The organism is Sphingomonas sp. PP-CE-1A-559, from assembly GCF_004340965.1.
In the GTDB taxonomy this organism is placed as follows: Bacteria; Pseudomonadota; Alphaproteobacteria; order Sphingomonadales; family Sphingomonadaceae; genus Sphingomonas.
Genome location: NZ_SLYA01000001.1, coordinates 287,125 through 344,795 on the forward strand (window position 1 = coordinate 287,125; position 57,671 = coordinate 344,795).

The 57,671-nt window shown below is 65.4% G+C and carries 44 protein-coding genes and 1 tRNA gene (2 of these 45 only partly in view); 20 read left to right on the top strand and 25 right to left on the bottom strand.

Annotation, left to right across the window (positions count from 1 at the left end):
• Positions 1-2,854, bottom strand: partial view of a TonB-dependent receptor gene (locus C8J42_RS01165; protein ID WP_207897066.1) — the 5' portion only. 140 nt of this gene lie to the left of the window's left edge; the window shows 2,854 of its 2,994 coding nt (coding positions 1-2,854); its start codon is at positions 2,852-2,854; its stop codon lies beyond the left edge, outside the window.
• A gap of 323 nt (positions 2,855-3,177) precedes the next feature.
• Here C8J42_RS01165 and C8J42_RS01170 point away from each other — a divergent pair, with 323 nt between their 5' ends.
• The 3 genes from C8J42_RS01170 to C8J42_RS01180 all read left to right on the top strand — a co-directional run bounded on the left by C8J42_RS01170 (position 3,178) and on the right by C8J42_RS01180 (position 5,238).
• A complete protein-coding gene (locus tag C8J42_RS01170; RefSeq protein ID WP_133018625.1) occupies positions 3,178-3,861 on the top strand; it encodes a SapC family protein in 684 nt (227 codons plus the stop codon).
• Entirely contained in the window at positions 3,861-4,874 is a 1,014-nt protein-coding gene (locus C8J42_RS01175; protein WP_133018626.1) for a cupin-like domain-containing protein, read from the top strand. The genes C8J42_RS01170 and C8J42_RS01175 overlap by 1 nt, the downstream gene beginning before the upstream one ends.
• Before the next feature lie 148 nt (positions 4,875-5,022).
• Entirely contained in the window at positions 5,023-5,238 is a 216-nt protein-coding gene (locus tag C8J42_RS01180) for a hypothetical protein (RefSeq protein ID WP_133018627.1), read from the top strand.
• A gap of 179 nt (positions 5,239-5,417) precedes the next feature.
• Here C8J42_RS01180 and C8J42_RS01185 read toward each other — a convergent pair whose 3' ends face one another.
• From C8J42_RS01185 to C8J42_RS01195, 3 genes are all read right to left on the bottom strand, one after another.
• Positions 5,418-7,085, bottom strand: a complete 1,668-nt coding sequence (locus C8J42_RS01185) for an AAA family ATPase (RefSeq protein WP_165895398.1) — start codon at positions 7,083-7,085, stop codon at positions 5,418-5,420.
• Positions 7,085-8,140 carry a ribonucleotide-diphosphate reductase subunit beta gene (locus C8J42_RS01190; RefSeq protein WP_133018629.1) on the bottom strand — a complete coding sequence of 352 codons (1,056 nt, stop codon included), beginning with the start codon at positions 8,138-8,140 and terminating at the stop codon, positions 7,085-7,087. The genes C8J42_RS01185 and C8J42_RS01190 overlap by 1 nt, the downstream gene beginning before the upstream one ends.
• Before the next feature lie 62 nt (positions 8,141-8,202).
• Complete coding sequence (locus C8J42_RS01195) at positions 8,203-8,406, bottom strand: hypothetical protein (protein ID WP_133018630.1); 204 nt, start codon at positions 8,404-8,406, stop codon at positions 8,203-8,205.
• A 56-nt stretch (positions 8,407-8,462) separates the two neighbouring features.
• On the opposite strand from C8J42_RS01195, the gene C8J42_RS01200 reads away from it, so the two are divergent.
• Positions 8,463-8,723, top strand: a complete 261-nt coding sequence (locus C8J42_RS01200; RefSeq protein ID WP_056055125.1) for a DUF2171 domain-containing protein — start codon at positions 8,463-8,465, stop codon at positions 8,721-8,723.
• A 139-nt stretch (positions 8,724-8,862) separates the two neighbouring features.
• On the opposite strand, the gene C8J42_RS01205 is transcribed toward C8J42_RS01200, so the two are convergent.
• The 7 genes from C8J42_RS01205 to C8J42_RS01235 all read right to left on the bottom strand — a co-directional run bounded on the left by C8J42_RS01205 (position 8,863) and on the right by C8J42_RS01235 (position 23,604).
• A complete protein-coding gene (locus C8J42_RS01205; protein WP_133018631.1) occupies positions 8,863-10,782 on the bottom strand; it encodes a ribonucleoside-diphosphate reductase subunit alpha in 1,920 nt (639 codons plus the stop codon).
• 694 nt (positions 10,783-11,476) lie between these two features.
• Positions 11,477-13,585 (bottom strand): PAS domain-containing protein, encoded by a 2,109-nt coding sequence (locus C8J42_RS01210; RefSeq protein ID WP_243643989.1) that lies wholly within the window; start codon positions 13,583-13,585, stop codon positions 11,477-11,479.
• Between the two features lie 93 nt (positions 13,586-13,678).
• The gene (locus C8J42_RS01215) at positions 13,679-14,404 is read right to left on the bottom strand and encodes a haloacid dehalogenase type II (RefSeq protein WP_133018633.1); all 726 of its coding nucleotides are present in this window, start codon (positions 14,402-14,404) and stop codon (positions 13,679-13,681) included.
• A 281-nt stretch (positions 14,405-14,685) separates the two neighbouring features.
• Positions 14,686-17,340, bottom strand: coding sequence for an EAL domain-containing protein (locus C8J42_RS01220; RefSeq protein WP_243643990.1), 2,655 nt, complete (start codon positions 17,338-17,340; stop codon positions 14,686-14,688).
• 133 nt (positions 17,341-17,473) lie between these two features.
• The gene (locus C8J42_RS01225) at positions 17,474-19,081 is read right to left on the bottom strand and encodes an efflux transporter outer membrane subunit (RefSeq protein WP_133018634.1); all 1,608 of its coding nucleotides are present in this window, start codon (positions 19,079-19,081) and stop codon (positions 17,474-17,476) included.
• On the bottom strand, positions 19,078-22,371 hold the full coding sequence (locus tag C8J42_RS01230) for a multidrug efflux RND transporter permease subunit (protein WP_133018635.1): 3,294 nt from the start codon (positions 22,369-22,371) through the stop codon (positions 19,078-19,080). Before C8J42_RS01230 ends, C8J42_RS01225 begins: the two co-directional genes overlap by 4 nt.
• Positions 22,372-22,377: 6 nt before the next feature.
• Positions 22,378-23,604: an efflux RND transporter periplasmic adaptor subunit gene (locus C8J42_RS01235; RefSeq protein WP_243643991.1), complete on the bottom strand. Its 1,227-nt coding sequence runs from the start codon at positions 23,602-23,604 to the stop codon at positions 22,378-22,380.
• 492 nt (positions 23,605-24,096) lie between these two features.
• Between C8J42_RS01235 and rpiA the strand changes: the two genes are divergently transcribed.
• The 12 genes from rpiA (at position 24,097) to C8J42_RS01295 (ending at position 37,036) form a co-directional block, all read left to right on the top strand.
• Complete coding sequence (gene rpiA / locus C8J42_RS01240; RefSeq protein ID WP_133018637.1) at positions 24,097-24,777, top strand: ribose-5-phosphate isomerase RpiA; 681 nt, start codon at positions 24,097-24,099, stop codon at positions 24,775-24,777.
• Positions 24,778-24,846: 69 nt separating this feature from the next.
• Positions 24,847-26,937: a transketolase gene (tkt, locus tag C8J42_RS01245; protein WP_133018638.1), complete on the top strand. Its 2,091-nt coding sequence runs from the start codon at positions 24,847-24,849 to the stop codon at positions 26,935-26,937.
• Positions 26,937-28,061 carry a transaldolase gene (gene tal / locus C8J42_RS01250; protein WP_133018639.1) on the top strand — a complete coding sequence of 375 codons (1,125 nt, stop codon included), beginning with the start codon at positions 26,937-26,939 and terminating at the stop codon, positions 28,059-28,061. Before tkt ends, tal begins: the two co-directional genes overlap by 1 nt.
• A 127-nt stretch (positions 28,062-28,188) precedes the next feature.
• Complete coding sequence (gene gnd / locus C8J42_RS01255) at positions 28,189-29,172, top strand: phosphogluconate dehydrogenase (NAD(+)-dependent, decarboxylating) (RefSeq protein WP_133018640.1); 984 nt, start codon at positions 28,189-28,191, stop codon at positions 29,170-29,172.
• Positions 29,169-29,984 (top strand): Cof-type HAD-IIB family hydrolase, encoded by an 816-nt coding sequence (locus C8J42_RS01260; protein WP_133018641.1) that lies wholly within the window; start codon positions 29,169-29,171, stop codon positions 29,982-29,984. Before gnd ends, C8J42_RS01260 begins: the two co-directional genes overlap by 4 nt.
• The gene (locus C8J42_RS01265) at positions 29,981-30,724 is read left to right on the top strand and encodes an HAD-IIB family hydrolase (protein ID WP_060527242.1); all 744 of its coding nucleotides are present in this window, start codon (positions 29,981-29,983) and stop codon (positions 30,722-30,724) included. Before C8J42_RS01260 ends, C8J42_RS01265 begins: the two co-directional genes overlap by 4 nt.
• A 4-nt stretch (positions 30,725-30,728) precedes the next feature.
• Positions 30,729-31,196, top strand: coding sequence for a GreA/GreB family elongation factor (locus C8J42_RS01270; protein WP_107952016.1), 468 nt, complete (start codon positions 30,729-30,731; stop codon positions 31,194-31,196).
• A complete protein-coding gene (locus C8J42_RS01275) occupies positions 31,196-31,378 on the top strand; it encodes a hypothetical protein (protein ID WP_055881387.1) in 183 nt (60 codons plus the stop codon). Before C8J42_RS01270 ends, C8J42_RS01275 begins: the two co-directional genes overlap by 1 nt.
• A 493-nt stretch (positions 31,379-31,871) precedes the next feature.
• On the top strand, positions 31,872-33,044 hold the full coding sequence (locus tag C8J42_RS01280; protein ID WP_279388691.1) for an NAD(P)/FAD-dependent oxidoreductase: 1,173 nt from the start codon (positions 31,872-31,874) through the stop codon (positions 33,042-33,044).
• Between the two features lie 56 nt (positions 33,045-33,100).
• The gene (locus tag C8J42_RS01285; RefSeq protein ID WP_133018642.1) at positions 33,101-34,870 is read left to right on the top strand and encodes a DEAD/DEAH box helicase; all 1,770 of its coding nucleotides are present in this window, start codon (positions 33,101-33,103) and stop codon (positions 34,868-34,870) included.
• A gap of 166 nt (positions 34,871-35,036) precedes the next feature.
• Positions 35,037-35,507 (top strand): YaiI/YqxD family protein, encoded by a 471-nt coding sequence (locus C8J42_RS01290; protein ID WP_133018643.1) that lies wholly within the window; start codon positions 35,037-35,039, stop codon positions 35,505-35,507.
• Positions 35,508-35,902: 395 nt separating this feature from the next.
• Positions 35,903-37,036 carry an acyltransferase gene (locus tag C8J42_RS01295; RefSeq protein WP_279388692.1) on the top strand — a complete coding sequence of 378 codons (1,134 nt, stop codon included), beginning with the start codon at positions 35,903-35,905 and terminating at the stop codon, positions 37,034-37,036.
• Between the two features lie 181 nt (positions 37,037-37,217).
• Here the strand turns inward: C8J42_RS01295 and C8J42_RS01300 are convergent.
• The 8 genes from C8J42_RS01300 to C8J42_RS01335 all read right to left on the bottom strand — a co-directional run bounded on the left by C8J42_RS01300 (position 37,218) and on the right by C8J42_RS01335 (position 43,651).
• Positions 37,218-37,294: transfer RNA gene (locus tag C8J42_RS01300), tRNA-Arg, on the bottom strand.
• Positions 37,295-37,345: 51 nt separating this feature from the next.
• On the bottom strand, positions 37,346-38,047 hold the full coding sequence (gene nth / locus C8J42_RS01305) for an endonuclease III (RefSeq protein WP_133018645.1): 702 nt from the start codon (positions 38,045-38,047) through the stop codon (positions 37,346-37,348).
• A complete protein-coding gene (dapB, locus tag C8J42_RS01310; RefSeq protein ID WP_133018646.1) occupies positions 38,044-38,814 on the bottom strand; it encodes a 4-hydroxy-tetrahydrodipicolinate reductase in 771 nt (256 codons plus the stop codon). The genes nth and dapB overlap by 4 nt, the downstream gene beginning before the upstream one ends.
• A gap of 93 nt (positions 38,815-38,907) precedes the next feature.
• Entirely contained in the window at positions 38,908-39,672 is a 765-nt protein-coding gene (locus C8J42_RS01315; RefSeq protein ID WP_133018647.1) for a nucleotidyltransferase family protein, read from the bottom strand.
• Positions 39,669-40,577, bottom strand: coding sequence for a hypothetical protein (locus C8J42_RS01320; RefSeq protein ID WP_133018648.1), 909 nt, complete (start codon positions 40,575-40,577; stop codon positions 39,669-39,671). The genes C8J42_RS01315 and C8J42_RS01320 overlap by 4 nt, the downstream gene beginning before the upstream one ends.
• Positions 40,574-41,665, bottom strand: a complete 1,092-nt coding sequence (locus tag C8J42_RS01325; protein ID WP_165895400.1) for a diacylglycerol kinase family protein — start codon at positions 41,663-41,665, stop codon at positions 40,574-40,576. Before C8J42_RS01325 ends, C8J42_RS01320 begins: the two co-directional genes overlap by 4 nt.
• An 85-nt stretch (positions 41,666-41,750) precedes the next feature.
• The gene (locus tag C8J42_RS01330) at positions 41,751-42,212 is read right to left on the bottom strand and encodes a DUF2141 domain-containing protein (RefSeq protein ID WP_133018650.1); all 462 of its coding nucleotides are present in this window, start codon (positions 42,210-42,212) and stop codon (positions 41,751-41,753) included.
• An 86-nt stretch (positions 42,213-42,298) separates the two neighbouring features.
• On the bottom strand, positions 42,299-43,651 hold the full coding sequence (locus C8J42_RS01335) for a lipopolysaccharide biosynthesis protein (protein ID WP_133018651.1): 1,353 nt from the start codon (positions 43,649-43,651) through the stop codon (positions 42,299-42,301).
• Between the two features lie 69 nt (positions 43,652-43,720).
• Here C8J42_RS01335 and asnB point away from each other — a divergent pair, with 69 nt between their 5' ends.
• On the top strand, positions 43,721-45,694 hold the full coding sequence (gene asnB / locus C8J42_RS01340; RefSeq protein WP_243643993.1) for an asparagine synthase (glutamine-hydrolyzing): 1,974 nt from the start codon (positions 43,721-43,723) through the stop codon (positions 45,692-45,694).
• Between the two features lie 233 nt (positions 45,695-45,927).
• Here the strand turns inward: asnB and C8J42_RS01345 are convergent, their stop codons facing one another.
• From C8J42_RS01345 to C8J42_RS01355, 3 genes are all read right to left on the bottom strand, one after another.
• On the bottom strand, positions 45,928-47,052 hold the full coding sequence (locus tag C8J42_RS01345) for a CDP-alcohol phosphatidyltransferase family protein (RefSeq protein WP_133018652.1): 1,125 nt from the start codon (positions 47,050-47,052) through the stop codon (positions 45,928-45,930).
• Positions 47,053-47,237: 185 nt separating this feature from the next.
• Complete coding sequence (locus C8J42_RS01350; RefSeq protein ID WP_133018653.1) at positions 47,238-48,353, bottom strand: hypothetical protein; 1,116 nt, start codon at positions 48,351-48,353, stop codon at positions 47,238-47,240.
• Positions 48,350-49,090, bottom strand: a complete 741-nt coding sequence (locus C8J42_RS01355) for a phosphocholine cytidylyltransferase family protein (protein WP_133018654.1) — start codon at positions 49,088-49,090, stop codon at positions 48,350-48,352. Before C8J42_RS01355 ends, C8J42_RS01350 begins: the two co-directional genes overlap by 4 nt.
• Before the next feature lie 112 nt (positions 49,091-49,202).
• Here C8J42_RS01355 and C8J42_RS01360 point away from each other — a divergent pair, with 112 nt between their 5' ends.
• Complete coding sequence (locus C8J42_RS01360) at positions 49,203-50,276, top strand: mechanosensitive ion channel domain-containing protein (RefSeq protein WP_165895434.1); 1,074 nt, start codon at positions 49,203-49,205, stop codon at positions 50,274-50,276.
• Between the two features lie 122 nt (positions 50,277-50,398).
• Here the strand turns inward: C8J42_RS01360 and C8J42_RS01365 are convergent, their stop codons facing one another.
• Genes C8J42_RS01365 through otsB form a run of 3 tightly spaced genes read right to left on the bottom strand, consistent with a single transcriptional unit; the run spans position 50,399 to position 54,290 of the window.
• Complete coding sequence (locus tag C8J42_RS01365; protein WP_056060743.1) at positions 50,399-51,787, bottom strand: trehalose-6-phosphate synthase; 1,389 nt, start codon at positions 51,785-51,787, stop codon at positions 50,399-50,401.
• Positions 51,784-53,580: a glycoside hydrolase family 15 protein gene (locus tag C8J42_RS01370; protein ID WP_133018656.1), complete on the bottom strand. Its 1,797-nt coding sequence runs from the start codon at positions 53,578-53,580 to the stop codon at positions 51,784-51,786. The genes C8J42_RS01365 and C8J42_RS01370 overlap by 4 nt, the downstream gene beginning before the upstream one ends.
• Positions 53,577-54,290, bottom strand: a complete 714-nt coding sequence (otsB, locus tag C8J42_RS01375; protein ID WP_243643996.1) for a trehalose-phosphatase — start codon at positions 54,288-54,290, stop codon at positions 53,577-53,579. Before otsB ends, C8J42_RS01370 begins: the two co-directional genes overlap by 4 nt.
• A gap of 672 nt (positions 54,291-54,962) precedes the next feature.
• Between otsB and C8J42_RS01380 the strand changes: the two genes are divergently transcribed.
• Both C8J42_RS01380 and C8J42_RS01385 read left to right on the top strand, forming a co-directional pair.
• Positions 54,963-56,435 (top strand): efflux transporter outer membrane subunit, encoded by a 1,473-nt coding sequence (locus tag C8J42_RS01380; RefSeq protein WP_133018657.1) that lies wholly within the window; start codon positions 54,963-54,965, stop codon positions 56,433-56,435.
• Positions 56,435-57,671: the 5' portion of an efflux RND transporter periplasmic adaptor subunit gene (locus C8J42_RS01385; RefSeq protein ID WP_133018658.1), read on the top strand. It continues 146 nt past the right edge of the window; the window shows 1,237 of its 1,383 coding nt (coding positions 1-1,237); the start codon lies at positions 56,435-56,437; its stop codon lies off the right edge, out of view. Before C8J42_RS01380 ends, C8J42_RS01385 begins: the two co-directional genes overlap by 1 nt.

The following is a 57,671-nucleotide window of genomic DNA, read 5'->3' on the forward strand; positions in this document are numbered from 1 at the left end:
TGACGTCGTAGCTCGTCGACAGATCGACCTGGAAGCTCTGGTCGACGAAGGTCGGCTCCGACCCGAACGCGCCGGTATTCTGGTTCTGGCCGAACTGAAGCAGATACTTGTCGCGCCAGTTGAGCGCGGTGCGGAACTGGAACCCACCCTTGTCATAGAAGCCGACGAAGTTCGCCGAATTTGCCAACCCGGTGACCGCGAAGCCGGTCTGCGAGATGTTCTTGTCGTCATAGGGCCGGTTGGTGTTGACGAAGGTTGCGTTGGCCTGGAACCCGAAGCCCGAGTTACCGAACACCTGCTGCCACGCCAGTTCGACGCCACGGACGGTCGCGTTGGGTCCATTGACCTGCTGCGATACGGCGAAGCTCGCCAGAATGCCCGTCGTCGGATCGATCAGCCCGTTGATCGACTGCCGCGTCACGCCGCCGATGATGAAGTTGCTGACGTTCTTCAGGAAGAAGTCGACCGACAAATACGAGTTGCGCTGATAATACCATTCGGCGGCGACGTCGAAATTGTCCGCGAGATACGGCTTCAAATTCGGGTTGCCGCCGCTGGCCGTCAGGGCGCCGACGCGCTGGCCGTTGCCGACGTTCAGCACCGGGTTGAGTACGCTGAGGCTCGGGCGGGTCAGCGTACGTGACGCGTCGAAGCGCACCAGCAGCGTGTTGGTGATTTCCAGCTTCGCATCAAGGCTGGGCAACAGGTAGGAATACGAGCTGTTGGTCGTGTTCGGCACGATTGCGGTGTAGGTCGGGATGCCGAGCAACGACGGATCGGCGGTGCTCGTCGTGATCGAGGTCGGCAGGCGACCTTGCCCAGTCGCGCGCAGGTTCGTCGTTTCGTTGCGAACGCCCGCGTTCATCGTGAACGGCATGCCGCCGACGTCCGCCTTGAAGTTCGCGCTGAAGTAGAGCGACCAGGTCCGCTCGCGAACGTTCAGGACGCTGCCCGGATCGACCGCTTCGTCGAAATTACCGCGGAAGCCAAGCAGTCCATCGCCGCTCGTCGGGCTCGGGTAATTGAAGCCCGGGATGTTCTTGGCGTACGGATTGCCGAGGCTGGTCAGGTAGTTCTGATACGCGGTCGGGCTGAACACGAACACCGACGGTGGCAGGCTGCCGTTGAAACCGGGAATGAAGTTGTCGAGGCTGACCGAGCCTTGGTAGATATTCGCGGGGACCGGCGAAACGCCCGTCGTCCGTCCCGATGGTCCGCCATAACCGGCATAGGCCTGCCAGAAATTGTTGGTGAACGTGCTCTGGTTGCGGAAGTTGAACGTGTCCTGATAATATTGGCCACCGGCCTTGAGCGTCAAATTGTCCTGCTTCCAGGTGGCGTTGCCGCGGAACTGGGCGAGTTCATCGGTATTGTGCTGCGTCTGGTTGACCGTGACGTGCGTACCGATCACCGACTGATCGGCCCAGCGTGCGCCATCGCCGGCGGGACCGAAGTTGCTGATCGTCGGGAAGGCGTCGCTGCTCTTGCCGTCGACCTTGAAGCGTAGGACGTTGCCGAGCGCGTTGCCGTACCCGATGTCACCGTTCTTGCTGCCGATCACGTTGCCGGGGTTCAGCCAGCTTTTCGCATACGAGCCGTCTGCTTCCAGCGTCAGATTTTCCGTCACGTCATACTTGACGTTCAGGCCGGTCTGATTGGTCTGCAGGATCTGCTTGTTTTCCGCAGCCGTGAAATCGGTCGGGCTGCCGGCCTGCGTGAAGTCGACCGCCGTGCCGTTCTTGTCGAGCGTGACGTTGCGCAGGTCGCCTTGGCTGAACCACACGCCGAACGCGTAATTGTCCTGGTTGATGGTCTGGCGCGAGAAATTGTTGTCCAGCGTGACCATCAGGTCGTCGGTCGGATGATATTGGAACGCGACGCGCGCATCGACGCGCTCGTCCTTCACGCGCTGCTGTTCCGCGCCATATTGCTGCGGGAACCAGCCGGGCAGGTTCTGGCGGTTGTTGGGATTGGCGTAGTTTGCCGACTTCGGATCGCTCGTCGGCGCACAGTTTGCCGCCCCGGCGTTACCGGTCAGCTGGCACGGCGCGAAATTGCCGCCCGGCCAACCCGATACGTAGACGCGATTGGTCTCGGTATCGCGGCGCGTGTAGATCGCGTCGGCCAGCACGCCGAACGTCTCGTCATTGTTCGTGCTGCTGATGAGCAGGCCGGCGGTCGGCACGATCTTGCCTGCACGATCCTGGATCGAACCCGATCCGGTCGCGGCAAGGCGGAAACCGGGATGGTCGAACGGCTTGGGGAACGCGATATCGACCGTCGCGCCAATCGAGCTCGATGCGACCGTGACGTCGGGCGTCTTGAAGACGCTCAACTGGCCGATGAAATCGACGCCGACGGCGCTGAAATCGATCTGGCGATTGCCGGTTGCGGTCGAGATGCGGCGACCATCGTACAACGTGGTGTTGAAATCGCCGGCGAAACCGCGAACCGTGATGCCATTGGGCTCACCGCGCGAGCCGGAGCGCTGGATCGTCACGCCCGGTAGGCGCTGCAGCGACGCCGCGATGTTGGAATCCGGGAACTTGCCGATGTCTTCCGCCGAGATGACGTCGACGACGCCCGACGAGGTGCGCTTCAGGTCGAGGTTGCGCTGGAGCGATCCGCGCAGGCCGGTGACGATGATGTCGTCGCTCTGCGCTGTACCGCCCTGCACAGTGTTACCCTGCGACACGTCTGGCGCGGTCGCTGCGTCCTGCGGCTGTCCGGCCTCCGACGCGGTCGTGGTGTTCGCGGTCGTCGGCACGGCTGGCTGCGGCGCGGACGGCTGCGTGGTCGTGCTGTTCTGAAGATTGCCCTGATCCTGCGCCATTGCCGGGATCGACCACATCATCGCCAGTACGCTGGTCGCGCAGGCGAGTGCGCTCGATGGGTGGGCCAGTCCTCGAAAGCCGAAAGCGCGCGTAGTGGTGGTCACGGTCAAACATCCCCTCATGCGGCGCCGCACCGCCCTTCTTGTGAGAGGCGTTCACGACAAAACTGCTTCGACGATCGAATCATGCGCGTTTCCGCACCGTCTCGATCATCTACGGTAGCGCTCACAATACTCAGGCTAACAATCAATGCAAGCATTTGTATGAGTGGTCGCGGCGAGGCTTTGCAACCGGGGCGCCATGTGCGATCTCTTAGCCAAGAAGACTGTACGGAGAGAGATGGATGCCGATCTGGGAGATGCTGAGCCATGCGCAGCACGCGGCGTTGCGCGTGTCGCGCGCGCACGATGGCGAGCGGCAATTCGCGCAGATCGTCGCGGACGAATTTCTCCAAGCCGCCCCGTATTATGCGATTTTGTTCACGAAACACCCGGAAACCGGTGCCTTCTACGCAGGCGTCGTGATGGGCCTGGAGCCGGGCCGCAACCTGATGGCGGTGAAGGGGGCGTTGCTCGACTATCGACCCGCCGACCTCGAACGCCAGGGCTTCTACATCACCGACGGGCAACTGGTCGTCGACCGCGAACACGGTGTCTTTGCGGCGCCGGACGGCCAGCTTTTGTTCGACATGAACGGTGAGGCAGCGCTACCACTCAAGCGCATCCAGCAGGCGCTGCACGTCCTCCAGTCGGGCATTCCCGAGACCGACGCGCTGATCGGGCGTTTCCTCGCGCATCGCTTGCTCGAGCCGATCGACGTGACGATGAGCTTCGACGACGGCGAACATTTGACGCTCGAAGGGCTCTACACGATCAGCCTCGACGCGCTGCACGCATTGCCCGACGCCGCAGTGCTCGACCTGTTTCGCCGCGGCGACCTGCAACTCGCCTATGCGCAGGCCGGATCGATCCGCCATCTGCGGACGCTCGGCCGGATCCGGAACAACCGGCTGGCGGACATCGGCTGATGCTGCATGAGCCGCCCGCAGACGCATTGCGCGATCCGGAAATTTTCCAGGTCGAGGTGATGGCGCGGTGCGAGCCCGCGGTGCTGCGCGGCGCGGCGCGGGATTGGCCGATGCTGTCGGGCGCGACGACGCCGGGTGCGGCGCTCGACGGCGTGGTGGCGCAGCTTCGCCGCTTCGATAGCGGCAAGCTCGCGGAAGTGTTCGTCGGCAAGCCCGAGATCGGCGCACGCTATAATTACGACGCGACGCTCGCCGGGTTCAATTTCGACCGCAGTTCGGTGCCGTTCGGCGAGGCGCTGACGCGAATCCTCGACAGCGCGGCGGACCCCGGCCGGACCAGCATGTACATGGGGTCGATGACCGTGGAGACGTATTTCCCCGGTATCGAGGAGACCACCCGCCTGCCGTTCGTACCGCCCGCGGTGCGCCCCCGGTTCTGGGTCGGGCACGCCTCGACCGTCGCCTGCCATTACGACACGATGGACAATGTCGCGTGCGTCGCGGCGGGGCGGCGGCGCTTCACGCTGTTCCCGCCCGACGCGATCCGCGACCTGTATGTCGGACCGATCGACCACACGCTCGCCGGCCAGCCGATCAGCCTCGCGGTCGGCAGCGAGCCCGGCGACCCGCGCTTCCCCCGCTTCGAGAACGCCCGCGACCGCGCGCTGGTGGTCGAGCTGGAGCCCGGCGACGCGCTCTACGTGCCGAAACTCTGGTGGCATCAGGTCGAGGCGGTCGGCGACGTCAACGTCCTGGTCAATTTCTGGTGGGACGGGTTCAGCGCAGGACCGGACCAGCCCTACACCGCGATGCTGCTGTCGCTGCTGACGATCGCCGAACGCCCGCCGGCCGAGCGCGCAGCGTGGCGCGCGTGGTTCGATCACTACGTGTTCCGTCCCGACGGCCACCCGCTCGCGTTCCTCCCGCCCGAACGCCACGGCGTGCTCGGCGCGTCGAAGGAGACTTACGGGCGTATTCGAACACTGGTGATGCGCCTGCTACGCGGCGGTTGAGAGTGCGGGATAATGTACGGTCGTGTGGAGTTCGTACGTGCGATCGGCGACGAACTTCAGTCGCGGCAAGTGTTGCCCGTGCGGCGTCCACAGTTGCGATCACCTCCGCACTGTCGAGCGGCAAGGCGGTCTCCGCACGCATCACGATATGCGGCCACACCAAGCGCATCGACTGCATGGTCGACGGCCACCCGGTCTGGCGGGCACCAAGATCAGCATCGCCGACATCGACACCCCGAAGACCCACCCGCCGCGCTCCGCGCGCGAAGCACGGCTGGGGCAGGCGGAAACGCTGAAGATGCAGCCGCTGCTCAACGCCGGCCCCTTCACGCTGACCCCGATCAAGCGCGACGTCGACCGCTAAGGCCGCAAACTCCGCATCGTCGAGCGCGACGGGGTGTCACTGGGCGCGGTACCGGTCCGTCACGGACTCGCGCGGCACTATGGCGGCGGCAAGCGTTCGCCCCGGTGTGGAATGAATTAGCCTTCGGAGATGCACTAACCCGGCAAATAAAATTGCGGCGGCATAGGCCTATTAATTGGTCAACTTTGGGAATGTAGCAACAATGAAAACTGCTTTTTAAGCGATCCGCTCATTTGTTCATCCAGCGTGTCTTGATCTATTAGCTGTTTTACCCAAGATCGACCATGTCCACCTATTTCAGGAGCGTAATTCTCAATCTCGCCCTCCTGAAGTATGAGGACGCCATTCTTTGCTAAATGATCGATAAGCGAGCGAGCTTGTGATTGGTCATGGCCTTTTGGCAAAAGTCTCAGTCCGGTGGCTTTTAATGACCATGATTTACTTAAGCCCTCGGATATTTTCTTCACCGTTCTTATTATATTCGACCGTGATTGATCGTCGTCATCTTCTTGAACTAAATTAACCGCGTCACTAATCTTTGTGAGAGTTTCGGTGACTGGCGGAATTTTTATGGTTGTCGGAAGGCGATCCAAAAATGACTTATATCCTGAAATATCTATTTTAAGAAGGGAGCAGACCTCATCTATAATATTTCTACTCAGTAGAACGTCTATATCGAATACGCATTTTGCGCTGACGCCTAACGCAATCATGCTTCTTAATATTCCTGGCACCGCGCTCTTTCCGTAGCTTGGTATCCAGAATATCTCGTCCAAAGATAATGTTGGGCTTTTGCTGAGTGCCCATTTGAAAAACATTATATCCGCATCGGCTTCGCAAATTACAGTTGTGCTATAAAAAAGAGCATCTAGTGCATCTGTGTGAACTAAAAAGGGTTCTCGACCGAATGCCGCTACGGCTGAGCTATCAACGACATGATATTTTTTCGGTCTGGAATGGTCAAGATAAACGAACTGAACGTTGGCCGCCTCGGCGGACAGTGCTCCCTTAATAAGATCCGAACTGTGCGTGGCAATAATGGCCTGTCTGTTTTGGGAGGTGGCAAGTTCTGCTATTTCTTTGCCCAACCGGAAAGCTTGCGGAGGGTGAAGAAATGCTTCTGGCTCGTCAATCACGGTAACTGGGCGGGGATCGGCTGAAAAATTCAACAAGATTCCAACGTAAGAACGTATTCCATCACCAAAGGTCGATATTGGCAGCATATTTTGAATTATGTGCTGTTCATACTCTGCTGAAAGCCTTGGATGACTGGATATATTTCCTAAGTATGCAGTTGTATGACTACCGGTTCGATTAATCCGAACGTTTTTACCAAACGCGGCATTAACCTTGTCCGAGAAGTTATACTCCATATCCGGATCAAAAAAGAAAACATGATACGGATGAAGTACGGAGCCTTTGATAACGTCAGGTGAAATCGTTTGATTTGATAGTTGAATTCTATTTTCAGCGTTCAGAATTTTAATTAGGTAATCGGGGTGACCGAGTCTGTAGCTTTCGTAGAAATCAGTAGTGTATTGTTTTAGTACGGTGGCGCCAGTAACTACATCTTTTGCAAAAGAACTATTTTCGTCTATAAATCTATCTGACAAAAACCCTGTAAAATCCTGCTTCGATCCAAGATTACATTCTACCTTGTCAATCCATTTGCTCTTGTTGACTTCTGAAACATGATAATCAACAATTATCTCCCGAAGGAAAGTTGACTTTCCGCCGTTATTCGGCCCGACTACGAAAGTAGTAGAGCCGCTATTCAGCGAAATACTACTCCCGTCGCGAAGGTGAATTAAACTTATACTAGGAGAATATGAGGCATTTTTGCTCACTATTCAGCCGCCACGTCAGCCGTGGAGAACATATCTCGAACTTCGCTCAGGTCCACATTCGCGATCGGCCCCTTCTTCGCGGTCTGGCGCTTGTCGAACGAGTCCCAGACGTCGTTCCACTGGCCCTTGGTCGCGGCTTTCGAATACTCGGTGGCGCGCTGTTCGAAGAAGTTGGCGTGCTCGACGCCGTTGAGCATCGGGGCGAGCCAGGGCAGCGGGTGCTCGTCGATCATGTAGATCGGCTTCAGGCCGAGCTGCGTCATGCGCCAGTCGGCGATGAAGCGGATGTACTTCTTGATCTCCTTGGGGGTCATGCCGTTGACCGGGCCCATCTCGAAGGCGAGGTCGATGAAATTGTCCTCGAGGCGGATCGTCGTCTGGCAGACGTCGGCGATGTCGTCCTTGACCGCCTTGGTCAGGCACTGGCGCTCCTGACAGAAGGTGTGGAACATCTTGATGATGCCCTCGCAGTGGAGGCTCTCGTCGCGGATCGACCAGGTGACGATCTGGCCCATGCCCTTCATCTTGTTGAAGCGCGGGAAGTTCATCAGCATCGCGAACGACGCGAACAGCTGGACGCCCTCGGTGAAGCCGCCGAACATGGCCAGCGTGCGCGCGATGTCCTCGTCGTTGTCGACGGTGAACTGCTGCATGTAGTCATGCTTTTCCTTCATCTCGGCATATTCGAGGAAGGCGCCGTACTCGCTCTCGGGCATGCCGATAGTGTCGAGCAGATGGCTGTAGGCGGCGATGTGGACCGTCTCCATGTTGCTGAACGAGGTCAGCATCATCTTGATCTCGGTCGGCTTGAATACGCGGCCATACTTTTCGTGGTAGCAATCCTGCACCTCGACGTCGGCCTGCGTGAAGAAGCGGAAGATCTGCGTGAGCAGGTTGCGCTCGTGATCGCTGAGCTTCTGCGCCCAATCGCGGCAATCCTCGCCCAAGGGCACTTCCTCGGGGAGCCAGTGGAGCTGCTGCTGGCGCTTCCAGAACTCGAACGCCCAGGGGTATTCGAACGGCTTGTACTGCTTGGAGGCGTGAAGGAGGGACATGGGGTAAGCCTTTCGGGGAATTGGTTTTAAATCGGGAAACTGGGGAAATCAGGAGGGCGGCGTCATGTTTCCAGGCTCCACTGCCACATCGCGGCGGCGGACATCGCGAGAACGATCGCGGCCGAGGTCAGCATGATGCCGATCATGCGGAACGCGTAGGTCTGCTGCTCGGTGATGCTCGGGCTGCGCAAACGGAGCAGCATCGCGGTGCCGACGATTCCGAGCACGCCTGCGACCACGAACATGATAGCTGAACCATACGTCATGCGACCAACTCGCCCGGCGCGCGTTCAGCACCCGAACCCAACACAGGAGAACGACCATGGTCGATGCAACCAAGATCCAGGAACATGCCGAAGTCATCGGCGCTGACGGCGTCCATGTCGGTACCGTCGACAAGGTCGAAGGCAACCGCATCAAGCTGACCAAGAAGGACTCGGGCGCGCAGGTCGTCGAGGGCACGGGCAGCCATGAAGGGCATCATCACTTCATCTCGCTCGGGCTGGTCGCGGATATCGAGGACGGCAAGGTCCGGCTTTCCGCCAACGCCGACGTGGCGGTGACGTTCGAAGAAGAGGCCTGACGCGAACGCGGTGCGTATCGAACGCGCCGCATAGCCAGTCCGAACCCCGGTCTGCTTCGCGCGGGCCGGGGTTTTTTGCGTCAGGCGCCCCCCGGTCCGCGATTGACGGGCCGGGGTCACGCTTGAACGCCGAGAGGCCTTACTGGCAGGCAAGGCACTCATCGTAATCCTTCGACTCGACGTCGATCTGGCGCAGGTCGATGGTGTTGTCCGCCTCGACGCCGCCGGCGAAGCCCGCGCGCTGGACCGACTTCGAGCGGAGGTAATAGAGCGACTTGATGCCGAGCTCCCATGCGCGGAAGTGGAGCATCAGCAGGTCCCACTTCTCGACGTCGGCGGGGATGAACAGGTTCAGCGACTGCGCCTGGTCGATGTACGGCGTGCGATCGGCGGCGAGTTCGAGCAGCCAGCGCTGGTCGATCTCGAACGACGTCTTGTAGCAGTCCTTTTCCTCAACCGAGAGGAAGTCGAGATGCTGGACCGAACCGCCCTGTTCGAGGATCGAGTTCCAGACCGCGTCCGAGTTCTTCGACTTCTCGCTCAGCATCTTTTCGAGATACGGGTTCTTGATCGAGAAGCTGCCCGAGAGCGTCTTGTGCGTGTAGATGTTCGCCGGGATCGGCTCGATGCACGCCGACGTGCCGCCGCAGATGATCGAGATCGACGCGGTCGGTGCGATCGCCATCTTGCAGCTGAACCGCTCCATCGCGCCGACATCGGCGGCATCGGGGCAGGGGCCGCGCTCGATCGCGAGCTGCATCGAGGCTTCGTTGGCCTGGCTGCTGATGTGCTTGAACATCCGCAGGTTCCACGACTTCGCCATCGCACCCTCGAACGGGATACCGCGGGCCTGGAGGAAGCTGTGGAAGCCCATGACGCCGAGCCCGACCGAGCGCTCGCGGCCCGCGGAGTAGGCGGCGCGTTCCATGCCGGGTTCGTGGCGGTCGATGTAATCCTGCAGCACGTTGTCGAGGAAGCGCATGACGTCCTCGATCAGGCCCTTCTCGTCCTTCCACTGATCCCACGTCTCGAGGTTCAGCGACGACAGGCAGCACACGGCGGTACGCTCGTTGCCGAGATGATCCTTGCCGGTCGGCAGCGTGATCTCGGAGCACAGGTTCGAGGTCGAGACCTTAAGGCCCAACTCGCGGTGATGCTTGGGCATCGCCTTGTTCACGTGATCGGCGAAGACGATGTACGGCTCGCCGGTCTGGAGGCGGGTCTCGACGAGCTTCTGGAACAGCGAGCGCGCGTCGACGGTGGCGCGGATCGCCTGGTCCTTCGGCGAGCGGAGGTGCCATTCCTCGCCGTTGCGGACGGCTTCCATGAAGTCGTCGGTGATCAGCACGCCGTGGTGGAGGTTGAGCGCCTTGCGGTTGAAATCGCCCGAGGGTTTGCGGATTTCGAGGAATTCCTCGATCTCGGGATGCGAGACGTCGAGATAGACCGCGGCCGAACCGCGACGCAGCGAGCCCTGGCTGATCGCGAGCGTCAGTGAATCCATGACGCGGACGAACGGAATGATGCCGCTGGTCTTGCCGTTGAGGCCGACCGGCTCGCCGATGCCGCGGACGTTGCCCCAATAGGTGCCGATGCCGCCGCCGCGCGAGGCGAGCCAGACATTCTCGTTCCAGGTGTCGACGATCCCGCCGAGGCTGTCGGGGACCGAGTTGAGGTAGCACGAGATCGGCAGGCCGCGGCCGGTGCCGCCGTTCGAGAGAACGGGGGTGGCGGGCATGAACCAGAGCTTCGAGATCGCGTCGTACAGCCGCTGCGCGTGGCCGGCGTCGTCGGCGTAGGCCGACGCAACGCGGACGAACAGGTCCTGGTAGCTCTCGCCCGGGAGCAGGTAGCGATCCTTGAGCGTGTCCTTGCCGAATTCGGTCAGCAGCGCGTCGCGGCTATGATCGACCTCGACCGGGTAGATCTGCGCGCGCACGGAGTGGCTGTCCTGCGCCTGGCGGGGTGCCTTCGGAGCCTCGGCTTCGATGGTGGGGGCTGCTTGTTCGATCGTGTCTGTGGTCATGTCGCTATCCCGGCTGCTGTCTCTGAAATCCATCGAAACCGCTCCTAGTGTTCTGTATTCGTTCGAATCGGCGTCATGTCGCCATGCTACCATCGGGCGAGCTCAAACGGGAGAACAAAAAGTGACCATCGCGGCGGTGGAAGGCGCGCTTACGGTCATATCGCATATGGCTATGCGAGGGTTGTTCTACCAGCGATTGGGTCCGCCCCCGAACGCAACCCCAAGAGATTGTGCCAAAGCGCGAAGAGACGCAAGGGGGTGCGGGGGTGGTCGAGGGCTCGGTTCGTCGCGTTCGGGTGCGGGTTGGCCGAGCGGCATATTCGCGACGCGTGGACTTCTGCGGGGTTCGTGAAGCGCAAGGGGGCGAAGCGGGAACGAAAAATTATTTAAGCGCGGAAGGTGGCAAATGTTGCTTCGAGAAGAGCGAGTGGAAGCAGGCACTGGATATGGGGGGACCGCCCTCTAGTTCCCCCGCGAACGCGGGGGCCCAGGAGCACGAACGTCGTCCTGCTTGATTCCTAGACCCCCGCCTTCGCGGGGGAACCGTGGTGATGCGAAGATAACCTCAAATCACACCACCCCGGCGAAGGCCGGGCCCCAGTTGGGGGAGGTTGCCAACTGAGCGATGCGTGTCGTTACTGCGACCTTTCCAACTGGGCCCCGGCCTCCGCCGGGGTGGTGGTGATTGGCGGGAATGGCGGCGATTGGTTGGCGCGCCCGGTCTGCCTCAGCCCTCGATCATCGTCCGGATCTGCGTTGCCAGCGCCTCCATCGCGAACGGCTTGGTGATCATCGACATCCCCGGCTCAAGGAAGCCCGACGCCAGCGCGGCATTCTCCGCATAGCCCGTCATGAACAGCACGCGGAGCCCCGGACGCAGCGCACGACCCGCGTCGGCGACTTGGCGACCGTTCAGTCCGGGCAGGCCGATGTCGGTGACGAGCAGGTCGACGCGCTCCATCGTACGCAGGCGCTCAAGCCCGGCAGGGCCGTCATGCGCCTCGATCGCTTGATAGCCCAATTCGCCCAGCACCTCGACGATCAGCGCGCGGACGACCGAATCGTCCTCGACCACCAGCACGATCTCGCCCGCATCGGTGACGTGGTCCTGCGTCAGGCCGGGCAGCGCCTCGTCCTGCTCCGCTTCGCCGTAATGGCGCGGCAGATACAGCTTGATCGTCGTGCCCTGGCCGAGCTCGCTATAAATCCTCGCATAGCCTTCGGACTGGCGCGCGAAGCCGTAGATCATCGACAGGCCGAGGCCGGTACCCTGGCCGATCGGCTTGGTGGTGAAGAACGGCTCGAACGCCTTGGCGATCGTGTCGGCGGACATGCCGGTGCCGGTATCGGACACGCAGATGCACACGTAATGGCCGGGCCGGACGTCGCGCTGGCTGGCCGCGAAATGGTCGTCGAGATGCGCGTTGCACGTCTCGATCGTCAGCTTGCCCCCATGCGGCATCGCGTCGCGCGCGTTGATGACGAGGTTGAGCAACGAGTTCTCGAGCTGGTTGGGATCGCACAATGTCGTCCACAGGCCGGCGCCGAGCACCGTCTCGAGTTCGATCTGCTCGCCAGTCGTGCGGCGGAGCAGGTCCTCGAGCGAGGTGACGAGCGGGTTGACCTTGACCGGGCGCGGATCGAGCGGCTGGCGACGCGAAAACGCCAGCAGGCGGTGGGTGAGCGACGCGGCGCGGTTCGCGGCGGTGGTCGCGCCGGTGATGAAGCGATCGAGTTCGCTTACCCGACCTTGCGTGATGCGGCGCTGGACGATCTCCAGGCTGCCGGTGATGCCCTGGAGCAGGTTGTTGAAGTCATGCGCGATGCCGCCTGTCAGCTGGCCGACCGCCTCCATCTTCTGTGCCTGGCGAAGTGCCTCCTGCGCCTCGACCAGCTCCTGCGTACGATCGCGGACGCGTTGTTCGAGGTCGGCGTTGAGCGATTGCAGGTCGCGTTCGAGCCGCTTGCGATCGGTGACGTCCGCCCCCTCGACGAAGATGCCGACGACCGCGCCGGTCGCGTCGCGAATCGGTTGATAGACGAAATCGAGATAGCGATCGTCGATCGCGCCGCCGGGTTCGGCCTGTACCGCATAGAGCATGTCGCGCGCGGTAAAGGCATCGCCGCTCGCGAACACGCCGTCGAGCAGATCGAGAAACCCCTGTTCGACCGCGTCGGGCAACGCTTCGGCAACGGTTCGACCCAGCATCTTTCGGTGACCGACCAGCTTGTCGTAGCCGGGGTTGGTCAGCTCGAACCGGTGCTCGGGCCCACGCAACATCGCCATGAAGGTCGGCGCCTGCGCGAACATCTGGCCCATCCGTTCGCGTTCGTCACGCAGCGCGCGCTCTGCCAGGACCCGTTCGGTGCTTTCGTAGGTCGAGCAGAACATGCCCGCGACGGCGCCGCTCTCGTCCCGCACCGGCGAGTAGGAGAAAGTGAACCACGCTTGTTCGTCATATCCCTTGCGATTGGTGACGAGAGGCAGGTTCTCGAAGAACGAGGCTTCCCCCGCCAGCGCCTTGTTGACGAGCGGGCTGATGTCCGCCCACACGTCGCCCCAGATGTCGTTGAACCGTCGACCCAATGCGTGCGGATGCTTGTCGTGCAGCAGGCGCGCATAGTGATCGTTGTAGAGGAAACCCAACTCCGGGCCCCAGGCGGCGAACATCGCAAATTCCGACGCGAGCATCAGCGAGACGATCGAGCGAAGCGACTGCGGCCAGCCTTCGATCGGGCCGAGCGGCGACGACGACCAGTCGTGGGCGCGGATCATCGCGGCAATCTCGCCGCCGCCGGTCAGGAAATCCGCGTCCGCCGGGATATCGGTCTTCATCTCAGGTCCTTGGGGCATGTGTCGGCGACAGTCCGGCAAACCCGATACCCGTTGATCGCGGCATTATCCATTGTTCGGACTATCATAGGTTAGTCACGAACATAGTTCTGTGGCCAATTGCGTGAGCGTATCGGCACTAAAGTCCCAATCCTGTGCCGCGTCTGCATCGGGCGCCGCGCGACCGCCATATTCGAGCGGGCGAGCAACGTATGCGGTCTGCAGGCCTGCGGCACGGGCGGCGGCGAGGTCGCTATGGTGTGCGGCGACGAGACAGAGTTCGGCCGGATCGATCGCCAGCATGCGCGCGGTGGCGAGGTAGGATTCGGCGAGCGGCTTGTAGACGCGGCTGACTTCGGCCCCGAGGATCGCGTCCCAAGGGAGGTGGGCGCGGCGGGCCATTTCCAGCATCAGTGCGATGTTGCCGTTGCTGAGCGTGACGATCGGATAGCGGACCTTGAGGCGGGTCAGGCCCTCGACCGAGTCGGGCCAGGGATCGAGCCGGTGCCAGGCGTGAGTCAGGTCGACGAGCGTGGCCTCGTCCAGCGCGGCGGGGTCGATGCCGTGGTGACGGAGCAGGTCTTCGAGCGCCTCGCGGTGGAGCGTGTCGAGAATGACGAACGGCCGCCGTCCGCTGCGGACCTCCTCGAGCGCCGGTTGATAGCGTTTGCGCCAGCCGTCGGCGAAGCGGTGCGGGTCGATATCGGTGCGGCCGAGGCGCGCGAGCACGGGCGCGGCGTCGCGCGCGATGCCCGAGCGCCAGTCGACCACGGTGCCGAACACGTCGAACGCGAGGGCTTTGATCGGGGCGCGATGTACCATGGGGGAAAGACGGTGGGAGGCGGCGGTTGGTTCCCGGGAGCGGGGGAGTTCCGGGCCTTTGTGTCGGCCGCCGTTGAGCGGGGAACTCGGCAATTTATCCCGCCATCCTAGGTGATTACCCACCACCCCGGCGGAGGCCGGGGCCCAATTGGGAAACGTGGATTGGCGAACGCCGTCCGCTGTTACGACGACCTCTCCAATTGGGCCCCGGCCTCCGCCGGGGTGGTGGCCTTTTACCGGTCTCCCGCAAAGTCGGACTGACTGCCGCTCGGCCGCCTAACTCACCCAGTCCGGCGAAGACGCGCGGAGTGGCCCTGGTTCAGCCGTTCCAGATTGAACGCCTCGTGGAACTCGATTCCCGCCTTGCCGGCGCGGGCCCAGCGGATGCGGGCGCCGAACATCTGGTCCTCGACCAGTTCGATCTGCATCTCGACGCCATCGGGGTTGCCGTCGATCCGCAGCCCGTCGAGCATCGCGCCCGTGGTCGAGATGTCGCGGATGCGGACGTCGCCGCGAACCCCGTCGATCGCGATCCGGGCGGAGCGCAGCATCTTGGTGCGCGGCGCGCGACTCACCTTGAAGCCGCTCGCGGCGGCGGTGCCGTTCTCGACGCCCAATTGCCGCAAAGCCTCGTCCGCGCGGACCGGGCGGCCATAGACATAGCCCTGGATATGGCTGCACCCGAGGTCGCGGATCAGGTCGATCTCGTCCTGCACCTCGACCCCCTCGGCGGTCGTCTCCATGCCGAGCGTGTCGGCGAGCGTGACGATCGCCTTGATGATCGCGGCGTTGCGATTGCCCGGCTCGGCGGCGCCACGCACGAACGACTGATCAATCTTGATCTTGTCGAACGGCGCGTTGCGCAGATAGCCGAGCGACGAATAACCGGTGCCGAAATCGTCCAACGCAAGCCGCACGCCGATCCCCTTCAGCGCCTTGAACATCTGTTCCGAAGAGCGCGTCTCGTCGAGGAATACGCCTTCGGTGATCTCCAGTTCGAGTCTGCCTGCGGCGATCCCCGACTGCGCGAGCGCACTGGTGACGAGCGAAGGCAAAGCAGGGTTGGCGAACTGGATCGGCGAGACGTTGACCGCGACGCGCACCGAGCCCGGCCAGCGCGCCGCCTCCAGGCACGCGGTCCGCAGCACCCACTCTCCGATCGCCTCGATCAGCCCGCATTCCTCCGCGACCGGGATGAAGTCGGCGGGCGAGACGAGTCCCCGCGTCGGGTGGTTCCAACGGATCAGTGCTTCGTAGCCGACGATCTGCGCCGACTTCGTGCTGACGATCGGCTGGTAGCAGAGGTGGAACGCGCCATCTGAGATCGCCGCGCGCAGGTCATCCTCGAGTAGTTTCCGCGTGCGCGCGCCGGTCAGCATGTCGTCCGAATAGAAGCGGTGGACGCCGCGGCCATCGGCCTTGGCGGCGTACAGCGCGAGATCGGCGTTACGGACGAGCGTCTCGGCGTCGTCGCCATCGTCGGGTGCGATTGCGATGCCGATCGAGCAGCCGATCGTGACCGACGTCCCGCTGATGAAATAGGGTTCGGACAGCGAGGCGATGACTTCGCGGGACAACGCGGCGAGCGTATCGCGGTCGGCGATGCCGGGCAGCACGACCTGGAACTCGTCGCCGCCAAGCCGCCCGACCAGCCCTGCGTCCGCGATGCCGCGCTGGAGTCGTTGCGCGACCTGTTTCAATAGCGTGTCGCCCGCCTGGTGACCCAGCGTATCGTTGACCGCCTTGAACCGATCGAGATCCATCAGGAACAGCGACGTCGCGCGGTAAGGCCCGGTCTTCTGCGCGAGCGTCTTGTCGAGCGACGAGCGCATCCGCTGGCGGTTCGCAAGCCCGGTGAGCCCGTCGAACAGCGCCAGCCGCGTGATCTCGGCTTCCGACTTGCGTTGTTCGGTCAGATCGCGGCCCGAGCCGATGAAACCCTGGAAGCGCCCGAGATCGTCGACCACCGGCCTTCCCGAGATCGACCACCAGCGTTCGCAATCGGGCGAGGTCGCGGCGCACACCGAATAGTCCGAGAACGACGTGCGCGAGGCGATGTGGAAGGCGAGCGTCCGCTCGGTGCCGGGCGCGTCGTTGTCCATGCGGAACAGGTCGGTGACCGGTTGCCCGACCGCGTCGTCGGCAAGGCCGAGTTCGTCGGTCACCTTGGCGGACAGATAGGTCAGGCGGCCCTGGCGGTCGGCTTCCCAGAACCAGCCGGTACCCTGGTCCTCGAATTCTGCGACCATCCGGATCGCGAGGCGGCCTTCGTTCGCGTTCTCGGCGCGGTGCAGCTCCTGCGCGACGTCGATCCGCGCGAGGCGGTGCGCGACGATCCCCAAGCTGCCGAGGAACACGATCGCGACCGCTAGCGGCGCGCCGATTCCCGCGCAGACCGCGAGCATCACGACGATCCCGACGCCGAGCCCGAGCGTCGCGGCGCGGACTGCGTGGACGCTGACCGCGGTGACCGCGATCATCCCCAGCACCGCGACGCAGCAGGCGAGTTGCAGCGACCCCGACGGTGCGCGCGCGACGGTCCACAATAGTGACAGGGACAGCGCGGCGACCCCCGCGACCCCGACGGTAAGCGCGCGGTTGCGCTTATAGGCAGGCCATTCTCGCAATCCCGGCAGGCGCAGCACGCCGAACACGCCTGCCGATAGCGCCGCCAGGATCGCGGCATGGATGCCGATCGACGGGACGATAGTGCCAAGACCGGCGGCAGGCGGTGCGATCAGCGCAAGCGCGACGAGGAGGGCACAGCCGACCATCTGCGTGGCAACCGCGATCGGCCATGTTTCCGCGACCTGCGCGAGCTTGCGATCGAGGAGTTCGGCAACCTGTTCGCGCGAATCCTCGCCGAGCCCGAACACGGCGGGGGCTGGCGATCGATCGCGCGCGCGGCGATCCGCGACGGGGAGGGGAGCGTACATCCAACCGTTCTGACTGGAATATCTTGCTGATACGGTAAGATTGGCGGGACGCGAAAAAAACTTCGTCCGCTCAGTGCGTTATAAAGGCGAAGGGAACGGAGTTGCGTCTGGCTATTCCGTTCCCTCCGACGTTTCAGTCCGTTTCCGGTCGCGGTGCGCCGCTCATGGTCACCGGTTGTGGCCCGCCGGCAGTGGCTTCGAGCGTCGAGTCACCGCCCAGCACGCGGTACAGCGTCACGCGGTTGCTCGCGCCGACGAGCTGCGTCGCGACGAGGTTGCGTTGCGCGGTGTAGAGCGAGCGTTGCGCGTCGAGCGAGTTGAGGAAGGTGTCGATGCCGCCGCGATAGCGCGCGTCGGACAGGCGATACGTGTCCAGCGCCGCTTCGGAGAAGTTCTGGTTCGCCTTCAACTGGTCGGCGATCGTGCCCTGGCGTGCGAGCGCGTCGGCGGTTTCCTGGAACGCGGTCTGGATCGTCTTCTCGTAGGTCGCGAGCGCGGCGTCGCGTTGCGCCTTCGAATAGGCGACGCCGGCGATCCCGGCACCGGCGCGGAAGATCGGGTAGCTGACCGAGGGCGCGACCGAATAGTTGAACGCGCCGCCGCTGAACAGCGAGGTGAGCGACGTGCTGGCGAACCCGAGGATCCCGGTGAGCGAAATCTTCGGGAACAGTTCCGCGCGGGCTGCGCCGATCTCGGCATTGGTGGCGCGGAGTTCGTATTCGGATTCGACGACGTCGGGGCGGCGCAGGAGGATGCTGCTGTCGAGCCCGGCCGGCAGCGTCGCGACGGTCGGCAAAGCCTGCTCGATCGAGGCGGGCAACAGGCTGGCATCGACAGGCGCGCCGACCAGCAGTTGCAGCGCGTTGACGTCCTGCGCGAGCGCGGTGCGTTGCTGCGCAAGGTCGGACTGCGCGGTGAACAGGATCTGCTGCGCCTGGCGGAGATCGGTGCGCGGGGCGACGCCGCCGCGCAGCCGCGCGTTGGTCAGCGTGACGCTGCGCTGCGAACTCGTGACGGTGTCCTGCGCGATCTTGAGCAGGCTCTGGTCCGACGCGTAGGTGAGCCACGCATCGGCGATGTCGCCGACGAGCGTCAGACGGGTCGCGCGCGCGGCGGCTTCGGTCGCGAAATAGCGATCGAGCGCGGCGCTGGTGAGCGAGCGGATGCGGCCGAACAGGTCGAGCTCGAACGCGGTGGTGCCGAGATCGACCGAGAAGGCGCTGTTCGAGCTAGATGAGCTGACTACCGATCCGGTGCCGGTGCCGGTCCCGCCTGTACCGGTCCCGGTGCCTGTACCGGTCCCGGTGCCCGTGCCAGTCCCGGTTCCCGTATTCCCGGTGCCCGTTCCGGTCCCGGTATTACCGCCCGTTCCGCTCGTAACGGTGTTGCGCGTGCCGTTGCCACCGCCCGAATAGGTGTAGCGGCCGCTGGCATCGACCTGCGGCAACAGGTCGGCGCGCTGGATGCGGTACTGCGCGCGGGTCGACGCGATGTTGGCGGCGGCGACGCGGAGATCGCGGTTGTTCGCGAGCGCCTGGACGATGATCTGCTGGAGTCGCGGGTCCTTGAAGACGTCTCGGTAGGTGATCGCCGGCAGCGCCGCCTCGGACTGGCGCAGGTACGCGTCGCCGACCGGGAGAGACGGCGGCACGGGGAGTTCGGTCCGCGCGTATTTTGGCGCGAGCGAGCAGCCGGCGAGCGCGGTCGAGGCGGCGAGGATCAGGACTAGCGAGCGCATCATGCGGGCTCCGGCCGGTGAGGGCCCTGTGGTTCGGGTGGTCCGAGCGGTTCGTTGTGATCGCTATCGGATCCGTGGCCATCATGGTCGTGGTCGTCATGGCCCTGGAAGCCGGTCGGCTTGCCACGCAGCTTGGCGATGCCGTCGCGCGCGCCGCGGCGGACGAGGACGAAGAACAGCGGGATATAGAAGATCGCAAGGATCGTCGCGGTCAGCATGCCGCCGACCACTGCCGTCCCGATCGCGATACGGCTGTTCGCGCCGGCACCGGTCGACAGCGCAAGCGGCAACACGCCGAGGATGAACGCGAACGACGTCATCAGGATCGGGCGCAACCGGATCTTCGCCGCGGACAGCGCCGCCTCGATGACGCGCTTGCCCTTCTTCTCCTCCTGCTCGGCGAACTCGATCATCAGGATCGCGTTCTTCGCGGCCAGGCCCATCGTCGTCAGCAGGCCGATCTGGAGATACACGTCGTTGATGAGGCCACGCAGCGTCACCGCGAGGATCGCGCCGACGAGGCCGAGCGGGATGACGAGGAGCACAGCGATCGGGATCGACCAGCTCTCGTACAGCGCGGCCAGGCACAGGAACACGACCAGCAGCGACAACCCGTATAGGATCGGCGCCTGACCCGAGGACAGGCGTTCTTGATACGACAGGCCCGACCATGCGACCGAGGTGCCAGGGATCTGCCCCGCAAGCTCGGCAATCCGGTTCATCGCGTCGCCCGAGCTGACACCCGGCGCGCCCGACCCCTGGATCTCGTACGAGGCAATGCCGTTGAAGCGCGACAGCGTCGTCGGTGCCTGGCCCCAACTGGTCTTCGCGAACGACGAGAATGGCGCCATCTGGCCGTTCGAGCCGCGCACGAACCACTGGCTGAGGTCGGATGGCTGCGCGCGGAACTGTGCGTCGCCCTGGACATAGACGCGCTTGACGCGGCCGCGATCGATGAAGTCGTTGACGTACTGACCACCCCAGGCGGTCGACAGCGTCGAGTTCACATTGGCTTGCGTGAGGCCGAGCGTGGACAGCTTCTGCTGGTCGGCGTCGACGCGCAACGTGGCGACGTCGGGCAGTTCGGTCAGGCGGATCGCGGTCAGCGACGAGTCGGCGCGGGCGAGCGCGAGCAGCTTGTCGCGCGCGGCGTTGAACTCGACCTGGCTGAGCCCGCCGGCGTTCTGCAACTCCATCGTGAAGCCGTTCGACGAGCCGAGACCACGGACCGCCGGTGGCACCAGCGAGTAGACCTGCGCGTCGCGGAAGCCTGCAAACGCCTTCGACGCGCGACCGGTGATCGCCTCCGCGGTGTTTTCCTTGCCCTTGCGATCGTCCCACGGCGCGAACGCGATGAAGCCTTGCCCCGTGTTCTGGCCGCTCGCGCCGCCGCCGCCGCCACCGCTGACGGTGAACATCGTGCGGACGTTGGCCTTCTCGTTGGTGTAGTAATATTGCTCGATCTGCTTCTGCAGCGCGAAGGTGCGGCCTTGCGTGGCGCCCGCGGGAAGCTGGAACTGGACGATGCCCGAGCCCTGGTCCTCGGTCGGCAGGAAGCCCGTCGGCAGCCGCAGGAACAGTACCGCGAGCACCGCGACGATCACCGCGTAGATCAGCAGAAACAGCCACTTGCGGTCGATCACCGACTGCACCGCACTGGTGTATTTCTGCGTGCCCTTCTCGAACCCGCTGTTGAACTTGTCGCCAGCGCGCGTGAAAAAGTGCGCTACTTTCGGGAATTTACGTTCGCCCCAACTCTTCTCGGTGTTGCCGTCAGCGTCCTTCTTCTTCTGCTTGAGCAACGTCGCGGTGAGGGCAGGGGAGAGGATCAGCGCGACGAGCACCGACAGGACCATCGCCGAGACCATCGTCAGCGAGAACTGGCGGTAGATCACGCCGGTGGAGCCGCCGAAGAACGCCATCGGCAGGAACACCGCCGACAGGACGAGCGCGATCGCGACCAGCGCGACGGTGATCTCGTTCATCGACTCGATCGTCGCCTCCCGAGGCGTCATCTCGGGATTTTCCTCCATCAGGCGCTCGACGTTCTCGACCACGACGATCGCGTCGTCGACCAGCAAGCCGATCGCGAGCACGAGTCCGAACAGCGTCAACGTGTTGATCGAGAAGCCAGCGAGATAGAACACGCCGAACGTGCCGAGCAGCACGACGGGCACGGCGATCGTCGGGATCAGCGTCGCGCGCCAGCTTTGCAGGAACACGAACATGACAATGACGACGAGGATGACGGCCTCGATCAGCGTCTTCACGACCTCGTCGATCGACAGCTTGATGAAGTCCGTCGTGTCGTTGGCGTAGGCGAATTTCAGGCCGGGCGGGAAGCTCTTGGCGGACTTGGCGACGAACGCCTTGACCAGTTCGGCGGTCTTGAGCGCGTCGGCGCCGGGCGCGAGCAGCACCGCGATACCGGCGCCGGGATGCGCGTTGACGCGGCTGCGTGCGTTGTAGTTCTCCGCGCCCAGCTCGATCCGGGCGACGTCGCGCAGCTTGACCACCGCGCTGTCGTTGGTGGTCTTCAGGATGATGTTGGCGAACTGCTCGGGCGTCTGGAGGCGCGACTGTGCGGTGACGGTCGCGTTCAGCATCTGCGTGTCGGGCTGGGGTTGCCCGCCGAGTTCGCCGGCGGCGACTTCGGTGTTCTGCGCCTGGATCGCGGTCGTCACGTCGCTCGGGATCAGCTGGTAGCTGGCGAGCTTGTTCGGGTTCAGCCAGATTCGCATCGCGTATTGCGCGCCGAACACGTTGCTGTCGCCGATGCCGGGAATACGGCCGAGCGGGTCCTGCAGGTTCGAGACGAGATAGTCGGAGACGTCCTGGTTGGTCAGCTTGTCGGTCTCGTCATAGACGCCGACGATCAGCAAATTGTCCGGGTTCGATTTGCGGACAACGAGGCCCTGCTGCTGGACCTGTTGCGGCAGGCGGGACAGCGTCTGCTGGACCTGGTTCTGGACCTGGACCTGCGCGATGTCGGGATCGGTGCCCTTCTCGAACGTCACGGTGATATTCACCGAGCCGCGCGACGACGACGACGAGCTGAAATAGATCAGCCCGTCGATGCCGGTCAGCGATTGCTCTACGACCTGCGTGACGCTGTTCTGGATGGTCTGCGCGTTGGCACCCGGGAAGGTCGCGCGGACGGTCACCTGTGGCGGTGCGACGTCGGGGTACTGCGCGATCGGCAGGCTCATGATCGCGCCGATGCCGCCAAGCATCACGATGATCGCGAGCACCCAGGCGAAGATCGGGCGATCGATGAAGACACGGGATAACATAAGGGCTTAGCCGGCCTTTTTCTGGCTGGAGTCGCCACCGGAGGAGTCACCCTTGGGCGCTTCGATCTTCTGCGCGGTGTTTTCCGGCACCGGCTTCACGCCCTGGTTCGGCGCGATCTTCGACAGGCCCTGCGTGATGATCCTGTCGCCGGGGTTGAGCCCGCTGGTGACCACCCAGAACGCGCCCTGCGTGCGGTCCGCCTTGATCTTCTTCTGCACCGCCTTGTTGTTCGCATTGACGACATAGACCGTCGCATTGCCCTTCGCATCGCGCGACACGCCCGCCTGCGGCACGAGGAACGCGCGCTGGTTGATCGCCTGCGCGAACTTCGCCTGGACGAACATGCCGGGCAGCAGCAGCCCCTGCGGATTGGGGAAGCGCGCGCGCAGCGTCACGGTGCCGGTCTCGGTGTTGACCAGCGCTTCGGCGAACTCGACGGTGCCGGTCGCGCCATATTCGCTGCCGTCCTCGAGCGTCAGGCGGACTTCGGCGCGGGTGGCGACGATGCCGTTCTGGCCGAGCGAACGGCGTAGGGCGAGCAGGTCGCCGGAGGATTGCTGGATGTCGACGAACATCGGGTCGAGTCGCTGGATCTGCGCGAGCGGATCGGTCTGCGTCGCCGAGACGAGCGCGCCGACGGTGAACAGCGACCGGCCGATGCGGCCGGTGATCGGTGCGGGGACGGTCGTGAACTTGAGGTTGATCTGCGCGGTCTCCAGCGCGGCGCGGGTCTGCGCGACCGAGGCGGTGGCCTGTCGCGAGGTGGCGACCGCGTTGGTGTAGTCCTGCTTGCTGATCGCCTCCATCTCGGCGAGCGGCTTGTAGCGCTGGGCGAGGATGGTCTGCGCCTGCTGGTTGGCGCGCGCGCTCTGGAGGTTGGCCTGCGCCTCGTTGGCGGCGGCGCGATAGAGGCGGGGGTCGATCTCGTAGAGCGGCTGTCCCTTCTTGACGAGCGTGCCCTCGGTGAAGAAGCGGCGGCGGATGATGCCGGTGACCTGGGGCCGGACGTCCGAGCTTTCGAACGCGGTAGTGCGGCCGCTGAGTTCGGTGGTCATCGCGACGCTGGTCGGCTGAACGACGACATAGCCGACGGTCGGCGTGCCCTGGCCCGGCTGGCCGCCACGGCCTGCCTTGCCCTGGGCCTTGTCGTCGCCGCCGGAGCAGGCCGCGAGCGCCAGTGCGGGCACCAGCAGGATGGCGCACTGCCGCGCAGAAAATCGTGTGGCTATCAAGTTTGGTATCCGCTCGCGATCGGTGGTGGCAGCTGTTGGTCGGCCTAAACCACGAGGATGTACCAGAAGTATGTCAGTTGAAAAGCGCGGGTGAGAAATAGGGAAGAAAGAGTAACCTGTTTGATTGTTTAGCGGTGTTTTTCGCGTTCGTTGCGCTTCGATGCCGAAGATTGTTTCCCCGCGAAGGCGGGGACCCAGACTGGGCTCCCGCCTTCGCGGGGAAACAAGGAAGGGGCGCACTCCCGTATCCACACGCACGACCATGCAGCCATCGCACCACCCCAGAGCCACTGCACCACCCCGGCGGAGGCCGGGGCCCAATTGGAGAGGTCGTGGTAACGAGGGACTGCGCTTCGTTAGCAACGTCCCCCAATTGGGCCCCGGCCTCCGCCGGGGTGGTGCTTTGTGCGGGAGTCCTTCAAACCAAATTGTCGCGAGGGCGTTGAGCAGTGGTTGCCGGAACGAGCCCGGCATGACGGATGGGGTGGGCTGATGGCGTCGATCGATGATGACAAGAAGGCGGCTGCCAGTGCGGCTGTGGCCGAGGTGCAGGACGGGATGCTTGTCGGACTCGGCACCGGATCCACTGCGGCGCTCGCAATCCAGGCGCTCGGCGATCGCGTGGCCCAAGGCCTGCAAATCTGCGCAGTCGTCACCTCCGAAGCCTCCGGCAAACTCGCCCGCGAACTCGGCATCGCAATCCTCGACTTCGCCACCATCGCCCAAGTCGACCTAACGATCGACGGCGCAGACGAGATCGACTCGCGCTGTTTCGCCATCAAGGGCGCAGGCGGGGCGATGCTGCGCGAAAAGATCGTCGCCGCAGCCTCGGCACGGATGGTCGTGATCGCCGACGGCTCCAAGCGCGTCGACCGGATCGGTGCCGCCAAGCTCCCGGTCGAGGTGCTACCGTTCGCCATCGCCTACGTCATGCGCGTTCTCATGGACATGGGTGCCGCGCCTATGGTCCGCGACAACTACCGGACGGACCAAGGCAATCTCGTCATCGACTGCCACTTCGCCGACCTCGAAGATCCCCGCGCAACAGCCGCCACGCTCGCCGGGATCCCAGGCATTCTCGGCCACGGGCTGTTCCTCGACGAGGTCGATGCCGCGTATATTGCAACGAACGGCGTCGTTACGCGACTGGAACGGATGGGTGCATCCGACTAAAGGCATCCTATGTTGGCAACCAGATCGGATGCGCGGCGTTCGGTCACCGTCTAGAGCGAGGCTTCTTCCATGACCGATACCGCAACCGCCCCCACCAAGGCGGACCCCAAGTTGCACGAGGACGGCTCCCCCGAGCGTCTGGCGATCGATACCATCCGTACGCTGTCGATGGACGCGGTGCAGAAGGCCAATTCGGGCCATCCCGGCACGCCGATGGCGCTCGCGCCGGTCGGCTACACGCTCTGGTCGAAGTTCCTGCGCTATGATCCCAAGCACGCCGACTGGCCCAACCGCGACCGCTTCGTGCTGTCGGTCGGCCATGCGTCGATGCTGCTCTATTCGCTGATCCACCTCGCCAAGATCGAAGAGATCGACGCCGACGGTAACAAGACCGGCAAGGAGGCCGTCAGCCTCGCCGATATCGAGCAGTTCCGCCAGCTGTCGTCGAAGACCCCGGGCCACCCCGAATATCGCCACACGACAGGCGTCGAGACCACGACGGGGCCGCTCGGCCAGGGTTGCGGCAACTCGGTCGGCATGGCGATCGCCGAGCGCTGGCTCGCGGCGCGCTACAACAAGGACGGCTTCACGCTGTTCGACCATGACGTCTACACGATCTGTGGCGACGGCGACATGATGGAGGGCGTTTCGGCCGAGGCGGCGAGCCTTGCCGGGCATCTGAAGCTCAGCAATTTGTGCTGGATCTATGACAGCAACCACATCTCGATCGAGGGCGCGACCGATCTCGCGTTCGACGAGGATGTCGGGCTTCGCTTCGACGCCTATGGCTGGAACGTCATCCACATCGACGACGCGAACGACACCGCCGCGCTGAGCCGCGCGATCGAGACGTTCAAGGCGACCACCGACAAGCCGACCTTCATCGTCGTGCATTCGGTGATCGGCTACGGCAGCCCCAAGGCGGGTAGCGAAAAGGCGCACGGCGAGCCGCTCGGCGAGGAGAATATCCGCCTCACCAAGCAGGCTTATGGCTGGCCCGAGGACAAGTCGTTCTACGTGCCCGACGGCGTGATCGAGCATTTCAACGGCGCGATCGCCGAGCGTGGCGCCAAGCTGCGTGACGAGTGGGTCGCGCTGACCGACAAGTATCGTGGTGCCTATCCCGAGCTGTCCGCCGAGCTGGACCTGTTGCTCAAGGACGAGCTGCCCGAGGGCTGGGATGCCGACATCCCGACCTTCGAGGCGGATGCCAAGGGCGTCGCCAGCCGGGACTCGGGCGGCAAGGTGCTCAACGCGATCGCCGCCAAGGTGCCGTGGCTGATCGGCGGTTCGGCCGATCTCGCGCCGTCGACCAAGACCGACATCAAGGGCCAGCCCTCGTTCGAGGCGGAGAACTACGCCGGCCGGAACTTCCACTTCGGCATCCGCGAACACGGCATGGGCGCGATCGTCAACGGCATGGCGCTGTCGCACCTGCGTTCGTACGGCTCCACCTTCCTGGTGTTCGCCGACTACATGCGCGCGCCGGTGCGCCTGTCGGCGATCATGGAAGTCGGCGCGATCTGGGTGTTCACGCACGACTCGATCGGTGTCGGCGAGGACGGCCCGACGCACCAGCCGATCGAGCATCTCGCCACGCTGCGCGCGATCCCCGGCCTCGACACGATCCGTCCGAGCGACGCGAACGAAGTCGTCGCGGCATGGAAGGCGGTCCTCAAGGACGCCAGCACGCCGGCCGCGCTGATCATGTCGCGCCAGGCTCTGCCGACGCTCGACCGGACCAAGTATGCGAGTGCCGATGGGCTCGAGAAGGGCGGCTATGTCCTCGCGGATAGTGACGGCACGCCCGACGTGATCCTGATCGCGACCGGCAGCGAAGTGTCGCTGGTCGTCGAGGCGCACGAGAAGCTGACCGCAGACGGCGTGAAGAGCCGGGTCGTGTCGATGCCGAGCTGGTATCGCTACGAACTGCAGGACGCCGCGTACAAGGAAAGCGTGCTGCCGCGCGAAGTGCGCGCGCGCGTTGCGGTCGAGATGGCCGGGTCGATCGGTTGGGACCGCTATGTCGGGCTCGACGGCGCGACCGTGACGATGTCGACCTTCGGGGCTTCGGCACCGCTCGCCAAGCTGCAGGACAAGTTCGGGTTCACCGTCGACAATGTCGTCAAGGTCGCCCGCCAAGTGATGGAGACCAAGTGATGGGTGCGCTCAACGATCTCGAAGGCTTCGGCCAGGCGGTATGGCTCGATTTCGTCGACCGGAAGTTCTTGGAGGCCGGTGGCCTCCAGAAGCTGGTCGACGAGGACGGCCTGACCGGCGTCACGTCGAACCCGTCGATCTTCGAAAAGGCGATGGGTCATGGCGATGCCTATGATTCGACGCTGGCCGAATACGACAAGCAGCATGCCGGCGCGGCGACGATCGACCGCTACGAGCATCTCGCGATCCAGGACATCAAGGCGGCGGCGGAAACGTTGAAGCCGGTCTACGACAAGCTCGACGCGAAGGACGGCTATGTCAGCCTGGAGGTGTCGCCGTATATTTCGGACGATACCGATGCGACGATCGCCGAGGCGAAGAAGCTGTGGGGGATGGTCGACCGGCCGAACCTAATGATCAAGATCCCGGGGACGCTCGCGGGCGGTCCGGCGATCTCGTCGACGATCGCTAGCGGGATCAACGTCAACGTCACGCTGCTGTTCGCGCTCGACGCGTATATTCGCGTGGCCGAGGCTTATGCGGCTGGGCTCGAGGAGCGCGTCAAGCAGGGGCAGCCGATCGACAAGATCGCCAGCGTCGCGAGCTTCTTCGTCAGCCGGATCGATTCGTCGATCGACAAGGAGATCGATGCGCGTCTGGAGAAGGGTGATGCCGAGGCCGACGCGCTGAAGGCGGTCCGCGGCAAGGTTGCGATCGCCAACGCGAAGATGGCGTATCAATGGTATCTCGACTTCCTGAAGTCGGATCGCTGGCAGGCGCTCGCCGCCAAGGGTGCGCAGCCGCAGCGCCTGCTGTGGGCGTCGACCGGCGTTAAGGATCCGAGCTATCCCGACACGCTCTACATCGACACGCTGATTGGCAAGGACACGGTCAACACGATGCCGCCCAAGACGATGGACGCGTTCCGCGACCACGGCACCGCGGCGGAGACGATCACGCAGGACGTCGAGGGCGCCAAGCACACGCTCGCCGAAGCCGAGCGCTTGGGTCTCGACCTCAATGGCGTGACCGGCAAGCTGGTCGAGGAGGGCGTCGCTTCGTTCGTGAAGGCGTTCGACGACCTGCTCGGCTCGATCGCCAAGAAGCAGCCCGCGACGGCGTAAACATCTGCTCCCTCTCCCCGTTGGGGAGAGGGCCGGGGTGAGGGGCGCCGCGAGCGCTGCCCTCCCCAACTGCCCCTCACCCCAACCCTCTCCCCGGCGGGGAGAGGGGGTAAGCAAGGAATTCCCCATGAAGATCGGACTGATCGGCCTCGGCCGGATGGGCGGCAACATCGCGCGCCGGTTGATGAAGAACGGCCATGAGGTCGTCGCGTTCGACCGCGATGCCGAAGCCGTAAAGAAGCTCGCCGCCGACGGTGCGATCGGCGCGGACTCGCTCGACGACATGCACGCAAAGCTCGACACCCCGGCGATCTGGTGGGTCATGGTCCCCGCGGGCGAGCCGACCGAGAGCACCGTCCAGGCGATCGCCGCGAAGTCGAATGCGGGCGACATCATCATCGATGGCGGCAACAGCTTCTACAAGGACGACGTCCGCCGCGCGAAGGAACTGGCCGAGAAGGGCATCCACTATGTCGACGTCGGCACGTCGGGCGGCGTGTGGGGTCTCGAGCGCGGCTATTGCATGATGATCGGTGGCGACAAGGAAACGGTCGACTTGCTCGATCCGATCTTCGAGACGTTGGCGCCGGGCATGGGAACGATCGTCCGCACGCCGGGCCGCGTCGAAGGGCAAGCCGATCCGCGCGCCGAGAAGGGCTATATCCACGCAGGCCCCTCGGGCGCGGGGCACTTCGTCAAGATGGTCCATAACGGCATCGAATACGGCCTGATGCAGGCCTATGCCGAGGGCTTCGACATCCTCAAGGGCAAGTCGGGCGAGCATGTCGTCGAGGAGGAACGCTTCGACATCAACCTGACCGACGTGGCCGAAGTCTGGCGTCGCGGCAGCGTGATCTCGTCGTGGTTGCTCGACCTGTCGGCGATCGCGCTGGCGAAGGACGGCACGCTCGAAGGCTTCAGCGGCAGCGTCGCGGACTCGGGCGAGGGCCAGTGGACGATCGACGCGGCGATGGAAGAGAAGGTGCCGGCGAACGTGCTGAGCGCGGCGCTGTATGCGCGCTATCGCAGCCGTGTGGACCATACGTTCGGCGACAAGCTGTTGTCGGCGATGCGCTATGGCTTTGGCGGTCATGTCGAGATGCCCCAGTGAGTTCTGGTATCAAGCTGCTGGTCTCCGATGTCGACGGCACGCTCGTCGACAAGGAGAAGAAGGTCACACCCGCGACCGTCGATGCGGTTAAGCGACTGAAGGCGGCGGGTCTTGGCTTCACGATCATCAGCGCGCGGCCGCGCTCGGGAATGATGCCGATCGCCGAGTTGCTCGGCATCGACGAGCCGATGGGCGCGTTCAACGGCGGGATCGTCTTCAAGCGCGACGGCACCGTAATCGAGCACCACATGATCGACGTCGACGTCGTCCGCGGCGCGATGGAGATCATCGGTGACGCGCCGGTCGACACGTGGTTCTTCGCAGGCGACGTCTGGTATGCCAGCACCGACCAGGGCGGGCATGTTGGCAGCGAGAAGAAGGCCTCCGCGCAGGACCCGGTGATCGTCTCCGACTTCACCGACCTGCTAGCCAAGGCCGACAAGGTGACGTTCGTCAGCGATGACGAGGATTTGTTGCGCGACCTGCACGCGAAGGTCGCAGCCAAGTTCGATACCAAGGCGACGATCGTCCAGTCGCAGACCTATTATCTCGACATTACGCCGGTGGCCGGCAACAAGGGCAGCGGGATCGAGGAACTGGCGGACGCGTTCGGGATCTCGCTGACCGAGACCGCGGCGATCGGCGATCAGGCCAACGACATCGCGATGCTCAAGCGCGCCAAACTGGCGATCGCGATGGGCAACGCACCGCAAGCCGTCCGCGACGTCGCGCACGAGATTACCAGCGCGAACGATGCCGACGGCGTCGCACACGCGATCGACACGTTTATCCTTACTGGAGTTTCCGCATGAAAGAGTTGGTTGCCTTCGACCTCGATGGAACGCTGGCCGAGAGCAAGCAGCCCCTGCAGGAGCCGATGGGCGAGGCGTTGGCGAACCTGCTCGACGTCGCGCATGTCGCGGTGATCTCGGGCGGCGACTGGCCGCAGTTCGAAAAGCAGGTCGCGTCGCGGCTACCCGAGCGGGCCGATCGCACCAAGCTGTGGCTGATGCCGACGACCGGGACCAAGCTGTACCGGTTCGATGGCGAATGGCGCGCGGTGTATGCCGAGCTGTTCGAGGACGACGAGAAGCAGAAGATCCTCAAGGCGTTCGACGAGTCGTTGGAAGCCACCGGGTTCGTGCCGGAAAAGACCTGGGGTGAGCGGATCGAGGATCGTGGCAGCCAGATCACGTTCTCCGCGCTTGGCCAGGAAGCGCCGATCGATGCCAAGCACAGCTGGGACCCTGATTTCGCCAAGCGCAAGGTGATCCAGGCCGATCTGCAGAAGCGCCTGCCGGGGCTGTCGATCAACATGGGCGGCGCGACCTCGATCGACATCACGCGTGAGGGTGTCGACAAGGCGTACGGGCTGAAGAAGCTCAACGAGGCGAGCGGCATCGCGCTCGACAAGATGATGTTCATCGGCGACGCGATCTTCCCGGGCGGGAACGACTATCCGGCGGAGCAGCTTGGGCTCGACGTCGTGAAGGTCAAGAACGTCGACGGTACGCTGGCGGCGATCGCAGGGATCGTCGCGTGCCTGAAGTAAGGGCATGAGCGTCGCCTTCCGTCGCGAGAGTGACGAGGAACATCTCGAACCCAAGTTCGAACAGCCGATCGCGCCGGGGCCTAATCTGGTTACGGCGCGCGGGCTCCGGTTGCTCGGCGAGCGGGTGACCGAGATCGAGGCTGCGGTTGCGGCGGAGACGGACGAGGAAGCGCGGAAACTGCTTCTGCGCGACCTGCGCTATTGGCACACGCGCCAGACGACCGCCGAACTCGCGCCTTCGCCGGAGGATGATGAAGTCGGGATCGGGTCGCGCGTCCGTGTTCGGATGAACGGGGTTGAGCGCGTGATCGCGATCGTCGGTGGTGACGAGGCCGAGCCCGGCGAGGACCGCCTGGCGTTCTCGGCACCCTTGGCGCGCGCGCTGATGGGGGCTGCGGTTGGCGAGACGGTCGCGTTTGCGGATAAGCCGGACGCGATCGAGGTTCTGGCGATCGACAAGGATGACGGCTGATGGCTGAAGCGAAATTCGAACGGCATCGTCAGGCGTGGACGCAGGACGAGATCCAGAAGCTGCACACGCTCGCGAAGAAGGGCATGGCGTTGAAGGCGATCGCGAAGGCGCTGACTCGGAGCGAGGAGTCGGTGAAGGTTCGGGCGAAGGAGGACTCGCTGAATATCGCCAAGCTGCGGTAGTCACGGCGCGTCAAACCGTCGTCATCCTGGACTTGATCCAGGATCCAGAGCCACGGACGGCATGGTATCTGGCTCTGGATCCTGACTTTCGTCAGGATGACGGAGTACGGCTCAGGCGTGGCAGAGCCCTCTCCCCCGGGGAGAGGGTTGGGTGAGGGGCTGCAGCAATCCTCGCCATGCTCTCGGAGAGTCCTGCCGCCCATATGGCACCACCCCGGCGAAGGCCGGGGCCCAATTGGGGGACAATAGTTACGCAGGTTGCGCACCGTTACCCCAACCTTTCCAATTGGGCCCCGGCCTTCGCCGGGGTGGTATTGGTGTGCTGGGGTGGCCCACAGTTATGCGGGGCACCACCTATGTGGCCCCGCCCGAACACGCTACAGCGGCCACCCCTTGTTCTCCCGCGAAGGCGGGAGCCCAGTCTGGGTCCCCGCCTTCGCGGGGAAACATTCTTGACTAGCGGCTCGCCCAACCACGCCGCACGGAGCCACACTTGTCCGAATACGACGCGATAATCCTCGGGGCAGGCGCCGCCGGCCTCATGTGCGCCGCCGTCGCCGGCCAGCGCGGGCGGAAGATCCTGCTCGTCGATCACGCCGACCAGGTGGGCAAGAAGATCCTGATCTCCGGCGGCGGGCGGTGCAATTTCACCAACGTCCACACCGCCGCCGACCGCTACATCTCCGCCAACCCCCATTTCGCCAAGTCCGCGCTCGGCCGCTACACCGCACAGGATTTCCTCGCGCTCGTCGAGTCCTACGGCATCGCGTGGCACGAGAAGACGCTGGGCCAACTCTTCTGCGACGGCTCCGCGAAGCAGATCGTCGAGATGCTGCTCGACGAATGCGACAAGGGGCGGGTCGACCTGTCGCTCGGACGCGCGGTCACCGGCGTGGATCACGCAGACGGCCGCTACCGTGTCTCGCTTGATGGCCGCACTGTCACTGCACCGGCGCTCGTCATCGCCACCGGTGGGCCTTCCATCCCGAAAATGGGCGCGACCGGGTTCGCTTATGATCTTGCGCGGCAGTTCGGCCTGAAGGTCGTCGAACCACGCCCCGCGCTCGTCCCGCTGACGCTCGGCGGCGACGAGACGCTGTTCCGCGAACTGTCCGGAGTCGCCGCCGAAGTCGTCGCCAGCGCCGGCAAGACCGCCTTCCGCGAAGCCGCGCTGTTCACGCATCGCGGCCTGTCCGGCCCCGCGATCCTGCAAGTGTCGTCCTATTGGCGCAACGGCCAGCCCGTCGGGATCGATTTCCTCCCCGATCGCGAGTCCGGCTGGCTCCCCGCGGCCAAGCGTACCACGCCGCGCGCGACTCTCCGAAAACTGCTCGGCAGCACGCTCCCGGACCGACTCGCCGAGACTTTGAGCGACCGTTTGGGGATGACGAGCGAGATTTCCACGCTCACCGACCGGAAACTCCAGGACGCCGAGCGCGCGCTAAGCCATTGGCAATTCACGCCAAACGGCTCTGAAGGCTATGCCAAGGCCGAGGTCACCGCGGGTGGAATCAGTACCGCGGAACTGTCATCGCAAACAATGCAAGCCAAACGCGTACCAATGCTGTATGCAGTCGGCGAAGCGGTCGATGTCACAGGGTGGCTCGGCGGCTACAACTTCCAATGGGCATGGGCGAGCGGGTGGGCCGCGGGTCAAGTCCTGTAGGGACCACCACGCCAGTGCCTTGCCGTTGCGTAAGCCGGCCACCAATTAGGACGTACATGCCTTTTACAAATATTCCGTCGCTTCTTTCCGAGGCGCTCGAAGCGCGCGGCTATACCGCGCTCACCCCCGTCCAGGCTCATGTGATCGAGGACAACGCGATCGGTCGCGATCTCGTCGTGTCGGCGCAGACCGGCTCGGGCAAGACCGTGGCGTTCGGCCTGGCGATGGCCGGTGAGCTGCTCGGTGAAGCCGGCGAGGACGGCGTCCAGCGCCTGCCCGCGCCGCACAAGCCGCTCGTGCTCTGCATCGCGCCGACTCGCGAGTTGGCACTCCAGGTCAGCCGCGAGCTGATGTGGCTCTATGCCAAGGCCGGTGCGCGTATTTCGACCTGCGTCGGTGGTATGGACGCCTCGAAGGAGCGTCGTTCGCTCGCGCACGGCGCGCACATCGTCGTCGGCACGCCGGGTCGTTTGCGCGATCACCTCGAGCGTGGCGCGCTCGACCTGTCGGCGCTGAAGGTCGCGGTGCTCGACGAAGCCGACGAGATGCTCGACATGGGCTTCCGCGATGACCTCGAGCAGATCCTCGACGCGTCGCCCGAAGCGCGCCGCACGCTGTTGTTCTCGGCGACGATGCCGCGACCGATCGTCGCGCTCGCCAAGCGCTACCAGAAGGATGCGCTGCGGATCTCGACCGTCGGCGAGGATCGCGGTCATGGCGACATCTCGTACCAGGCCGTCACGGTCTCGCCGTCCGAGATCGAGCATGCGGTGATCAACCTGCTGCGCTTCCACGAGGCGGAGACGGCGATGCTGTTCTGCGCGACTCGCGATAACGTGCGGCATCTGCATGCCAGCCTGGTCGAGCGTGGCTTTGCCGCCGTCGCTTTGTCCGGCGAGCATTCGCAGAACGAGCGTAACGCTGCGCTCCAGGCTCTGCGTGATCGTCGTGCGCGCGTCTGCGTCGCGACCGACGTTGCGGCTCGCGGCATCGATCTCCCGACGCTGAGCCTCGTCGTACACGTCGAGCTGCCACGCGATGCCGAGACGCTCCAGCATCGCTCGGGTCGTACCGGTCGTGCGGGCAAGAAGGGCACCGCCGTCCTGATCGTGCCGTTCCCGCGTCGCCGTCGCGTCGAGATGATGCTCCGTGGTGCGAAGATCAACGCGGAGTGGGTCAACGCCCCGACCGCCGAGGACATCCGCAAGAACGACCACGAGCGCCTGATCGGCATGCTGTTGCAGCCGGTCGAGGTCGAGGAGGAGGATCGCGCACTCGCCGTCCGCCTGATGGCCGAGAAGACCCCGGAGGATATCGCCGCGGCGCTGGTACACATGCACCGCGCGACGATGCCGCAGGCCGAGGATTTGATCGACCAGAGCAAGCAGCCGACCCAGGACGAGCGTTCGCAGGGTCCGCGCGCGGGCTTCGAGGACACCGTCTGGTTCCGCATGGACATCGGTCGTCGCCAGAACGCCGATCCGCGCTGGATCCTGCCGCTGATCTGCCGTCGCGGGCACATCACCAAGTCCGAGATCGGTGCTATTCGCATCGGTCCGAACGAGACCGCGTTCGAGATTCCCCGCGCTGTGGCGTCGCGATTCTCGGCGGCGATCCAGCGTACGGCGCAGGCTGGCGAAGAAGAGAGCGGCGTTGCGATCGAGGCGATGCAGGGTGCGCCCGAGAGCGGTGCGCGGCATGACGGCGGCGGCGGCGGTCGCAGCAACGCGAGCGGCCCCCGCTCGACGCTGCACCGTGCGGCTCCCCGTGGCGGTCCGGCTCCCGCACGGAAGCCTCCGTACCGCGGCAACCGCGAGCGCAGCTAAGGACCTCGGCGCGTCCTTTCCAATGGGGGAGGGCGCGTCGCCCTCAAGAACTCCGTCATCCTGACGAAAGTCAGGATCCAGAGTAACGAACGCCGCCCTGCTTGATCCTGGATCCTGACTTTCGTCAGGATGACGGGAGTGAGTGGGGCGGTTTGGGATGTGTACGATGACGAACGTATCTTCCAGCGCAATCCGCATCCTCGTCGACGCCGACGCATGTCCCGTCAAAGACGAGATCTACAAGGTCGCGTGGCGCCACGAAGTCCCCGTGACGATCGTCGCCAACAGCCATTTCCGCATCCCCGTCCATCCGCTGATCTCGCGCGTAGTCGTCAGCGACGGGTTCGACGCCGCCGACGACTGGATCGCCGAACAGGCCGATGCGAAGTCGGTCGTCATCACCGCCGATATCCTGCTCGCCGACCGCTGCGTGAAGGCCGGCGCGACCGTGCTCGCCAACACCGGCAAGCCGTTCACCACCAGCTCGATCGGTGGCGCGATCGCCACGCGCGCGATCATGGCCGACCTGCGCGCGGGCGGCGATATCATCGGCGGCCCCGCGCCCTTCTCCAAGACCGACCGGTCGAGCTTCCTCTCCGCGCTAGATGCAGCGCTGGTCCGGCTGAAGCGCAACTAACCAAGGCGACGCAAAGGCATCGCAGGGCGGCAGGCCCGTCGCTGCGCTCCCAGCGCGAGGCCAGCGACTTCGTTGTGCAACTCGCCAACGTTGCAGCGATCGACCAAGTCTTCCCAAAATATGACGATATCGACGCGGCACGTAAGTCGGTTCAGGCGAACCACGCGAGCGGCGATGGCTTGTAAGTACGTAAAGACCCCCAAATGAAACAGATGATAGCGCAACCTTAACTAATCGATCTGTTACGGGAGCATTGTAAAATATCAGGTTCGCAAGAATAGCTTTGTCGCGTACAAGTGTCTCGGAGGCGGGGGTCAATGACAGTATTTGCCATGGGGCAAATCCCCGTCGACGGCTTGCGCCTTCCTCGCTCAGGCCGGATCGAAACGCTTGATATGCTCCGCGGATTTGCCGCGGTGCTCGTTCTGTTTCAGCACCTTGCCGAGACCATCATAGCGACGCACGCGCTTCCCCTCCCGATCGAACAGGCCGGCGTGCTGCTGTTCGACGGCATCTTCCACTTCGGGCGGTTTGGCGTCGCGCTGTTCTTTCTGATCAGCGGGTTCGTCATCCCGTTCAGTTTTCGCACCGATCGTCCGGTCCGCGGATTCGCGATCAGCCGCGCATTTCGCCTGTATCCCGCCTATTGGCTGTCGCTGGGCGTCGCGCTGCTGGTGCTGCATATTACAGGCGCGCCTGCCCCTGCGCCGGTGACGATCGTGGCCAATGTGGCCATGGTCCAGCATTATGTCGGTCAGCCCGATATCGTCGTCGCCTATTGGACGCTCGCAACGGAGCTGGCCTTCTACGTGCTGGCGGCCTGCCTCGTTGCCTGGGGGATGCTGCGTGCGCCGTTCGTCTTGGCCGGAGGAATCGTCGCGCTGTTCGGTGCAGCGCTGTTGCTCGCACTGGCGTCGCATCTGGTCGACAAGCGGCTGCCTGCCGACCTGCCGCTGAATTTGGGGCTGATGTTGCTGGGAACGATGCTGCGACTGGCGATGCTCGAGCGTAACGCGATCGCGGTGCGGCTGGCGGGGATGCTCTGCGGGCTTTTCCTGGCGATCGTGCCGGTCGTCCAGTTCATGACGGTCCCGCCGGTCGGCGCCCCAGGTTTCAACCTGGCACCGGCTTTAGGCTATATTGGTGCGCTGCTGCTGTTCGTCGGCGTCGTCGGCGCTGCTTCGGATACCGGCCGCGCGGTCGACGGCAGTTCGGTTTACCGGCGTGTGGCAATGTGGTTCGGGACCATCTCGTATTCCGTCTACCTGTTTCACGGACCGGTGATCCTGGCGTGCGGCACGATCCTGATCGCGGGCGATCCGGGTTCGGCATTACGCTACGTCGCGGTCGTGCTGAGCGCGACGATACTCATCGCGGCAGTCGTCTATCATGCCGTCGAAGAGCCGATGATGCGCCTAGGCCACCGCATGATCCGGCGACCTGTGCCAGCGCAAGCGCCGGGTCTGGCAGAGCCGATCCTCGCGACCCCCACGGCCGGCCCGATCTTCGTCGAGACGGAGTTCCGCTAGCAGGTCTCGAAAAGCCGCTGCACGACGATTCATAGAGACCGGTTGTTTGAACCGAGAGATCAACGCGTGGACCGCGCATATGACCTAAAGCGAGGTTGCGCGGTACACCGCGCGGCAGTCGACCAGCGCACGCCTGCCGACATCGCAGCGACAGGTCTTTTAGCTAACCTGAATTGAAGTTTGGTGCACCCGACTGGATTCGAACCAGTGGCCTCTGCCTTCGGAGGGCAGCGCTCTATCCAGCTGAGCTACGGGTGCCGGACGGTCCGCCTAGCAAAGCAAACCGGGGTGCGCCAGACGTTTTCGCGATCAGGCCTCGCCGGTTGCCGGATCGATGTCCGGCTCCGGTGACGGACTCGCAAGCGATCTACCCTTCGGCGCCGGGGTCTTGGGTTTGTACGCGCACAGATCGCTGACGATGCAGCGCCAGCATTCGGGCGTCCGCGCCTTGCAGACGTAGCGGCCGTGCAGGATCAGCCAGTGATGCGCGTGCAAGCGAAACGGTTGCGGGGTCGCCTTGTCGAGCTTCAGTTCGACCGCGAGCGGGGTCTTGCCGCGGGCGAGGCCGGTGCGGTTGCCGACGCGGAAGATGTGCGTGTCGACCGCGAACGTCTCCGCGCCGAACGCGACGTTGAGGACCACATTCGCGGTCTTGCGACCCACGCCGGGCAGGCGCTCGAGTGCGGCGCGGTCGTTGGGCACCTCGCCGCCATAGTCGTCGATCAGCATCTGCGAGAGCGCGATGACGTTCTTCGCCTTGGTGTTGTAGAGCCCGATCGTCTTGATGTGGCGCTTCAGGTCTTCGAGCCCGAGCGCGACCATCTTTTCGGGCGTGTCGACCTCGCGGAACAGCGCACGCGTCGCCTTGTTCACGCAGACGTCGGTCGCCTGCGCCGACAACGCGACCGCGACGACCAGCGTGTAGGGATTGACGAATTCCAGCTCGGTCTCGGGGTGCGGGTCGGCTTCCGCCAGACGCGCGTAGAACTCGATGACGTCAGCCTTCTTCACAGCCCGAGCACGTCGCCCATCCGGTAGCGTCCGGCGGGCTGCCCGGCGAGCCAGATCGCCGCACGCACCGCACCGCGCGCGAAAATCGAGCGATCGTCGCCGCGGTGGTTGAGTTCGATCCGCTCGCCTTCGCCCGCGAAGATCACGCTGTGGTCGCCGATCACCGATCCGCCGCGCAGTGACGCAAAGCCGATCGTGCCTTCGGTCCGCGCGCCGACGAGCCCCGCGCGGCTGTCGACGCGGAGTTCGGCGAGCGTCGTGCCGCGGCCCTTCGCCGCCGCGTCGCCGAGCAGGAGCGCGGTGCCCGATGGCGCGTCGACCTTGTGCTTGTGGTGCATCTCGACGATCTCGACGTCCCAGTCGGAGCCGAGCCGCGCGGCGGCCTCGCGGACGAGAATGCCGAGCAGCGTGACGCCGAGCGAGGTGTTGCCGGTCTGCAGGATCGCGATGTCCTTGGCCGCCTCGTCGATCATCGACTGGTGCTGGGGCGACAGGCCGGTCGTACCGATGACGATAGCGGTACCAGCGGCACGCGCGGCGGCGAGGTGCGCCTCGACCGCGGAGGGCGTCGAGAAATCGACCAGCACATCGGCGGTCCGGGCGAGCGGGTTCGGGTCCTCGCGCGCATCGACGCCGCCGGCGAGCGATGCGCCCGCCGCCTCGATCGCCTCGACGATCGCGCGGCCCATGCGTCCTGCGCTACCATAAATGCCGATCGAGGTCGTCGTGATGGCGGATGGGGCGGGTTGGGGCGCGAGCGTTTGCATGCGCGGCGCTTTGCACCAACCCGGCCTTTGGGGACAGGGGCGAACGGCAGGCCGAGTTATTTCTTCGCGGAATTGGCGTAGGCGGTCGGCGGCTCAAGCCTTGTCGACGAGCGCCCGGACCAGGTCGAGATCGGCGGGCTTGTCGACGTCGACCGCGGCCAGGCCGAACGGGCTGGCGATGGCGGCTGCGTCGAGGCCGGCGAGGCGACCGAGATGCGCGATCGCCGCGACCAGCGTCAGGCGACCTGACAGATACCGGAGCAGCGTGCCGATCCCGAGCCGGCGGACGATCCGCCACGGCCGCTTGCGGTCCGCCTCGACCTGCGCCCAGAGATCGAGTGCGGCAACCGAGCGCGGCGTGGCGAAGTAGAACAGGTTGCACCCCGACCACGCGCCGTCGGCAAAGCGCAAATAAGTGCGGCGCGTGCCCGGCGCGGCGGCCTCGATGATGTCCTGGCGTGCTAGGAGCGCGCCGACATCGGCCTGTGCGGGGACGTCGGCGAGGAAGCGCGTCACCCATTCGGGCTGCAACAGCGCGTGATCGGCGGTCGTGACCAGCAGGGGGGCGCCGAGCGCTTCGATTCCGTCGCGGACGCTGCGGCTCGGACCGGATGCCGCGTCGAGCACGATGAGGCCGAGCGCACTTGCCGCGGCGCGGACCGCGTCGTCCGACACCGATACCGCGATCGTGAGCGCGCCGGCCTCGCGCAAAGCCTGCGCGACGCGGGCCAGCAACGTGTCGCCGTCGAGCACGATCAGCGCCTTGTGCGACACGCCCGCATAGGCCGCGACCGGATCGACGCCGCCGCGCGAGCCGGCGAGGATCAGCGCGTTAAAGCCGCGAACACCGGCGCTCATACCGTCTTCGGCCCGGTTTGCGCACGCGCCCGCCACACCCGCCAGAACACGCCCGGCGCGGCCAGGATCGGGTGCTTTTCGCGCCACGGGGTCAGCGGCACCGCGACGCCGGTATGCCGCTCGACCTTCCACACACCGTAGCGCGCGGCCCCTTCGAAGGTGAACGCCGCCCGCACCAATCGTGCGACGTTGAGCGGCTTGCCCGCACGACGGCGCCGGTTCCACGCGCGCAGCAACGCGTTTCGACGCGCTGGCGACAGGTCGGGCTTCAGCATGCCGGCTTCGTCGCGGTAGGCGATACCGTCCGCGGTCCAGGCAAGCGGCAGGAGTTCGGCATAGCGACCCGGATCGAAACCGAGGATCTGGCCCTCGCGGCCCTTGCGCTCGACGCGGAGTTCGGCGGCATAGGTCTGGCGGAACAGCGCCCGCCAATAATCGTCCGCCGTGCCCGTCTCAGGGCCGAGCGCGGCGGCAAAGCGGGCGGCGGACTTCGCCGCATCGCCGATCGCCGTAGCCACTTGGTTCGCGGTTGCCGGATCGCGCACCCAGACGAGCGCGGAGGGTTGGACGAAACGCGTCCAGATCGTCGTGTCGAGCGTCTGCGCGGCGGCGGCCTTGGCGAACGTCGCCATCCGCATCGTCGCGATCTTCGCGCGCAACGTCTCGCCGTGCAGGTCGAACTCGCGGTAGCTGACGGTCGGCCACAGGCCCCGCTCGGGCGGGCCGGCGGTCAGGACGTAGAAGTCGAGCACGCCCTCGGTCTCGCCAGTGCGCAGGTTGGAACCGTAGAACAGCACCGCCGCGGTCTCGGGCGCGTCCCCTGCAAGTATCGCCGCGACGTCACGGACGGCGGCGATGGTCGGGACGTGCAACTGGCGGCGGACGACGTCGCCGAGCGTGATCACGGAACGACGAAACGCAGCGCGCGTGCCTCGCGGATGGTCAGGTCGCCGCCCGGATAGACTTCGCCATCGAGGATGAAACCCGAGTCCATCGACAGGTCGAAGCTCGGCGAATCGATTCGGTGATACCCCGCGCGATCGAGCCACGCGGCCGGCGAACCGGCGACGATCAGCGGCGTCGCGGCGGCGAGCCAGCGCGGCGGCGCATCGACCAGCAAGGTCTTCAGTCCCGCGCGCGGCACGCCGAACGGACGAATCCCGATCGGCATCCGCTTGAGAGTCGACGCGAGAAGGATGTAGCGCGCGCGATCGCTGTCCGTATTCCGACCCGCGGCATGAACGCCTTCGTCGCCGCGCGATTCGAAACGGATCCGCATCCGGTTGCCCGCGCGCCAGGAACTGTTCGCGCCCCCGAACAGGGTCTGGAGGATCGCCCAGCACAGCGCGAGGCCTACGGCGACACCGTTGAAGGCGCCTGCGCGGTGGGTGCGCTGCGCCAGCGCGGTCGCATCGACGAACGCGCCTGCGCCCAGCAGGAAGCCGTGCAGACGCGCACCGGTATCCTTGCGGACGACCTCGATCGGGCTGCGGATCTTGACGTTGCCGGCGCGCGCGGCGGTCAGCGCCTGATCGAGCGTCCAGCTATCGGGGATGCCGAGATCGAGCGCGAGCGCGTTGGTCTTGCCCGAGGGCACGATCGCCACGCGGGGGGCTGCACCGGTCCACACGCGCGCCGCGGCGGTCATCACGTCACGGATCGTGCCGTCGCCGCCGTCGATCACCAGCAGTTCGATGCCGTGGCGCGCAAAATCGGTCAGCACTTCGGCGAGTTCGGCCTGCGTGCGCGGCGTCACGGCAAGCACGGTGCCCGACAGGAACGGCTTGGTCGCCTCGACGCTGCTGCGGTTGCGGTGACTTTTCGGGTTGCAGATGATGCCGGTACGGATCTTCGCCGCCGCGTCGCGGGGGCTCACGCCGTACCGCTCGGATGCCGACGGATCGAACACGCCTTCGGGCAGCCACGCCGGCGGCGCCGGTGGCGAAAGAGGGTGCCCGCCAAAGGCATGGAAGTTCGAAACAGCATCGGCCACGATATAAGATACCCGTCGCGGTACATAACCGCTACAAATTTGTGTCAGGAAGATTTCCGTTCCGCTGCAACCAGCGGATTTTGGATCACCGGCGATACCGCATTTTCATACGCACGACGGTCCCGGATGGGGCCAAGGCCGTGCGCGCCGCATCGAAAGACGGCAACCCGATTGAGGTCGGCGCATCGTTGGAAAAGCCGAATCCCTCTTTCGGCGCGAACAGCGTCCGGTTGAAATCATGGTCGCTATTCTCGTCGTGATATTGCGCGACCGCATAGTGGCCGGGCTTCAGCCAGAAGCACGCCCTTGGGCTGCTTGCCGCCACGCGCGCCCGTACCAGCTTGCCGCCCTTCGCCAAAAACCGTTTCTCGTCATCGGGATAGACGGTGAACGCGACCTCGCCGACGGCGTTGTGCATCGCCGTCGCCTCGACGATCAGCTTGGCGTTGCCGCCGCCGGGCGTGCCCTCGCACGCCTCGGCAGCCTGCGCAGAGACGGGCATCAGCAGCGCCGCCGCGCCCAGGCTAAGGGAAACCACAGTCTTCATGGCAGGACTTAAGCGCGGAAAAGATGGCCGGAGCGCGGCGCACAGATGACATTTGCGACGCGAACGGGGCGTTCGTCGTTCGCGCGCTACGCTCCGTCGATCACCTGCGGACCGGAGGGCGTACGCGTCATCCGCGCGGCGGCGAACCCGAGCAGGATCGCCACCGCGACCGAACCGACCGCGACCGCGGCCGCGACTCCGGTCGAATCATAGGTCGGCATCAGCGCGAACGCGGTGACGAACAGCAACAGCACCCCGACCGCGCGAATCGCGAACACCGTGCCGGCACGGTGCAGCGCGGTCATCACCGTGTCGAGGCTGACGGTGGCGAGGTCGAAGCACCCGGCGGCGGCGAGCCACAACAGCACCGGGTACGCGCCGACGAACGACTTGCCGCCGACGACCTTCAGGATCGGCTCGCCGACCAGCGCGACGATGGCGAGGATGACGAGTGCAGCCGCCGTGCTGGCGAGCATCGTCCGGATCAGGATGCGGCGCAGGCGCGACGGTTCGGCAGTGCGCACCGCGCGGACGATCTCGGGGAAGGCGGCGCGCGACAGCATCTGCGACAGTTTCGCCAGCGCCTGCGCCAACTGCGTCGCCAGCCGGAACGCACCCGCCGCCGCCGGGCCGATCGACGCGCCGACCAGCAGCAGCGGGATCTGCTTGCTCGACAGGCCCAGCGTTGCGCTCGCGTTGGTGCTCAGCGAGAAGCGGACGATGCCCGGATTTTCATCGCGGACCTGCTGCCAGCTGCCCCGGCCGCTCGCGAGCAGGCGCAGGTCACCGCTTTTCGCAACCATGATCCAATAGGTCGCGGCGGTGACGATCTCGGCGAGCGCCCAGGCGAGCATGAAGCCGCGGATCGTCGGTTCGAAGAGCATCGCCGCGCCCGCGCCGACGAAGCGCATGATCGGCGTCATGCTGTCCGCCACCGCCGACAACGAGAATTTGTCGCGCAGCCGGAGGATGCCGAGCGGGGTCGAGCGGATCGTGATCAGCTGCACCACCGCGAACATCAGCGTGTCGCGCATCAGGTCGGGCGGAATGCCGAACCCGTCGCTCCACGCGAACAGGATCGCCACGGTCAGCGCGGCGCCGACCAGCGCGCTGCACATGTCGAGGATCGCCGACAGGCGGAGCAGCCGCGCGAGCCGTGGCGTGTCGCCGTGCTGGATCGGCTCGACGCCGTATTGGACGATGATCTGCCACGTCTGGAAGCCGACGAAGGTCGCCAGCGCCTGCGCGGCGCCCGAGATCAGCGCGAATCGGCCGAAATCGACCACCCCCAGCGTGCGTGTCGCAAAGCCGAGATAGAACAGCGACAGGATCGCCAGCACGCTGCGACTGGCGAGCAGCCAGCCGAGGTTGCGCGCCGCCGCCCGGAAAATCCCGGTCGAGCCGGTGGTAACCGGAATGGGCGCAGGGTCCTGAACCATCTGCGACCGGCCCCTAGAGCGCGATGGCGAGGGCGGCAAGATGCCCGGCGGTACTAGGGTGCCTCAGAGGTGACAAAGCGGCGGTCGGCTCCTAGACCGCGCGATCGGGCGGCGGTGCTGCCGTCATGCGAGGGATCGTTCGTCATCTGCGGAATTGCCGGCCTTTACGCACGAGGTGGCGGTGTCGTCTCGCCCCGCCTCATTACCGCGCAGTGCGACACGATCCTGCACCGCGGACCCGACGACCAGGGCGTCATGACCGATGGCAATTTCGGCTTCGGGATGCGTCGGCTGAGCATCATCGACATCGAGGGCGGGCACCAGCCGTTCCATTCGCCCGACCACCGCTATGCGCTCGTCTTCAACGGCGAGATCTACAATTTCCGCGAATTGCGGCGCGAGTTGCAGGCGCTCGGTCGCGTGTTCGAGAGTGCGGGCGATACCGAGGTCATCCTCGCCGGCTACGAACGCTGGGGCGATGACGTCTGGGCAAGGCTCGACGGGATGTTCGCGGTCGCGGTGTGGGATACGCACGCCCGTCGCCTGACGCTAGCGCGCGATCCGATCGGGATCAAGCCGCTCTATTATACCGATCAGGCCGCCGGGTTCGCGTTCGGCTCCGAACTGAAGACGCTGACGTTGCTGCCCGGCATGGCGTTCGACGTCGATCGCCGCGCGCTCCACGATTATTTCAGCTTCGGCCATGTCCGCACCCCGCGCTCGATTTACGCGCAGGTCCGAACGCTCCCACCGGGCCATGTGATGACCGTCGAGGCGAGCGGCACGCCGACGATGCGCGCCTACTGGACGCCGGCCTATCGTCCTTCTGAACCCCGGTCCGAGGCGGCGTGGATCGAGCGCTTCCGCGACGAGTGGCTCGACACGATCGGCAAGCAGATGGTCGCGGACGTCGATGTCGGCGCATTCCTGTCGGGCGGCGTAGACTCGTCGGCGGTGGTCGCGGCGATGGCGCGGGTCTCGGATCGGCCCGTGCGCACCTTCACGATCGGCTTCCCCGACCCGCGTTTCGACGAATCGCCGCATGCCGAGGCGATCGCGCGGCATCTCGGCTGCAACCACGTCACGCGCACCCTGGAACTCGCGGATGCGCAGGCGATGCTGCCCGAGGTCCAGCATTGCTATGACGAGCCGTTCGCCGATCCCTCCGCGGTGCCGACTTGGTACGTCAGCCAGATCGCCGCGCAGGAGGTGAAGGTCGCGCTGTCGGGCGATGGCGGCGACGAGCTGTTTTTCGGCTACAAGCGCCACGCGACCGAACGCCGGATCGGGTCGTTGCCGGCGCCGTTGCGTCGACTGGCGCGGGCGCTCGACGCGGTGCCGACCTTGCCCTCGAGGCATGCGAACGCGGTATTGCAGCGCTGGCGGAAGACCACCGGCAGCGCCGCACTCCCGAACGGCATCGCGCGGTTTTTCGCCAAGACGCAGATCACCAACGAAGCCTTCCGCCGCGAGATATTTTCGGCCGAGTTCATCGCCGAGGAGGAGGGCGGGATCGCCGCACTGGTCGCGGAATATTTCCCCGATCCCGACGCGATCTCGACCGATACGCTCGAGCAGTTCGGCCTCGCCGACCTCGCGCTCAATCTCCCCGGCGCGATGCTGACCAAGGTCGACCGCGCGAGCATGGCGCATTCGCTCGAAGTTCGCGTGCCATTGCTGGGGCAGGGGATGGTCGACCTCGCGCTGTCGATGCCCGCCGACATGAAGCTGCACAGCAAAATCGGCAAATACGTCATCCGCCAGGCCATCGCGCCGTGGTTGCCCGAAGGAATCCTCGACCGACGGAAACAGGGCTTCCAGATGCCGCTGGCGGCGTGGTTCGCCGGCGATTTCGGTGCGTATGCCGAGCAGCTCTGGCGCGACAGCGGCGTCCGCGAGCAAGGCATCTGGCGCGCCGGCGCGGTCGACAAGGTGTTCGCCGATCACCGCGCGGGCAAGCGGGATTACAGCCGCTTCCTGTACGCGCTGGCGATCTACTGCCTCTGGTGGATCGGACGACCCAAGCCTTTGCGCGCCGAGTAACCTGATCCGCGCGCTACCAAGCTGCCATCCCCCTTTCCGTTCGTGCTGAGTAGCGACCGAGTAGCTTCGTCAGAAGCGTATCGAGGGCGCGTATCGAAGCATAGGTCCCGCGCGCCAACCTGTCCTTCGATACGCCCTCTCGATACGCTGCAAGAGCAGCTACTCGATGGCTACTCAGGACGAACGGAAGGGAGGGAAGTCGGCGTTAGCGGGTATCCGATTCCGCGAAGCGCTCAAGCCAGCCAACTCACCAACACCTCACCCTTGGCCTTGCGCACCATCGCCTGCACCAGCCTTACCAGATGCACGACCAACGAGATCGCGGTCCACGCCGCCACCCCGACGATCCCCCAATCCGGCCGCGTCACCAGCAACCCCGCAAACAAAATCACCATGTTCGGATTGCGCCGCGCGGTGATCAGCCGGAACCAGCTGTCGAACCGCTCCCACACATGGATGTGCATCCCGAACCGGACGATGAACGCCCCCTCGATCAGCCGCTGCGCGACATAGCCGAACAACATCGTCCCGATCACCGCCCAGAACACGCCGTCCTCGAGCGGCCGCCCATACGGCGCGCACCCCGCCGCCCAGGCCCACCACCAGAACGGCGGGTGCACCAGGTCCACCCCGTGATCCCACGCATTGCCGAGCTTCGACGAGGTGATCGTGCACCGCGCCAGCTTCCCGTCGACGGTATCGAGTACCATGAAGAACAGACCCGTAGCCAGCCCGGTCCAGAACCAGCCATACCAGAACGCCACGGTCGCAACGATGCACAGCACCGATCCGAGCGCGGTCACTTGGTTCGGCGTGATTCCGGCGCGCGCGCAGACCCGCGTGATCGCCAGCGCCCATTCGGGCCACAGATATTTCGTCAGCAGGTCGGTGACGCCCTTGTACGCACCGACATAGCTCGCCCGCTCGATCGCCGGCACCGCCGCGGGGGTCAGCAATTCCGCGAACGGGCGTTCGCGCTTGCGCAACGCCTCGTTGAAGATGCCTTCCTCGGCCTCGGCGGCGATCACCGTCAGCCCGGTCACGAGCGGCGCCTCGCCGAGCATCGCCGCAGTCATCCGCGCGCGCTCGTCGGCATCCCGGACATGCGCGAGCACGGGCACGCCGGTGCGAGTCACGACGGTGCCCGGCCGCGTCTTTAGATACGCGATCCACATCGGGTCGAACGCATAGGCGAGGTTGGCGAGGATCACCGGGCCGGTGTCGCCGTCGCCGTCGGCCAGCAACCCTTGCGCGACGCCGATCCGCCGGATCCGCTCGGCATTGGTCATGCCCCAGAGCATCGTGTCGTTCGCCCGGACGGTCCGGAGCGCTGGCGTAGGGGCTGTCGAATCTACCATGCCGCACCCGTTACCCGATCTGGTCGTGAAAGCGAGAGGGGGTGGGGTAAGTGAAGGACACTCCCCCAGAGCCACCACCCCGGCGAAGGCCGGGGCCCAATTGGAATGACCGGCGTAACCTCGCGCAGTCCTTCGTTGGCAACGTCCCCCAATTGGGCCCCGGCCTTCGCCGGGGTGGTGGAGGTTTAGCGGGCGGGCGTGGCCTCCAGCAATCGAAGGACTTCCTCCGCAGCACGCGCCGCGCCACCTTCAACAGCCCCCAGCGACCGCCCGGCAAACTCAGCCTGAACCGCCACAAACCCCGCATGCCTCAACGCCGACCGATCCACCGCCGCCACCACATCCGCAACGTCGCCAACAACCTCCCCACAAGCCCACATCGCGTAATTCGGATCGCCCGCCCAAGCAGCCCCCCCCGCGTTGAGAAACACGCAAGGCCGCGGCCGCATGAGAAACTCGATCACCTGGCTCGACGTATCGCCCAGATACACGTCCGCCACGCCGGTGTAGCTCCCGTCGACCATCGCGAACCCATCGATGTCGCAATGCACATGCGCCAAGTCACAAATCTCGCGCATCAGATCCGCCACCTCGGGCGCGCGCTCGACCAGTCGCTGGTGCGGCGCGAAGATCAGATTGTAGCGCCCGTCCGCGACGATGCACCGCACCACCTCCGCCCCCCACCGCCACCAGGACGAGCGATGCTGCTGCCAATGCGGCGTGTACAGCACGACCGGCCGCGTATCCGCGAACGGCGGCGCGGCGTGCGTCCGGTGTGTGAAGTCGGCCTTCACATAGCCGGTCGCGACGAACTTCTCGGGCGCGAACCCGCGGTCGAGATAGGTCCGCCGCTCCAACTCGCTCGGCACCAAGGTCAGCGCCGCCGCCCGCCGCCGCGGATCGTCGCGCGCGCTCATCGAGCCGACTCCGTGCGACGTCTTCACGAACTTCGCGCGCATCGGAAACAGCCGCGGCAGCCACAGGCTCGTCTGCTCGGCACACACGACGACCGCCGCGCTGCGCAGATACGGTAGCAGCCGCAGCAGCATCGGCATCTTCGCCGGCAGCACCGGATTGCGCCCGGTCCCATCGTCCGCAACCGCGCGAAACCCCGGTGCTCGCCGGATCCGCACATTAGGGAAGGGCGCCGTCCACCGCGTCAGCAACGTCTCGTGCACCGACGTGCTCACCCAAAGCTCGATCGGCACGTCCGACTTGGCAGCGAGCGCCTCGACGATCGGATACAGATGCGGGATCAGCAGCGTCTCGCCGAGAAACAGGAACGCAACCTTCCGCGTCATGACCCCGAAGCGCCGTCCGCAGGTGCGTCATGGTCGTGCTGCCACAGCGCGATGTCCTCCGGGCGATCGATCTCCTGCCAGCGGACATTCCCTGCGATCCGCACCGCGCGGACGCCGACGGTCTCCGCGACGCGGCGGACGACGGCGTGATGATAGGCGTGGATACCATCCTCCTCGCCGATTACCGCGCGCAACGCCTCGGCATAGGCGGCGCCGCCGGTCGAGACGATCAGGCCGAGCGAGCGATCGGTCGCCTGATGCCCGACCAGATGCTTGCCGACCGCGACGACAGCGTCGCCGTCCGCTTCGACCAGCATGTCGTCGAGCCCCGGCACCGCCAGCCGCTCAATGACCAGCTTCACGCCGGATGCTTCATCGGCAAGCGCCGCGCGCAAAATCGCGGCATCGAACAGCGTGTCGCCGTTCATCAACGCAAACGGCTCTTCGAGAAATCCGCGCGATGCCCACACGCTACCGATGCTGTTGGCGATCGCCCAGAACGGGTTGAACACGAGTTCGGTGGGTACGCCGCCTTCGCGCGCCGCCAGATGCGCCGCGACCTGCTCGATCCGGTAGCCGCCGACGATCACCGCGCCTTCGAACCCGGCCTCCGCCACCGCGTCGAGCTGATGATCCAAGATCGCGCGGCCACCGACCTGCACGAGGCATTTCGGCGTCGTCAGCGTCAACGGCAACAGCCGCGATCCGTGACCGGCAGCAAGGATGATGGCCTTCATGGGCGCGGACTTACGCACGAAGTGTGGCAGGAAAAAAGCTGTCATGTATCGCGTGATTATGCTGCACTGCAGCGGAACATCCGCCGTCGCGCACCGTTGCGCTAAGATGCGCATGTTCAGATCGCTCCACATACCCCCCGAATGGGTCTGGCTGGAGAGCGTCGCCGTCGTCTCGGCGGCCGTCCTCGTCGCGCTGGTCGCGCATTGGCTGACGATGCGGATCGGCGGCCATGCCCAGCGGCGCTCGACCGCCAAGACCGATGGCCTCGTCCTCGCGCGCGTCCGCCGCCCGTTGCGCGCGGTGTTCGTCTCGGTCGCCGTCGCGTTCGTCTCGCGAATCCTGCCGATGGACAACGACATCGAGGATCTGTGGAAGCAGTTGCTCGGCTTCCTCGTCCCCGGGTTGCTGGGCTGGCTCGCGGTCGCGGCGCTGCGCGCGTTCCAGGACGTCATCGAGATCCGCGCAGACATCTCGGTCGAGGACAATCTCCGCGCCCGCCGCAAGCGCACGCGGGCGGCGATCCTCGGGCGGATAGGCACGTTCTTCATCATCTTCGTCAGCGTCTGCCTGATGCTGCTGAGCGTCCCCGGCATCCGCTCGATCGGCGTCACGCTGATGGCATCGGCGGGTATCGCCGGCCTCGTCGTCGGTGCCGCCGCGCAACCGGCGCTGAAGAACCTGATCGCCGGCGTGCAGATGGCGTTCACCGAGCCGATCCGGATCGACGACGTGCTGATCGTCGACGGCGAATGGGGGCGGGTCGAGCAGATCAACCTGACGTTCGTGGTGATCAAGATCTGGGACGAACGCCGCCTCGTCGTGCCGGTGTCGAAGTTCCTCGAACAGAGCTTCCAGAACTGGACGCGCGAGACGAGCCAGCTGATGGGCTCGGTGTTCTGGTATCTCGATCCGTCCGCAGACGTGCCGCGGTTGCGTGAGAAGCTGGGCGAGATCGTCACGTCCAACCCGCGCTGGGACAAGAGGTTCTACAACCTCCAGGTGACCGACGTGAAGACCGACTGCATCGAACTGCGTGGCCTGATGACCGCCAAGGATGCGGCGATCGCGTTCGACCTGCGCTGCGACGTGCGGGAAGCGTTGCTGAAGTATATCCGCGAGGAAATGCCCGAAGCTATCCCACGCGACCGCCTACTGATGGCGCCGGATCCGGTAGGCCGCCCCTAAATTCCCCTCTCCCTGGAAGGGAGGGGCCGGGGGTGGGTCGGCTTCCGCATAGCCCAGGGCGCATTGACACAAACTGGCCAACCCACCCCCAACCCCTCCCTTCCAGGGAGGGGGGCAAGAGGTCAGGCCTCGACGTGCTCCGGCACCGCCTCGAGCGCGGTGATGAACAGCTCGCACCACCACATAACGTCCTCCTTGCGGACGTTGTCGATCAGCTTCTCCCACCGCGCCTTCCGCTCCGCCAGCGGCATCTTCAGCGCGCGGTCGATCGCGTCCGACATCTCCTCGGGGCTGTACGGATTGACCAGCACCGCGTCCTTCAGCTGCGTCGCCGCGCCCGCAAAGTGCGACAGCACCAGCACGCCAGGATCCTCGGGATCCTGCGCCGCGACATATTCCTTCGCGACCAGGTTCATCCCGTCGCGCAACGGCGTCACCAACCCGACACGCGCCGCGCGATAAATCCCGGCCAGCACGTCACGCGGAAAGCCCTGGTTGACGTAACGGATCGGCGTCCAGTCGATGTCCGAATACTCGCCGTTGATCCGCCCCGACATCGAATCGAGGTTCGCGCGGATCTCCTGGTACGTATCGACCTTCTCGCGCGAGGGCGGCGCGATCTGGAGCATGTAGACCAGCCCACGCCGGTCCGGATGCGATCCCAGGAACCGCTCGTAGCCCGCGAACCGCTCGGCGAGCCCCTTCGAATAATCGAGCCGGTCCACCCCGACGATCAGGCTGCGTCCGGTCGCGGACATGTACATCCGCTCCTTGGCATGCCGCGCCGCGTCACTGTTCGCCGACTTTTCGAAGTCCGCGGTCTCGATCCCGATCGGCGTCGTGATCGCCTTGATCGTGCGATCGCCGACCGTCACCCAGCCATCCTCGCCAACCACGCCGTCGAGCTGGCTCGTCACGTAATGCAGGAAGCTGTCGAGCCAGTCCTGCGTCTGGAAGCCGATCACGTCGTACGCGAACATCGATTCGACCAGCGCGCGGTGACTTGGCAGCGACAGCAGCATCGCCATCGGCGGCCACGGAATGTGGAGGAAGAACCCGATCTTGTTCTCGACGCCGAGCTTGCGCAGTTCCTGCCCGAGCGGGACATGGTGGTAATCGTGGACCCACACCAGATCCTCGGGCTCGATCAACGGCAGCACCGTCTCGGCGAACCGCTTGTTTACGCGAGCATAGCCGCTGGAGAAATCGCGCTCGAACTCGGTCAGGTCTATCCGGTAATGGAACAGCGGCCACAACGTGCGGTTCGCATAGCCGTTGTAATATTCGTCGAAATCCTGCTCTTCGAGGTCGATCGTCGCAGTGGTGACGCCCTTGCCCTGCTGGAAATTGATGTGGCCCGTGAAGGTCTCGGTGGTCGATCCCGACCAGCCGAACCACACGCCGCCCTTTTCACGCAGTGCCGCGAGCAACGCGACCGCGAGGCCACCCTGGTTGCCCGAAGGCGCATCGACCGACTGGACGCGGTTCGAGATGACGACGAGGCGGCTCATCGGACGGCACTCCACGGCTTGCTGAGCAGGACCGCGCAGTTGATCAGCCCCACCAGCGAATAGGTTTGCGGATAATTGCCCCACAACTCGCCGGTATTCGGGTCGATATCCTCCGACAGCAGCCCGGCCGGCGTCCGCCGCGCAACCATCTCGCAGAACAGCGCACGAGCGTCTGCGGTCCGGCCGGTCGCGTGCAGCGCCTCGATCAGCCAGAAGGTGCAGACGTTGAACGCGGTGTGCGGCAGGCCGAAATCATCCTCGGTCGCATAACGCAGCATGTGGCTGCCACGCCGCAGACCCTCCTCGACCGCCTTCAGCGTCGACTGGAACCGCGGATCGTCGGGCGCGAAGAAGCGCAGGTCGAGCAACTGGATCAGGCTCGCGTCGAGATCGTCGCCACCGAACGTCGCCGAGATACGCTGCGTATCCTCGCGCCACGCGGACTGCTCGATCGTCGTGCGGATCGTGTTGGCACGCTCCTCCCAGAACGTACGGCGATCCTCGAGCCCGAGAACCTCCGCCGCGTTGGCCAGCCGGTCGCACGCCGCCCAGCACATCGCCGCCGAATAGGTGTGGACGTGCGCCTTGGTGCGCAGCTCCCACAGCCCTGCGTCGGGCTTGTCGTACGTCTCCCACGCGCGGTCGCCGACCAGTTCGAGGCTCTTGAAATCCTCCTCGCTCGACATCCGGAACAGCCGCTTGTCGAAGAACGCCTGCACGTCGGACAGGATGATCTGGCCGTATGCGTCGTGCTGGATCTGCTCGTACGCCTGGTTGCCGACGCGCACCGGACCCATCCCGCGATAGCCGGGCAAGTCGCTCTCGATCCGCTCGATCAGCGTCGCCTCGCCGCCGACGCCGTAGAGCGGCTGGACATGGCCACCCTTCGACGCATCGACGATGTTGCGCAGATATTCGAGATAGCCTTCGAGCACGTCGAGCGCACCCAAGCGGTTCAGCGCCTGCACGGTATAATAGGCATCGCGAATCCAGCAGTAGCGATAGTCCCAGTTGCGCTCCGAGCCCTCATGCTCGGGGATCGAGGTGGTGAGCGCGGCGACGATCGCGCCGGTCTCCTCGTGCTGGCACAGCTTCAGCGTGATCGCGGCGCGGATGACGACGTCCTGCCACTCGACCGGCGTCGCCAGCCCGCGGACCCAGTGCCGCCACTCGTCCTTGGTCCGCGACAGCATCGCCTCCGCGGCCTCGTGGAGCACGCCCGCGAAACTCTCGTCGGGGCCGAGGAACAGGTGCATCTGGCGTTCGAGCCGGAACCAGTTCTCGCCGACGATATGCCCGACCGGCGCATCGGTGGTCAGCCGCAGCGTCTGGTCGTCCATCAGGAAGCGGATGTGGTTCGAACCCTGCGTGTGCTCGGTCGGCTTCCCCCAGTTCGTCGCGACGCGCATCCGGATGCGAATCCGCGGCGAGCCCGCGACCGGCTTGACGATCCGGACGAAGCTGGTCGGGCGATAGGTCCGCCCCTCGCGCACGAAGCGCGGGCAGAAATCGATCACCTCGACCGCGTTGCCGGCCTCGTCCTCGTGGCGCGTCACCAGGATCGGCGTGTTGCGGATATAGGCCTGCGTGGTTTTCGCACCGCCCTCGAGTTCGATCGCCCAGAACCCGGTCTTGGGCGCATCGCCACCGAGCAGCGCGCAGAACGCCGGGTCGCCATCGACGCGGGGCACGCAGCCCCAGACGAACGTGCCGGTCTTGTCGATCAGCGCGGAGACCTGGCAATTGCCGATCGGCCACAGGTTCATGTCGGCTTTTTGGGTAGGTGCGGTCATCGTGTTTCCAACATGGGTGTTTCCAATATGGCAGCAATCCAGTCGCGAAGTGCGGCAACGTCGTTCAGGCGGTAGGTGGCGGCGGTAGGCCGTTGCTCGCCGATCAGCACGCCCGCCCCGCCAAGGTCGCGCGCGGCTTCGAACCCGTCCTCGTCGGTGACGTCGTCGCCGAAGAAATACGGCACGCTGCCCGCCATCGCCGGCGCGGCGATCAGGTCGCGGAGCGCGGCGCCCTTGTCACCGGGGGTGCGCAGTTCGACCATCATCTTCCCGCGCTGAAGTGTGAGGCCGTGCGTGACGGCTAGGTCTTCGGCGAGGCGGACGGCGGCGGGTTCGAACTCCGGCGCCATCCGATAATGCAGCCCGGCGCCGAGGCTCTTGGCTTCGTAGACGAGGCCATTGGCATCGGCGAAGTCCCGGAACGCACCGGCAGCAGCTTCGAGCGAGGCGGGGCGCTCGGCGGCGACATGGCCGTCGTCGGGCGTACGGGTCTCGGCCCCGTGGCTGCCCGCGACCGCGAACAGATGCGCGTGGCGACCGAGCATCGCATCGAGCTGCGCGATCGACCGCCCGCTGATGATCGCGACGCGACCGGGAAAGCGCTCGGCGAGCGTATCGAGCGTATCGAGCAGCATCTGGCTCACCACAACCGCATCCGGCGTGGCGGCTAAGTCGACGAGCGTCCCGTCGAAATCGAAGAAAAGGCTCACGGCGTCGGGCACGGCAAGAGGCGGCGCGAGGACATCAGTCGCGGGCTGGCGTTCGGCTAGCATCATCCCTGAACCCCTAGCGCCACCGCTCCGTTCCGCTGCACTGCAAAATTGGAACGGGTGCGGTTCGATTTTTGGGGGTGGGGAGGGGGGCGCGCGGCTGCGGAACGGCGCATTCGTGTTCTCCCGCGAACGCGGGAGCCCAGGACCCAGCAGCTCAGCACCCGTAACCCTGGCCCCCCGCCTCCGCGGGGGAACAAGGAGGAGGCGGACCCTGATTTCCTACCCCATCCCACCACCCCGGCGAAGGCCGGGGCCCAGTTGGGGGACGGCAATGAAGCATGTTGCGCGATATCACCTCAGACGTTCCAACTGGGCCCCGGCCTTCGCCGGGGAGGTGCTAAAGGATGCGCATCTCACTCCCTTTCAGGCCTGCAAACCTTGTTTCCCCGCGAAGGCGGGGACCCAGACTGGACTCCCGCCTTCGCGGGAGAACAAGGCAGCGGGGAGTGGTCCACGTTAAACAGCGCATCAACGTCCCTTCTGGTTGGCTGCCAGGCAAGTCCGCGGTGCCGGCGCTCGTTGAGCCCCCCTCCAATCCACCCCACCTGCGACACCTCGCGACACAAAACCGCTGGACTAGCCCCAGCCGCTTGGTCATGCCTGCCGCCCATGTCCCGCGTCCGCGCCCTCCTCATCGCACCCGTCTCCGCGGCCGTCCTGCTAGCCGGCTGCACCGTCGGCCCGGACTACCACCCCAAGGCCGCGGCAGAGCTGGGCGTCCCCGACGCCTACTCGGTCACCCCCGTCACCAGCCCCGAAGACCTCACCCGCTGGTGGCAGAGGTTCGACGACCCCGTCCTTGGCCAGCTCGTCGAGCAGGCCGCCGCCGCCAACCTCGACCTCGCACAGTCCGTCGCCCGCCTCCGCCAGGCCCGCGAAAGCCTGCTCCAGAACCGCGCGTCGCTGCTCCCGACGGTCAACGGCTCGGCCGGCTACCAGCGCAACGAGAACGTCCGCGGCGGCGGCCGGTCGTTCACGCTGCCCGACGGCACCGTCATCGATACCGGCGGCGGCGGCGCCAACAGCTTCACGGTCGGCGCCAGCGCCAGCTATCAGGTCGGCGTCTTCGGCGAGATCCGCCGCACCGTCGAGGCGAGCCGCGCTGACTACGCCGCGTCGGGCTACGACTATGCCACCGTGCTCATTTCCGTCGAAAGCGAGGTCGCGCGCAACTACGTGCTCGCTCGCCTGTATCAGCAGCAACTCGCCAACGCCCGCGCGTCGCTCGCGATCCAGGACGACAATCTCGAAATCGCCGGCTTCCGCGTCCGGGCGGGGCTCGTCTCCAGCGTCGACGCCGAACAGGCCCGCGCCCAGCGCGCGCAGACCGCCGCGACCATCCCCAGCCTCGATCAGCAATATGCCGCCGCCGTCGCCCGGATCGGCGTGCTGACCGGCCAGGCACCCGGCGCGCTCCGTCCACTGATGGCGCCCGCAAAGGCAATCCCGACCGGCCCCGCCGCGGTCGGCGTCGGCATCCCCGGCGACACGCTGCGCCAGCGACCCGACATCCGCTCCGCCGAACGCGCGCTCGCTGCCGCTACCGCGCGGATCGGCGTCGCCAAGGCGCAGCTTTATCCCGCGCTCGCGATCACCGGCAACCTGAACACCAACGCGACCTCAATCGGCAACATCGGCGACGCGATCACCGGCAGCCTGTTCGCCGGCCTGACCCAAGCGATCTTCAACGGCGGGCGTCTGCGCAGCCAGGTCCGCACCAGCGAAGCCGCCGCCGACGGTGCGCTGGCGCTCTATAAATCCACAATCCTCACCGCGCTGGAGGATGTCGAGAACGCCGTCGTCGCCTTGCAGGCCGCGCAGGAACGCGAGCGGCAGTTCGCGATCGCGCTCGACGCGTCGAACAATTCCGCGATCCTCAGCCGCAGCCAATACCGCACCGGCCTCACAGATTTCACGACGCTCAACCAGCAGGAAACCGCGCTCCTGTCCGCGCGCAACGGCGCCACGCAGGCGCGCGCCGACGCCGCGACCGCGTTGATCGCACTCTATGCCGCGCTCGGCGGCGGCTGGGACTCCACCGTGATCCTGCAAGCGCCCATATCCAATCCAGAGGCACGCTGATGGCCGACGCATCGATCGACGACTTCCTCGGCGTAAAGCCGCAGGCCCCCTGGAAACGCTACGTAAAGTGGGTCGTGATCGCGGTCGGCGTGGTCCTGCTGTGCCTGCTGCTCGCCAAATGCTTCGGCGCGAAGGAACAGACGCAATATTCGACGCAGGCCGCGCAGCGCGGCAACCTGACTGTCAGCGTCTCGGCAACCGGCAAGCTCGCCCCGACCACGCAGGTCACGGTCGGCTCGCAGCTGTCGGGCCTCGTCACCAAGGTCGTCGTCGACGTCAACGACCGCGTCACGGCGGGCCAGCCGCTCGCGCTGATCGATCCCGAACAGCTCGACGACCAGATCCGCCAGACCAGCGCGCAGCTCGCGGCAAACCAGGCGCAGGTCGCGCAGGCACAGGCCACCGTCGCCGAATCGCGCGCGCAGCTGAACCGCCTCGAAGAGGTCTCGCGCCTCTCGGGTGGTCGCGTGCCGTCGAAGACCGAGCTCCAGACCGGCCGCGCCGATTACGCGCGTGCGGTCGCGGCGCAGAAGGTCGCCGAAGCCAACGTCGTCGCCAGCCGCGCGCTCCTCGCGCAGAACCAGACTCAGCGTGCCCGCGCGATCATCCGCTCGCCGGTGACGGGGGTGGTGCTCGCGCGCCAGATCGATCCGGGTCAGACCGTCGCCTCGTCGTTCAACACCCCGACGCTGTTCGTGATCGCCGAAGACCTCACCAAGATGAAGCTCGAGGTCGCGATCGACGAGGCCGACGTCGGCGAGGTCAAGATCGGCCAGAAGGCCAGCTTCACCGTGGATGCGTTCCCCGGCCAGACCTTTCCGGCGACGATCAGCCGGGTCGATCTCGGCTCGAACCTGACCGTCAGCTCGGCCACCTCGTCGACCTCGACCACCGCGACCTCGACCACCGGGCAGGTCGTCTCGTACGCGGCCGACCTGACGGTGGGTAATCAGTCGCTGACGCTGCGCCCCGGCATGACCGCGACCGCGGACATCGTGACCTCGGACAAGCGCAACGTCCTGCTCGTTCCCAACGCCGCACTGCGTTTCAAGCCGACCGCGGCGTCCGGCGATGCAGGCGGTGGCATCGCCGGCTCGCTGACCTTCCGTCCGCGTCGTGGCGGTGGTGCGGAGCGCACCGCGACGGTCGCTCGCGGCGCGCAGCAGACGATCTACGTCAAGGGCGCGGACGGCACGCCGCAGCCGGTGCAGATCACCACCGGCGACACCAACGGCA

Bases quoted from the DNA above. Each gene is read 5' to 3' on its own strand.
- C8J42_RS01170 (WP_133018625.1), top strand. From the start codon at position 3,178: ATGCCGATCTGGGAGATGCTGAGCCATGCGCAGCACGCGGCGTTGCGC.
- C8J42_RS01175 (WP_133018626.1), top strand. From the start codon at position 3,861: ATGCTGCATGAGCCGCCCGCAGACGCATTGCGCGATCCGGAAATTTTC.
- C8J42_RS01180 (WP_133018627.1), top strand. From the start codon at position 5,023: ATGCGGCCACACCAAGCGCATCGACTGCATGGTCGACGGCCACCCGGT.
- C8J42_RS01190 (WP_133018629.1), bottom strand. From the start codon at position 8,140: ATGTCCCTCCTTCACGCCTCCAAGCAGTACAAGCCGTTCGAATACCCC.
- C8J42_RS01195 (WP_133018630.1), bottom strand. From the start codon at position 8,406: ATGACGTATGGTTCAGCTATCATGTTCGTGGTCGCAGGCGTGCTCGGA.
- C8J42_RS01200 (WP_056055125.1), top strand. From the start codon at position 8,463: ATGGTCGATGCAACCAAGATCCAGGAACATGCCGAAGTCATCGGCGCT.
- C8J42_RS01205 (WP_133018631.1), bottom strand. From the start codon at position 10,782: ATGGATTTCAGAGACAGCAGCCGGGATAGCGACATGACCACAGACACG.
- C8J42_RS01210 (WP_243643989.1), bottom strand. From the start codon at position 13,585: ATGAAGACCGATATCCCGGCGGACGCGGATTTCCTGACCGGCGGCGGC.
- C8J42_RS01215 (WP_133018633.1), bottom strand. From the start codon at position 14,404: ATGGTACATCGCGCCCCGATCAAAGCCCTCGCGTTCGACGTGTTCGGC.
- C8J42_RS01220 (WP_243643990.1), bottom strand. From the start codon at position 17,340: ATGTACGCTCCCCTCCCCGTCGCGGATCGCCGCGCGCGCGATCGATCG.
- C8J42_RS01225 (WP_133018634.1), bottom strand. From the start codon at position 19,081: ATGATGCGCTCGCTAGTCCTGATCCTCGCCGCCTCGACCGCGCTCGCC.
- C8J42_RS01230 (WP_133018635.1), bottom strand. From the start codon at position 22,371: ATGTTATCCCGTGTCTTCATCGATCGCCCGATCTTCGCCTGGGTGCTC.
- rpiA (WP_133018637.1), top strand. From the start codon at position 24,097: ATGGCGTCGATCGATGATGACAAGAAGGCGGCTGCCAGTGCGGCTGTG.
- tkt (WP_133018638.1), top strand. From the start codon at position 24,847: ATGACCGATACCGCAACCGCCCCCACCAAGGCGGACCCCAAGTTGCAC.
- tal (WP_133018639.1), top strand. From the start codon at position 26,937: ATGGGTGCGCTCAACGATCTCGAAGGCTTCGGCCAGGCGGTATGGCTC.
- gnd (WP_133018640.1), top strand. From the start codon at position 28,189: ATGAAGATCGGACTGATCGGCCTCGGCCGGATGGGCGGCAACATCGCG.
- C8J42_RS01265 (WP_060527242.1), top strand. From the start codon at position 29,981: ATGAAAGAGTTGGTTGCCTTCGACCTCGATGGAACGCTGGCCGAGAGC.
- C8J42_RS01270 (WP_107952016.1), top strand. From the start codon at position 30,729: ATGAGCGTCGCCTTCCGTCGCGAGAGTGACGAGGAACATCTCGAACCC.
- C8J42_RS01275 (WP_055881387.1), top strand. From the start codon at position 31,196: ATGGCTGAAGCGAAATTCGAACGGCATCGTCAGGCGTGGACGCAGGAC.
- C8J42_RS01285 (WP_133018642.1), top strand. From the start codon at position 33,101: ATGCCTTTTACAAATATTCCGTCGCTTCTTTCCGAGGCGCTCGAAGCG.
- C8J42_RS01290 (WP_133018643.1), top strand. From the start codon at position 35,037: ATGACGAACGTATCTTCCAGCGCAATCCGCATCCTCGTCGACGCCGAC.
- C8J42_RS01295 (WP_279388692.1), top strand. From the start codon at position 35,903: ATGCTCCGCGGATTTGCCGCGGTGCTCGTTCTGTTTCAGCACCTTGCC.
- dapB (WP_133018646.1), bottom strand. From the start codon at position 38,814: ATGCAAACGCTCGCGCCCCAACCCGCCCCATCCGCCATCACGACGACC.
- C8J42_RS01315 (WP_133018647.1), bottom strand. From the start codon at position 39,672: ATGAGCGCCGGTGTTCGCGGCTTTAACGCGCTGATCCTCGCCGGCTCG.
- C8J42_RS01330 (WP_133018650.1), bottom strand. From the start codon at position 42,212: ATGAAGACTGTGGTTTCCCTTAGCCTGGGCGCGGCGGCGCTGCTGATG.
- C8J42_RS01335 (WP_133018651.1), bottom strand. From the start codon at position 43,651: ATGGTTCAGGACCCTGCGCCCATTCCGGTTACCACCGGCTCGACCGGG.
- C8J42_RS01345 (WP_133018652.1), bottom strand. From the start codon at position 47,052: ATGGTAGATTCGACAGCCCCTACGCCAGCGCTCCGGACCGTCCGGGCG.
- C8J42_RS01350 (WP_133018653.1), bottom strand. From the start codon at position 48,353: ATGACGCGGAAGGTTGCGTTCCTGTTTCTCGGCGAGACGCTGCTGATC.
- C8J42_RS01355 (WP_133018654.1), bottom strand. From the start codon at position 49,090: ATGAAGGCCATCATCCTTGCTGCCGGTCACGGATCGCGGCTGTTGCCG.
- C8J42_RS01360 (WP_165895434.1), top strand. From the start codon at position 49,203: ATGTTCAGATCGCTCCACATACCCCCCGAATGGGTCTGGCTGGAGAGC.
- C8J42_RS01365 (WP_056060743.1), bottom strand. From the start codon at position 51,787: ATGAGCCGCCTCGTCGTCATCTCGAACCGCGTCCAGTCGGTCGATGCG.
- C8J42_RS01370 (WP_133018656.1), bottom strand. From the start codon at position 53,580: ATGACCGCACCTACCCAAAAAGCCGACATGAACCTGTGGCCGATCGGC.
- C8J42_RS01380 (WP_133018657.1), top strand. From the start codon at position 54,963: ATGTCCCGCGTCCGCGCCCTCCTCATCGCACCCGTCTCCGCGGCCGTC.